Source organism: Streptomyces sp. NPDC006512, from assembly GCF_040611935.1.
GTDB lineage: Bacteria > Actinomycetota > Actinomycetes > Streptomycetales > Streptomycetaceae > Streptomyces.
In genome coordinates, this window is the sequence record NZ_JBEXPG010000050.1 from 1 (window position 1) to 57,671 (window position 57,671).

General features: G+C 72.2%; 45 protein-coding genes and 1 tRNA gene. 19 read left to right on the top strand and 27 right to left on the bottom strand.

The window, feature by feature from the left end; genetic code table 11:
- Window positions 1–403 precede the first annotated feature (403 nt).
- Complete coding sequence (locus ABZZ17_RS29005) at window positions 404–1,816, bottom strand: peptidoglycan recognition protein (protein WP_356880194.1); 1,413 nt, start codon at window positions 1,814–1,816, stop codon at window positions 404–406.
- A gap of 139 nt (window positions 1,817–1,955) precedes the next feature.
- Here ABZZ17_RS29005 and ABZZ17_RS29010 point away from each other — a divergent pair, with 139 nt between their 5' ends.
- From ABZZ17_RS29010 to ABZZ17_RS29025, 4 genes are all read left to right on the top strand, one after another.
- Entirely contained in the window at window positions 1,956–2,705 is a 750-nt protein-coding gene (locus ABZZ17_RS29010) for a TIGR03089 family protein (protein ID WP_356880196.1), read from the top strand.
- A gap of 273 nt (window positions 2,706–2,978) precedes the next feature.
- The gene (locus ABZZ17_RS29015; protein WP_356880198.1) at window positions 2,979–4,214 is read left to right on the top strand and encodes an LCP family protein; all 1,236 of its coding nucleotides are present in this window, start codon (window positions 2,979–2,981) and stop codon (window positions 4,212–4,214) included.
- Window positions 4,215–4,437: 223 nt separating this feature from the next.
- On the top strand, window positions 4,438–6,177 hold the full coding sequence (locus tag ABZZ17_RS29020; RefSeq protein WP_356880200.1) for an LCP family protein: 1,740 nt from the start codon (window positions 4,438–4,440) through the stop codon (window positions 6,175–6,177).
- Window positions 6,178–6,393: 216 nt separating this feature from the next.
- Window positions 6,394–8,124, top strand: a complete 1,731-nt coding sequence (locus ABZZ17_RS29025; protein WP_356880202.1) for an LCP family protein — start codon at window positions 6,394–6,396, stop codon at window positions 8,122–8,124.
- A 71-nt stretch (window positions 8,125–8,195) separates the two neighbouring features.
- Here ABZZ17_RS29025 and ABZZ17_RS29030 read toward each other — a convergent pair whose 3' ends face one another.
- Window positions 8,196–9,236 carry a glycosyltransferase family 2 protein gene (locus tag ABZZ17_RS29030; RefSeq protein ID WP_356880204.1) on the bottom strand — a complete coding sequence of 347 codons (1,041 nt, stop codon included), beginning with the start codon at window positions 9,234–9,236 and terminating at the stop codon, window positions 8,196–8,198.
- Window positions 9,237–9,395: 159 nt separating this feature from the next.
- Here ABZZ17_RS29030 and ABZZ17_RS29035 point away from each other — a divergent pair, with 159 nt between their 5' ends.
- Entirely contained in the window at window positions 9,396–10,889 is a 1,494-nt protein-coding gene (locus ABZZ17_RS29035) for an LCP family protein (protein WP_356880206.1), read from the top strand.
- A gap of 12 nt (window positions 10,890–10,901) precedes the next feature.
- On the opposite strand, the gene ABZZ17_RS29040 is transcribed toward ABZZ17_RS29035, so the two are convergent.
- Window positions 10,902–12,398: a glycosyltransferase family 39 protein gene (locus tag ABZZ17_RS29040; RefSeq protein WP_356880208.1), complete on the bottom strand. Its 1,497-nt coding sequence runs from the start codon at window positions 12,396–12,398 to the stop codon at window positions 10,902–10,904.
- 110 nt (window positions 12,399–12,508) lie between these two features.
- Complete coding sequence (locus ABZZ17_RS29045) at window positions 12,509–13,045, bottom strand: acyl-CoA thioesterase (RefSeq protein ID WP_356880210.1); 537 nt, start codon at window positions 13,043–13,045, stop codon at window positions 12,509–12,511.
- Between the two features lie 106 nt (window positions 13,046–13,151).
- On the opposite strand from ABZZ17_RS29045, the gene ABZZ17_RS29050 reads away from it, so the two are divergent.
- Together ABZZ17_RS29050 and ABZZ17_RS29055 are read left to right on the top strand one after the other, a co-directional pair.
- Entirely contained in the window at window positions 13,152–14,498 is a 1,347-nt protein-coding gene (locus ABZZ17_RS29050; protein WP_356880212.1) for an LCP family protein, read from the top strand.
- Between the two features lie 177 nt (window positions 14,499–14,675).
- Window positions 14,676–15,830: an acyltransferase gene (locus ABZZ17_RS29055; RefSeq protein WP_356880214.1), complete on the top strand. Its 1,155-nt coding sequence runs from the start codon at window positions 14,676–14,678 to the stop codon at window positions 15,828–15,830.
- 92 nt (window positions 15,831–15,922) lie between these two features.
- Here the strand turns inward: ABZZ17_RS29055 and ABZZ17_RS29060 are convergent, their stop codons facing one another.
- The 3 genes from ABZZ17_RS29060 to ABZZ17_RS29070 all read right to left on the bottom strand — a co-directional run bounded on the left by ABZZ17_RS29060 (window position 15,923) and on the right by ABZZ17_RS29070 (window position 19,102).
- Window positions 15,923–16,639 (bottom strand): polyprenol monophosphomannose synthase, encoded by a 717-nt coding sequence (locus ABZZ17_RS29060; RefSeq protein WP_266841684.1) that lies wholly within the window; start codon window positions 16,637–16,639, stop codon window positions 15,923–15,925.
- 113 nt (window positions 16,640–16,752) lie between these two features.
- The gene (locus tag ABZZ17_RS29065; protein ID WP_356880216.1) at window positions 16,753–17,835 is read right to left on the bottom strand and encodes an NDP-sugar synthase; all 1,083 of its coding nucleotides are present in this window, start codon (window positions 17,833–17,835) and stop codon (window positions 16,753–16,755) included.
- Window positions 17,836–17,944: 109 nt separating this feature from the next.
- Window positions 17,945–19,102: an acyl-CoA dehydrogenase family protein gene (locus ABZZ17_RS29070; RefSeq protein WP_356880218.1), complete on the bottom strand. Its 1,158-nt coding sequence runs from the start codon at window positions 19,100–19,102 to the stop codon at window positions 17,945–17,947.
- A 237-nt stretch (window positions 19,103–19,339) separates the two neighbouring features.
- On the opposite strand from ABZZ17_RS29070, the gene ABZZ17_RS29075 reads away from it, so the two are divergent.
- The gene (locus ABZZ17_RS29075) at window positions 19,340–20,683 is read left to right on the top strand and encodes a UDP-glucose/GDP-mannose dehydrogenase family protein (RefSeq protein ID WP_356880220.1); all 1,344 of its coding nucleotides are present in this window, start codon (window positions 19,340–19,342) and stop codon (window positions 20,681–20,683) included.
- 104 nt (window positions 20,684–20,787) lie between these two features.
- Window positions 20,788–22,074: a glycosyltransferase family 87 protein gene (locus ABZZ17_RS29080; RefSeq protein WP_356880222.1), complete on the top strand. Its 1,287-nt coding sequence runs from the start codon at window positions 20,788–20,790 to the stop codon at window positions 22,072–22,074.
- Here the strand turns inward: ABZZ17_RS29080 and ABZZ17_RS29085 are convergent.
- The 4 genes from ABZZ17_RS29085 to ABZZ17_RS29100 form a co-directional block, all read right to left on the bottom strand.
- The gene (locus tag ABZZ17_RS29085; protein ID WP_356880224.1) at window positions 22,071–23,126 is read right to left on the bottom strand and encodes a membrane dipeptidase; all 1,056 of its coding nucleotides are present in this window, start codon (window positions 23,124–23,126) and stop codon (window positions 22,071–22,073) included. The two genes, ABZZ17_RS29080 and ABZZ17_RS29085, sit on opposite strands and share 4 nt — an antisense overlap.
- Window positions 23,127–24,101: 975 nt before the next feature.
- Window positions 24,102–25,277, bottom strand: coding sequence for a dipeptidase (locus ABZZ17_RS29090; RefSeq protein WP_356880226.1), 1,176 nt, complete (start codon window positions 25,275–25,277; stop codon window positions 24,102–24,104).
- Window positions 25,274–25,813, bottom strand: a complete 540-nt coding sequence (gene purE, locus ABZZ17_RS29095; protein ID WP_356880228.1) for a 5-(carboxyamino)imidazole ribonucleotide mutase — start codon at window positions 25,811–25,813, stop codon at window positions 25,274–25,276. Before purE ends, ABZZ17_RS29090 begins: the two co-directional genes overlap by 4 nt.
- Window positions 25,810–26,928, bottom strand: a complete 1,119-nt coding sequence (locus ABZZ17_RS29100) for a 5-(carboxyamino)imidazole ribonucleotide synthase (RefSeq protein ID WP_356880287.1) — start codon at window positions 26,926–26,928, stop codon at window positions 25,810–25,812. The genes purE and ABZZ17_RS29100 overlap by 4 nt, the downstream gene beginning before the upstream one ends.
- Before the next feature lie 241 nt (window positions 26,929–27,169).
- On the opposite strand from ABZZ17_RS29100, the gene ABZZ17_RS29105 reads away from it, so the two are divergent.
- A complete protein-coding gene (locus ABZZ17_RS29105; RefSeq protein ID WP_356880230.1) occupies window positions 27,170–27,700 on the top strand; it encodes a GtrA family protein in 531 nt (176 codons plus the stop codon).
- A 22-nt stretch (window positions 27,701–27,722) separates the two neighbouring features.
- Here ABZZ17_RS29105 and ABZZ17_RS29110 read toward each other — a convergent pair whose 3' ends face one another.
- Together ABZZ17_RS29110 and ABZZ17_RS29115 are read right to left on the bottom strand one after the other, a co-directional pair.
- Entirely contained in the window at window positions 27,723–28,988 is a 1,266-nt protein-coding gene (locus ABZZ17_RS29110; RefSeq protein ID WP_356880232.1) for an ATP-binding protein, read from the bottom strand.
- Between the two features lie 221 nt (window positions 28,989–29,209).
- The gene (locus ABZZ17_RS29115) at window positions 29,210–29,887 is read right to left on the bottom strand and encodes a response regulator transcription factor (RefSeq protein ID WP_356880234.1); all 678 of its coding nucleotides are present in this window, start codon (window positions 29,885–29,887) and stop codon (window positions 29,210–29,212) included.
- Between the two features lie 471 nt (window positions 29,888–30,358).
- Between ABZZ17_RS29115 and ABZZ17_RS29120 the strand changes: the two genes are divergently transcribed.
- Window positions 30,359–31,876, top strand: a complete 1,518-nt coding sequence (locus ABZZ17_RS29120) for an oligopeptide:H+ symporter (protein WP_356880236.1) — start codon at window positions 30,359–30,361, stop codon at window positions 31,874–31,876.
- A 66-nt stretch (window positions 31,877–31,942) separates the two neighbouring features.
- On the opposite strand, the gene ABZZ17_RS29125 is transcribed toward ABZZ17_RS29120, so the two are convergent.
- The 8 genes from ABZZ17_RS29125 to hutU all read right to left on the bottom strand — a co-directional run bounded on the left by ABZZ17_RS29125 (window position 31,943) and on the right by hutU (window position 41,854).
- Entirely contained in the window at window positions 31,943–33,316 is a 1,374-nt protein-coding gene (locus tag ABZZ17_RS29125; protein WP_356880238.1) for a hypothetical protein, read from the bottom strand.
- On the bottom strand, window positions 33,313–34,428 hold the full coding sequence (locus ABZZ17_RS29130) for a hypothetical protein (RefSeq protein WP_356880240.1): 1,116 nt from the start codon (window positions 34,426–34,428) through the stop codon (window positions 33,313–33,315). Before ABZZ17_RS29130 ends, ABZZ17_RS29125 begins: the two co-directional genes overlap by 4 nt.
- On the bottom strand, window positions 34,425–35,405 hold the full coding sequence (locus tag ABZZ17_RS29135; RefSeq protein WP_356880241.1) for a hypothetical protein: 981 nt from the start codon (window positions 35,403–35,405) through the stop codon (window positions 34,425–34,427). Before ABZZ17_RS29135 ends, ABZZ17_RS29130 begins: the two co-directional genes overlap by 4 nt.
- Before the next feature lie 17 nt (window positions 35,406–35,422).
- The gene (locus ABZZ17_RS29140) at window positions 35,423–36,118 is read right to left on the bottom strand and encodes an LPXTG cell wall anchor domain-containing protein (protein WP_356880243.1); all 696 of its coding nucleotides are present in this window, start codon (window positions 36,116–36,118) and stop codon (window positions 35,423–35,425) included.
- A 180-nt stretch (window positions 36,119–36,298) separates the two neighbouring features.
- A complete protein-coding gene (gene hutI / locus ABZZ17_RS29145) occupies window positions 36,299–37,477 on the bottom strand; it encodes an imidazolonepropionase (RefSeq protein WP_356880245.1) in 1,179 nt (392 codons plus the stop codon).
- Between the two features lie 119 nt (window positions 37,478–37,596).
- Window positions 37,597–38,937, bottom strand: a complete 1,341-nt coding sequence (locus ABZZ17_RS29150; RefSeq protein WP_356880247.1) for a formimidoylglutamate deiminase — start codon at window positions 38,935–38,937, stop codon at window positions 37,597–37,599.
- On the bottom strand, window positions 38,934–40,124 hold the full coding sequence (locus ABZZ17_RS29155) for an allantoate amidohydrolase (RefSeq protein ID WP_356880289.1): 1,191 nt from the start codon (window positions 40,122–40,124) through the stop codon (window positions 38,934–38,936). Before ABZZ17_RS29155 ends, ABZZ17_RS29150 begins: the two co-directional genes overlap by 4 nt.
- A gap of 65 nt (window positions 40,125–40,189) precedes the next feature.
- Window positions 40,190–41,854, bottom strand: a complete 1,665-nt coding sequence (gene hutU / locus ABZZ17_RS29160; RefSeq protein ID WP_356880249.1) for a urocanate hydratase — start codon at window positions 41,852–41,854, stop codon at window positions 40,190–40,192.
- A 106-nt stretch (window positions 41,855–41,960) separates the two neighbouring features.
- On the opposite strand from hutU, the gene ABZZ17_RS29165 reads away from it, so the two are divergent.
- Entirely contained in the window at window positions 41,961–43,361 is a 1,401-nt protein-coding gene (locus tag ABZZ17_RS29165; protein ID WP_356880251.1) for a diaminopimelate decarboxylase, read from the top strand.
- Window positions 43,362–43,367: 6 nt separating this feature from the next.
- Here ABZZ17_RS29165 and ABZZ17_RS29170 read toward each other — a convergent pair whose 3' ends face one another.
- Entirely contained in the window at window positions 43,368–44,210 is an 843-nt protein-coding gene (locus ABZZ17_RS29170) for a MurR/RpiR family transcriptional regulator (RefSeq protein WP_356880253.1), read from the bottom strand.
- Window positions 44,211–44,368: 158 nt separating this feature from the next.
- On the opposite strand from ABZZ17_RS29170, the gene ABZZ17_RS29175 reads away from it, so the two are divergent.
- Entirely contained in the window at window positions 44,369–44,764 is a 396-nt protein-coding gene (locus ABZZ17_RS29175; protein WP_356880255.1) for a hypothetical protein, read from the top strand.
- Between the two features lie 401 nt (window positions 44,765–45,165).
- On the opposite strand, the gene ABZZ17_RS29180 is transcribed toward ABZZ17_RS29175, so the two are convergent.
- Window positions 45,166–46,548, bottom strand: a complete 1,383-nt coding sequence (locus ABZZ17_RS29180) for a cystathionine beta-synthase (protein ID WP_356880291.1) — start codon at window positions 46,546–46,548, stop codon at window positions 45,166–45,168.
- Window positions 46,549–46,682: 134 nt separating this feature from the next.
- Between ABZZ17_RS29180 and ABZZ17_RS29185 the strand changes: the two genes are divergently transcribed.
- The 3 genes from ABZZ17_RS29185 to ABZZ17_RS29195 all read left to right on the top strand — a co-directional run bounded on the left by ABZZ17_RS29185 (window position 46,683) and on the right by ABZZ17_RS29195 (window position 50,351).
- Entirely contained in the window at window positions 46,683–47,705 is a 1,023-nt protein-coding gene (locus tag ABZZ17_RS29185; RefSeq protein WP_356880257.1) for an SGNH/GDSL hydrolase family protein, read from the top strand.
- A 165-nt stretch (window positions 47,706–47,870) separates the two neighbouring features.
- A complete protein-coding gene (locus ABZZ17_RS29190; protein WP_356880259.1) occupies window positions 47,871–49,091 on the top strand; it encodes an acetyl-CoA C-acetyltransferase in 1,221 nt (406 codons plus the stop codon).
- Window positions 49,092–49,544: 453 nt separating this feature from the next.
- Window positions 49,545–50,351, top strand: coding sequence for a hypothetical protein (locus ABZZ17_RS29195; RefSeq protein WP_356880293.1), 807 nt, complete (start codon window positions 49,545–49,547; stop codon window positions 50,349–50,351).
- On the opposite strand, the gene ABZZ17_RS29200 is transcribed toward ABZZ17_RS29195, so the two are convergent.
- Complete coding sequence (locus ABZZ17_RS29200; RefSeq protein ID WP_356880261.1) at window positions 50,335–50,685, bottom strand: hypothetical protein; 351 nt, start codon at window positions 50,683–50,685, stop codon at window positions 50,335–50,337. The genes ABZZ17_RS29195 and ABZZ17_RS29200 overlap by 17 nt on opposite strands.
- A gap of 101 nt (window positions 50,686–50,786) precedes the next feature.
- Here ABZZ17_RS29200 and ABZZ17_RS29205 point away from each other — a divergent pair, with 101 nt between their 5' ends.
- Entirely contained in the window at window positions 50,787–51,017 is a 231-nt protein-coding gene (locus ABZZ17_RS29205) for a DUF4287 domain-containing protein (protein WP_356880263.1), read from the top strand.
- A gap of 148 nt (window positions 51,018–51,165) precedes the next feature.
- Here ABZZ17_RS29205 and ABZZ17_RS29210 read toward each other — a convergent pair whose 3' ends face one another.
- Entirely contained in the window at window positions 51,166–52,020 is an 855-nt protein-coding gene (locus tag ABZZ17_RS29210) for a Bax inhibitor-1/YccA family protein (RefSeq protein ID WP_356880265.1), read from the bottom strand.
- A 135-nt stretch (window positions 52,021–52,155) separates the two neighbouring features.
- Window positions 52,156–52,237: transfer RNA gene (locus ABZZ17_RS29215), tRNA-Leu, on the bottom strand.
- Between the two features lie 451 nt (window positions 52,238–52,688).
- Here ABZZ17_RS29215 and ABZZ17_RS29220 point away from each other — a divergent pair.
- Window positions 52,689–53,453 carry an ABC transporter ATP-binding protein gene (locus tag ABZZ17_RS29220; protein ID WP_356880295.1) on the top strand — a complete coding sequence of 255 codons (765 nt, stop codon included), beginning with the start codon at window positions 52,689–52,691 and terminating at the stop codon, window positions 53,451–53,453.
- A gap of 62 nt (window positions 53,454–53,515) precedes the next feature.
- Window positions 53,516–56,065, top strand: coding sequence for an FtsX-like permease family protein (locus tag ABZZ17_RS29225; protein WP_356880267.1), 2,550 nt, complete (start codon window positions 53,516–53,518; stop codon window positions 56,063–56,065).
- 84 nt (window positions 56,066–56,149) lie between these two features.
- Here the strand turns inward: ABZZ17_RS29225 and ABZZ17_RS29230 are convergent, their stop codons facing one another.
- Window positions 56,150–57,529 (bottom strand): cyclopropane-fatty-acyl-phospholipid synthase family protein, encoded by a 1,380-nt coding sequence (locus ABZZ17_RS29230; protein ID WP_356880269.1) that lies wholly within the window; start codon window positions 57,527–57,529, stop codon window positions 56,150–56,152.
- Between the last annotated feature and the right edge of the window lie 142 nt (window positions 57,530–57,671).

A 57,671-nucleotide genomic window follows, 5' to 3' on the forward strand; every position in this document is an offset into this window, starting at 1 on the left:
CCGATCTGGCTCCGCCCCAGACCCCGCGCCTCACACGCCGGCGAGGCTGGAGCGGCCGGGGGCGGGGACGGGGTGGGGGGTCGGCCGGGGCTCAAACGTGATTTGTTGGCGCCCTGCCCCGACCAGCAGACCAAGGTCGGAACAGGCGCCATAAATCATGCCCGCCCCGGACGACCCCCCACCCCGGCCCCGACCCCGGCCCACCCGCAGCCACCGCCACGGGAACGGCCCGGGCCGAGCCGGGGCTGCAGCCCCGCCCCACCCAACCGGGCCCGGGGCGGCAGCCCCATCGCACCCCGCCCGGCCAGGGCAAGGGCCCACGTACCCCGATCGGCCAGGGCCGGAGTCCCGTCAACCCCCGCCCGGCCAGGGCAGGGGTCCCGTCAACCCCCGGCCGGCCAGGTCAGGGGCGGCCCTGGAGGTGTGCCGACGTCGTGCGGGTCGGGGGGAGCTGGCCGTAGAGGAGGCGGCCGGGGCATTCCGTCGCGAAGCCGTCCCGGTGGCCCGAGATGACGTTGAGCTTCACGCTGCTGCCCTTCTTGTACAGGTTCCCGCCGCCCGACTTCAGGGTGGCCTTCGCCCGCGGGTCCACCCCGAACAGGCCGAGCTTCCACGCCGTGAGCTGCGCGACCGCGTTCACCGCCGGAGCCGGCGGGGCCGTCGTCGAGTAGGAGCCGATCACCGCGATGCCCATGCTGTCGGTGTTGAAGCCCATGGTGTGCGCCCCGAGGACGGCCTTGGCGACTCCGCCCGCCCGCCCCTCGTAGACGGTGCCGCACTTGTCGACGGCGAAGTTGTAGCCGATGTCGCGCCAGCCGCTGCTGATGACGTGGTAGCGGTACAGGCTGCGCAGCACCGCCGGGGCGTCCTTGCAGGCGTAGTTGTTGCCCGAGGCGCTGTGGTGGACGAAGGCGGCCTTGACGGTGTTCGTGTAGACGAACGCCTTCTCGCGCAGGCTCTCGTCGGCCCCCCAGCCCTTGCGGGTGACGATGCGCGGGCGCGGGCCGATGTACGGGGCGGCCTTCCCCGCGGCGCCCTGCCCGGCGAGGACCGCGTCGGCGGTGGAGTCGGCCTTGTCGAGGGCGACGATCTCGTGGGCTCCGAGCGGGGCCATCGGGAGGTTCGCGGAGGAGGCCTCCGTCATCTCCATGGTCATGCCGGGCAGGGCGCCCAGCTCGCCCTTGTCGTCCCCCGGAGGGACCCCGTCGGCGGTGCCGTTCTTGCCGTCGGTCCCCGCGGGCGGCTGGTCCGCTCCGGGATCGACGAGTTCGATGCGCATGCCGGACGGCAGCCGGGACGCGGCCCGGGTGCCGGTCTCGCCGGCCTCGGCCTGGACCCGGACCTCGACGGCGTCGGACGCGCCGACCCACAGGGGGGCGGTGCTGCCGCGGACGCGTCCGGTACCGCGTTCCGCCGCGTCGGGGTCGGCGGCGTGTTCGCTGTTGTGGGTCTCCACGTCCTGCCAGCCGGACCAGGTGGCCGTCTCCGTGGAGCGGGTGCGGACCTGGACCCGGCCGTGGAGCTGGGTACTCGCGTCGTCCCAGACGACGCCGACCAGCGAGAACGTCTTGACCTCGCGCGCGGCCAGGCCCCGTGCTTCGGGCAGGCCGGGCGAGGCGCTCATGCCGGGCACACCGGGGATCCGGCCGGCCGGGGCCCCCAGGGGGACGAGCGGCAGCGACTGGGTGGACCCGGCGGGGGTCTCGGGGGCGACCGTGCCGGACTGAGCGGCCAGGGCCGGAGTGGTGAGGGCGAGCGGCAGGACCAGTGCGGCAGCCGTCGCGACGCCGATCGAGGAAGCAAGGAATCCACGCATGGAAGCGATGCTGGGCACAGTCACCACGAAGCGCCATCGCAGAACTGACGATCCGTCCGATGCCCGGGGCGGCCGCCTCCCCTGGACGGCCGAGCCGTTGCCCTCCGTACGGGGGACGGGCCCGCGTACGCTGGGCCGGGTGAACGCAACCGACCGCACCCCTGCCGACCTGCTGCGATCCGCCCTGGCCGCGGATCCGGGCCGCCCGCTCGTCACCTTCTACGACGACGCCACGGGCGAGCGCGTGGAATTGTCCGTCGCCACCTTCGCCAATTGGGTGGCCAAGACCGCCAACCTGCTCCAGGGCGACCTGGCCGCCGAGCCGGGCGACCGGCTCGCGCTGCTGCTCCCGGCGCACTGGCAGAGCGCCGTGTGGCTGCTCGCCTGCGCCTCGGTCGGGGTGGTGGCCGAGGTGGGCGGGGATCCGGCCGGCGCGGACCTGGTGGTGAGCGGTCCGGACACCCTGGACGAGGCCCGCGCCTGCACGGGCGAGCGGGTCGCGCTCGCGCTGCGTCCGCTGGGCGGGCGGTTCCCGCAGCCGCCGGCCGGGTTCGCGGACTACGCGGTGGAGGTGCCGGGGCAGGGTGACCGGTTCGCGCCGTTCGCCCCCGTGGACGCGGACGGGCCGGGCCTCGTGGTCGGCGGCGAGGAGTTCACGTACGCGGAGGTCGTCGGCCGGGCCCGTGAGGACGCGGCCGGGCTGGGTCTCGGGGAGGGGTCCCGGGTGCTGTCGGGGCTCGGCTACGACACCTGGGAGGGGCTGTCCGCGGGGCTCTTCGGGGCGCTGGCCACCGGCGGCTCCGTGGTGCTCTGCCGGCACCTGGACGCGCTGTCCCAGGCGGGTCTGGCGCAGCGGGTGGAGAGCGAGCGGGTCACCCGCACCGTCTGACCGTCCGCGGGCCCCGCCACCCGGGGCCCGTCCCGCCGGCCACGTCGCCCCGGTCACGTCCCGCCGGGGCCGTCACCCAGGCCCGTCACCCGGGCCGCCCGGTCCGCCGCCGCCCCGGTCGCGTACGGGTGACTTCACACGATTTGTCACCCGTACGGCCCTTTACGGACCCCGCCCCCGGGCCGCTCCCGTCGCCCGGGGGCAGGATCGGCTCCAGGCCGTGCTCATCCGTACGGCTCGTCGTGCCACGGCGCCCGAGGGGACGGAACGCGAGTGACGGACAGCGCGGACATACCGGACGGCGCCGGGGCGCCCGGGGGCCGTCCCGGCCTGCCGGCCGACCGCAGGCGCCGGCTGCTGCGCTGGATCGGTCTCGGCCTGGCCCTGCTGGTGCTGACCGGGGCCGCGGTGGGCTGGTGGCTGTACGTGAAGCTCGACGGGAACATCACCTCGGACACCTCGGCCGCCGCCGAGCTGGAGCGCTACGAGCGGGAGCGGCCCTCCCACTTCGCGACCGGCGCGCAGAACGTCCTGCTGATCGGCTCGGACTCCCGCGCGGGCGAGCGGAACTCCGGCTACGGGCAGGACCGGGGCACCCAGCGCTCGGACACGACGATCCTGCTGCACCTGGCGGCGGGCCGGAAGAGCGCGACGGCGGTGTCGATACCGCGCGACCTGCTGACGGACATACCGAGCTGCCTGAAGCCGGACGGCACCCGCACCGGCGAGCGGTTCGCCCAGTTCAACTGGGCCTTCGAATGGGGCGGGACCGCCTGCACGATCCGTACGGTGGAGAAGCTCACCGGGATCCGGATCGATCACCACATGGTGGTGGACTTCGGCGGGTTCAAGAAGATGGTCGACGCCGTCGGCGGGGTGGAGGTGTGCCTCAAGGAGCCGGTGGACGACGCGGAGGCGCGGCTGCGGCTCGCGGCCGGACGCCATCTGCTCCGGGGCGAGCAGGCACTCGGCTTCGTGCGCGCCCGGCAGAGCCTGGGCAACGGCAGCGACACCCAACGGATGGAGCGCCAGCAGCAGTTCCTCGGTTCGCTCGTGAAGAAGGTGCAGAGCAACGGGGTCCTGCTGAACCCGGGCCGGCTCTACCCGCTGCTGGACGCGGCGACGTCCTCGGTGACCACGGACCCGGGGCTCGCCTCCTTGCGCGGTCTGTACGAACTCGTACGGGGCGTAAGGGACATACCGACCGAGCAGGTCAAGTTCCTGACCGTACCGCGCCGCCCGTACCCCTCGAATCCCAACCGGGACGAACTGGTCGAGCCGGACGCCTCCCGGCTGTTCGAGCAGTTGCGCATGGACCGGCCGCTGAAGGTCACCCCGCCCGAGCCCGGGTCGGACCGTGAAAGCACCGGGTTCCTACGGGAATCGGCGCAAGCGCGGGCGGAGGACGAAAGGACGCGCGACCCGGACGGCAAAACCGGAACCGGCGCCGCCCCCACACCCGTCCCCACGTTCACGGGAACGACGGCGGGTCCGGCCGATTGCCGGTAAAGCAATCCAAAAAGCCGGTGGCCAACCGAGCCGGTTGGGGGTTTTGGCCCGTTATAAGGGGAGTGGGTTTTGTCACCGGCATGGTTTGCAGCTGACCTGGCCGGATAAGGTGAGCGATCCGGTGCACCGGCCGGCCAAGAGGCCGTGCACCAGCAGCCGGATCGTTGACCGCGTGCCTGGGGGGAGGCGCGTCGCGAAGCACCGACGGAGGATTCGAGCAACCGTGGATGCGCAAAGCCGTGGGCGGGCGGACGAAATCGACCCCGCAGACCAGTGGGTCCTCAATCCCCGCACTGGCAACTACGAACTGCGACTGGGCCATTCCCCTGCGCAGCAGCCCACCGTCACGGCCCCCCGCAGATCCCGCAGAGGCACGGCCGCGCCGGCCGCACCGGGAACCGCCTCCCCCGCGGTCCCGAAGCCGCGCCGGGGCGAGGGCCCGCCCGGCGGACGGCGCGGAGGGCGTTCCCGCAAGGGCGGCGGCGCCTCGGAGCGGCGCCGCAAGCGCCTGGCGGTCACCGGCGGGACCCTGGCGTTCCTGCTGGTCGGCGGCTCGTTGGGCGCGTACCTGTACTACGAGCACCTGAACGGCAACCTGAACGTCATCGACACGGGGCGCAAGGCGGGCAGCTTCAAGAAGGACCAGCCGATCAACATCCTGGTCATCGGCACGGACAAGCGCAGCGGCAAGGGCAACGAGGGCTACGGGGACGCGGAGAGCGTCGGTCACGCCGACACCACGATCCTCTTCCACGTGTCGAAGGACCGCTCCAACGCCACCGCCCTGTCCATCCCGCGCGACCTGATCACCGACATCCCCGCCTGCCCGACGAAGACGAACGGCGCGGTGAAGGAGATCCCCGGCACCAAGGGCACCCGCTTCAACAACAGCCTGGGCCAGGAGGGGCGGGACCCGGGCTGTGTGATGCGTACGGTCGAGGAGCTCACGGGCGTCCCGGTCGACAACTTCATGATGGTCGACTTCAACGCGGTGAAGGCGCTGAGCACGGCGGTCGGCGGGGTGCCGGTGTGCGTGGAGAAGGACGTCAAGGACAAGGCCTCCAAGCTGGACCTGAAGGCGGGCGAGCACCGGCTGGCCGGCGAGGACGCGCTGGCCTTCGTACGGACCCGGCACGCGTTCGGTCTGGAGAGCGACCTCGACCGGATCAAGACCCAGCAGCAGTTCCTGGGTTCGATGATGCGCGAGATGAAGTCCAAGGAAACGCTGACCAGTCCGAAGAAGTTCTTCTCGCTCGCTGAGGCGGCCACCAAGTCGCTGACCGTGGACCAGGGCCTCGGATCCATCGGCAAGCTCACCGACCTGGCCGGTGAGTTGAAGGCCATAGACCTCAAGAACGTCACCTTCACGACGCTCCCGGTGCTCGACAACCCGAACGAACCCCCCAACCGGAAGGCGACCGTCGTCGTCAACCACGCCCAGGCGGATCCGCTGCTGGAGATGATCCGGGGGGACGTCTCGCTCACCGAGGTGGAGAAGCAGAAGGACGCCGCCAAGGCGGCGGCCGACACGGACGCGAAGAACAAGCAGGACGCGCTGCTCCAGGGCAACCGCGCACCGGCCGGTGACGTCCGGGTGGAGGTCTACAACGGCGGCGGCCCCTCCGGATCCGCCTCCACCACCCTGTCCTGGCTCCAGCAGAGCAAGGGCGTCTACCGGGCGAGCAACCACGGCAACGCCGCCGTGAAGCTCGGCAGCACCCAGCTGGAGTACGCCCCCAACCAGGCGGACCAGGCACGGGCGCTGGCGGACATGATGGGGCTGCCCGCCACCGCCCTGAAGGTCGGTACGGCGGACGCCGCCCCGAAGGCCCCGATGAAGCTGACGCTGGGCGCCGACTTCAAGGAGCCCGGGACCCCGCTGGGGGCGCCCGCGGCGGCTCCGCAGCAGGCTCCGGAAGGGCTCCAGCGCACCGAGGCGGACAAGGCGGTCTGCGCGCGGTGACCGGCCGACCGACCGGTCCGGGCTCCGCGCCGGGCCCGGGCGGCGCCGCGGTGCGCGCCGGGGTGCGGGCCGGGGTGCGGGCCGGGGTGCGGGCCGGGGTGCGGGCCCACGGACGGCGCTTAGAGGCGCCGTTCACAGAAAGACCGCCGAAACTGGCGGGCGGTAGCCGGTAGGACCGGCACCACACCGACCGTAGTGATCTTGAGGGGGGTACACGTGAGGCACAGCAGCATGCGGGGGGAGGGGGCGCCCGACCAGGATGCCGGCGGCATAGCCGGCGGTGCGGGGGCGGCCGGCACGGTGCCCCCGCAGAGGAAGGGTTCCACCGGCTCCGGGCCCGCGGGCGGCGGGCTCCCGGTCCGGCGGCGCAAGCGCCGGACCCTGTTCTGGGTGGCGTCCGTGACGGCGTTCCTGATCCTGGGGACCTCGGCGGCCGGGTACCTCTACTACCGGCACCTCGACGGCAACATCCGCAGCGGCCAGCGCCTGAGCGGCGACAGCAGCGTGGAGAAGTCCCGCGCCAACGCCAAGGGCCAGCGGCCGCTGAACATCCTGCTGCTGGGCTCGGACAGCCGGAACAAGCCGGAGAACCTGGAGCTCGGCGGCAGTCACGACAGCGTCGGAGCGCCTCCGCTCGCGGACGTGCAGATGCTGCTCCACGTGTCGGCCGACCGGGAGAACGCCTCCGTGGTGAGCATCCCGCGCGACACCCGGGTCGAGATACCCGAGTGCACGGACCCGAAGACCGGCGAGAAGTTCAAGAAGACCAACGCGATGATCAACGAGACCCTCGGGCGCGGGGGTCCCGGCTGCACCCTGGCCACCTGGGAGAAGCTGACCAACGTCTACATCGACCACTGGATGATGATCGACTTCAGTGGTGTGGTGCAGATGGCCGACGCGATAGGCGGGGTCCCGGTCTGCGTCAAGGACAACGTCTGGGACCGTCCCCTGCCCACCTCCCCCGGCGGCTCCGGCCTCAAGCTGCCCGCCGGCACCACCAAGGTCAAGGGCGAGCAGGCCCTCCAGTGGCTGCGCACCCGCCACGCCTTCAGCAGCGACCTGGGCCGGGCACAGGCCCAGCACATGTACATGAACTCGATGATGCGCGAGCTCAAGGGCCAGAACGCCTTCACCGACGTCGGCCGGATCACGGCCCTGGCCGAGGCGGGCACGAAGGCGCTGGAGGTCTCCGAGGAGATCGGCTCGGTCAAGAAGCTCTTCAACCTGGCCATGGAGCTCAAGCACGTCCCGACCAACCGCATCACGATGACGACGATGCCGACCTTCCCCGACCCGCGGGACGGGAACCGGCTCGTGGTGAACACGACGGACGCCGAGAAGATGTGGACGATGCTCCGCAAGGACGTCGCCTTCGACAAGAACGGCGCCCCGCAGGCGCCCGAGGCCTCCGCGAGCGCCGGCCCGCAGCCGTCGGCCGGTTCCCCGCAGCCCGCCGCGAGCGCACCCCAGCCCGCCGCGAGCTCCGCGCAGCCGTCCGCGCCCGGCCAGGAGTCCTCCAAGCCCCCGGTCACCGCCAACGACAAGATCGCCGTGCACGTGGTCAACGGCACCGCGGCCGGCCTGCCGCTGGCGCCGAAGCGGGCGAGCGCGATCGCCGAGGCCCTGGTCACGAAGGGGTTCACCGCGGCCCGGGCGGACAGCGCGCTCACCCCGGAGAAGACCACCGTCGTGCGCTACCCGACCGCGGACCTCGCCGACGAGGCGCAGAGCGTCGCGGCCGCGATGGGGATCCCGGCGAGCGCGGTGCAGCAGTCGGCGCAGGTCTCCCGGCTCACGCTGATCGTGGGCGCCGACTGGCGCGAGGGCGCCGTCTACCCGCAGCAGGCGCCGCCCGAGGCCGGTTCGGTACCGGACACGGCCGACGCCCTCAACGGCTCGGACAGCGGGGCCTGCATGGAGGTGTACAAGCCGTACCGCTGGTAGGTCCGGCGGTGCGCGACGCGAAGGGGTGACCCCGTCCCGCGAGGGACCGGGTCACCCCTTCCGCGTACCGCTCAGACCTCCGTGGAGTCCCGTCGCACCGACGGGCGGCGGCTGGCGATGACCTTGGCCGCGAGCGAGCGCGGGCTGGTCAGGAAGCCGAAGCCCCAGCACATGTGCATGGTGGCCAGCGCCACGGGGATCTGCGCCCGCGCCTTGAGCCCCAGTCCCTTGCCGGCGGGTACGGAACCGGCGGTGATCGCCGCGAGGTAGCCGGCCGGGACCGCGAACGCCCACGGGGTGAGCGTCGCGCCCGCCACCAGGCCGGCCGCGATCGCGCAGACGGCGGTCGGCGGGGCCAGGTAGCGCAGGTTGATCGAGCCGGCGTGGTAGCGGGCCACCACGTGCCGCCAGCGGCCGTAGTCCTTGTACTGCTTGGCCAGCGCCCGTACGGACGGGCGGGGGCGGTACTGGACCTTCAGCTCGGGCGAGAACCAGATGAGCCCGCCGGCCTCGCGGATGCGGAAGTTCAGCTCCCAGTCCTGGGCGCGGATGAACTCCTCGTTGTAGCCGCCCTGCTGTTCGAGGGCCTCGCGGCGGAAGACGCCGAGGTAGACGGTCTCGGCCGGGCCGGCCTGTCCGCCCGTGTGGAAGGCCGCGTTGCCGACGCCGATCTTCGAGGTCATCGCGGCGGCGACGGCTTCCTCCCAGGCGTTCTCGCCCTCGGCGTGCATGATGCCGCCGACGTTCTGCGCGCCGGTCTCCTCCAGGAGCCGGACGGCGGTGGCGATGTAGTTCGGGGAGAGCATGCCGTGGCCGTCGACGCGGACGACGATCGGGTGGCGCGAGGCCTTGATCGCGGCGTTCAGGGCGGCGGGCGTGCGGCCGGTCGGGTTCGGCACGGTGTGCACGCGTGCTCGTTCGTTCGAGGCGTTCTCGCGTACGAGCTCGGCGGCGATCTCGTCGGTGCGGTCCGTGGACGGCCCGAGCGCGATCACCACCTCCAGCTCGCCTGCGTACTCCTGTCCGAGGATGTGGCGGACGGAGTCACGCAGATGGCGCTCCTCGTTGAGCACCGGCATGATCACCGAGACTGCGGGCTGCTGCGCGGGCATGTGGTCCTTCAAGGTCGGGTATCGGTGTCACGTTACCGCGTACGGGGGAAACGGGTGCGCGCCGGACGAGCGGTACGGACAGAGGCTGATCGTATGGGCCTACTGTTCTGACGAATCCGGAGAATCAGCCGACCGTTGCCCTGCTGTCCCCCCGCGGAGGTGTCCCTCGTGCCCCAGCCGCACCGTCCCACCCGACCCGCCAGGCCGCCCCAGCCGCAGCGTGCGCGGCGGGGCGGTCCCCAGGCCCGGCGCCGGGGCGACAAGCCGCGGTGGGGGGTACGGATCGCGGCCGGACTGTCGGTGCTGGTGCTCGGGTCCGGGGCCGTCGGGCACGCCGTGATGACCGGTCTGGACACCGGGATCCAGCGGGTGGACCCCTTCAAGGACATGAAGAACCGCCCCCAGGCCGGGCACGGACTGAACTTCCTGCTCGTCGGCACCGACGGCCGGGACCGGGTCACCCCGGAGGAGAAGCGCGAGTACCGGCTCGGCGGCGCGCCCTGCCGCTGCACCGACACGATCATGCTGGTGCACCTGTCCGCCGACAAGGAGCGGGCCAGCGTCATCAGCCTGCCGCGGGACAGCTACGCCGAGGTCCCCGCCCACCACGACCTGGTGACCGGCAAACCGCACAAGGCCCACCCGGTGAAGCTGAACGCCGCCTACGCCGAGGGCGGGCCGAACCTGACCGTGCGCACCGTCGAGAACATGACCCGCGTGAAGATCGACCACTACCTGGAGGTCGACTTCACCAGCTTCATGAAGACCGTCGACGCCATGGGCGGCGTCGAGATCTGCACCGCCAAGACGATGCGCGACCCCTACACCGGCCTCGACCTGCTGCCCGGCACGCACCGGCTGACCGGCGGGCAGGCCCTGCAGTACGTGCGTTCCCGCCACGTCGACGGGGCCTCCGACCTCGGCCGGATGCAGCGCCAGCAGCGGTTCGTCGCCGCGCTGATCAAACAGGCCACCGGGGGCGGGGTGCTGCTGAACCCGGTGAAGTTCAAGGAGGTCAGCTCCACGCTGCTCGGCTCGGTCCGGGCCGACAAGGACTTCGGCTCGGAGCAGATGCTCGCCCTGGGGCAGGCCATGCGGGACTTCACCCCCTCCTCGTCCGAGTTCGCCTCGGTGCCGGTGGGGAACCCCTCGTACCCGGTCAAGGGCATCGGGTCGACGGTGAAGTGGGACGAGGCGAAGGCCGCGAAGCTCTTCGACTCGCTGCGCCGGGACCGGCCGCTGGCCCCCGCCCGCACCGGGGGTACCGGCCGGCCGGCCGCGGTGCCGGTCGACGTGCCGCCGGGCCAGATCAAGGTCCAGGTGGAGAACGGGACGCGGATCGACGGGCTCGGCGGCCGGGTGGACTCGGCCCTGCGCGCCACCGGCTTCGACACCACCCGGGCCCCGGGCAACGGCGCCAGCCGGGACGTCCGGCGCACGGTGATCGCGTACGACCCGCGGTGGGACCGCTCGGCGCGCACGGTGGCGACGGCGCTGCCCGGCAGCGAGCTGCGCGCGGTGCCGCGCCAGGGCCGCACGGTGCTGGTGATCGCCGGAGCGGACTACAAGAAGGTCGTGCGGGTGCGGGCGGAGGATCCGTACCAGGGCGCGTTCGGCGTGGTCACCGGCGACCAGGTGGTGTGCGGGAAGTAGCGGGGACGCCGGCTACTTCCTGCGTTCCAGGAGGGAGACGTGCAGGCCGCGGACGTTCGTGGTCTTCGCCACGTCGTAGTGCGCCTTCAGCGCCCGGACCTGCGCGGCGGGCAGCCGGTTGTACGGGTCGTCCACGCCGGTGTCGCGGGTGACGACCCAGATCCTGCGGGTGTCCCCCAGGCACTTCTCGGGCGCGGCGCACTCGACGGGGAACAGGTCGTCGCCCGCCACCGCCGAACGCTGGGTGAACACGTCGCGGAGCCGGACGCGGTCGGGGAGGTAGTAGCCGATCTGGAAGTCGAGCATGTACACGCGCTCGTCGGGACCGCGCAGCGGGACGATGCCGTCGCCGGGCCGGTAGCCGTCGGCGATGACCCGTGCCGCGGCCCGGCCGTCGGAGCCCTCCTTGGCCCGCTCGGTACGGAGCTGGCGCTGGTCGGGGAGCCCGAGGAGGATCAGCGCGGCCAGCCCGGCGGCCCCGGCGGCGCGCGGCCGCAGGGCGGCCAGCCCGGCGGCGGCCAGCACCGCCCAGGCGGGCAGGGTGAAGAGCAGGTAGCGGTCGATGAAGTACGAGGTGCTGCCCTGGGAGACCACGTACGCGGCCGCGATCGGCGCCGCCCCCAGCAGCAGCAGTTCCACGGCGGGCCGCCGGCCCCGGCTCCAGGCGAGGGGCAGCAGGGCGACGGCGGCGATGCCGAGGGCGACGAGCGGGGAGGCGAAGAGGTTGTCCCAGAGCCCGGCGACGTCCCGCAGCCGCGGGGTCTTGATCCAGCTGATCTGCCGGCCGACCTGCCGCTGTCCCAGCAGTACGAGCGGGACCACCGGCAGCAGTCCGGCGGCCGTCGCGACGGCGAAGGAGAGCACGGTCCGCCCGCGCCGGTCCCGCCACCAGCGCAGGGCCACGATCAGCGCGTGCGGCAGCAGCACCAGCAGGGCCACCATGTGCAGCAGCCCCGACAGCGCGACCAGGACGGCGTACGGGGCCCAGCGCCGGAGGGACGGCCGCTCCAGGGCCCGCAGCAGCAGCCAGGTCGCGGCGGTCACGGCGAGCACGGCGAAGGCGTACGAGCGGGCCTCGGTGCCGTACCGGGTGACGGCCGGGACCAGGGCGAACAGCAGCCCGGCGAAGACGGCCGCGCGGCGGTCGAAGAGCCGGCGGGCGATCAGCACCACGAACGCGGCGACCCCGGCCATCGCCAGCGCCGACGGCAGCCGCAGCATCGCGGCGGAGTCCCCGAAGACGGAGATCCAGCCGTGCAGCAGCAGGTAGTAGAGGCCGGAGACGGCGTCCACGTTGCCCAGCATCCCCACCAGCTCGCCCGTACCGCGGGAGGCGGCGTTCCAGCTGGCGAGCTCGTCGCGCCACAGCTGCGGGGTGCCGATGCGGAAGGAGGCGACCGCGAGGGTCAGCAGCGCCGCCCACAGCCAGTCGGGGCACACCGTCCGGCGCTCTCGGCCGGGCGCGGCGGCGGGAGCCTGGGCCAGGGGCGGCTGGGTGGCAGTCGGCATCGGGACACTCCGCGGCAGAGCCGGTCGAGGGGGCGGGCCGTCGCCCCGCTCGGAGCCTGACGTCGGCGGACCAGTCTACGGGGGGCCCGTAGGACGGGTGTGTGAGCGGGTCAGTCGTCGAGGCCCTCGGCGGCGCGGCGCTCGCGCAGCTCGGTGATCGCGCGGCGCCGGGCGAGCCGGTGGGTGCGGCGGATCTGCGCCTCCTGGTTGCGGCGCTCGTCCTGCTCGGTCTCCGGGATGACGGGCGGGACCTGGCGCGGCTTGCCGTCGGAGTCCACGGCCGTGAAGACGAGGTAGGCGCTGCCGACCTGGGTGGCGGGGGTGGATTCGTTCCACCGCTCGGCCAGGACCCGTACGCCGATCTCCATCGAGGAGCGGCCGGTCCAGTTGCACTGTGCCCGGACGTGGACCAGGTCGCCGACCCGGACCGGGGCGAGGAAGGCCATCTCGTCCATGGAGGCGGTGACGGCCGGGCCCCCGGAGTGCCGTCCGGCCACGGCGCCGGCCGCGTCGTCCACCAGCTTCATGATCACACCGCCGTGCACGGTGCCGAGGAGGTTCGTGTCACTCGCGGTCATGATGTGGCTGAGGGTGGTGCGGGAGGCCGAGACGGGCTTGCCCTGCGGTTCGGCCGGTATGTCTGTCATGCAGACACCTTAAGTCGGTACCGGAAGCATCAGGTGTGCAACAGCACCGGTACGAACCCCCCACCGGGGTGTCGTGCGACACGCCGGGGCAGGCATTCTTGTCCGCATGAGTGACTGGGACGGGTGGAGCGGCGAGCGCGACGAACGCGGCCGCCGCGATGACGGGTACGGACGCGGCAGCGGGCAGGCGCAGCCGGAAGGCGCGCAGCGGATGCGCCACGTCCAGCGGCAGCCGCAGCCGCCGCAGCGCCCGGCCCGGCCGCCGGTCCCGCCGCAGTCGCCCCCGGCGGGCGCGCCCGCGTACGGGGTGCCGCCGCAGCAGACGCGGGGCCCGGGCGGTCCCGGCGGCTACGACAGCGGCTACAACACCGGCCAGGTCTACGGCTCCCCGTCGGGTCCCGGTGGCCCGGGGCGGCCGGGGCAGCGGCCGCCGGGCGGTCCGGACGGCGGCGGGCCCGTTCCCGTACGGGTGGTCGTCGACTGGCGCAAGCGCATCAAGGTCGGCTCGATCGTCCTGGTCTCCGCGCTGCTGGTGACCTCGGTCGCCACCTACTTCTGGGCCGACTCGAAGGTGCGCCGCGAGGTCGACCTCGCCAAGGTCGTCGAGCGTCCCAAGGAGGGCGACTGCACGACGTACCTGATCGTCGGCTCCGACAGCCGCGAGGGGATGTCCGCCGAGGAGAAGCAGAAGCTCCACACCGGCTCCGCCGAGGGCAAGCGGACCGACTCGATGATGATCCTGGCGAAGTGCTCCAGCGGGAACACGATGATCTCCCTGCCGCGCGACTCGGACGTGGAGATCCCGTCCTTCGTCGGCTCGCAGTCCGGGAAGAAGTTCCCCGCCCAGGGCCGCCGGGTCAAGCTCAACGCGGCGTACGCGGAGGACGGCCCGGAGCTGCTGGTGCGCACCGTGGAGTTCAACACGGGCCTGCGCATCGACCACTACGCCGAGATCGGTTTCGCCGGCTTCGCGAACATCGTGGACGCGCTGGGCGGCGTCGAACTGAACATCGAGCAGGCCTTCAAGGACGAGAAGTCGGGCGCCGACTTCAAGGCGGGTACGCAGACCCTCAACGGCGAGCAGTCGCTGGCCTACGTGCGCACCCGGTACGCCTTCGCCGAGTCGGACCTCCAGCGGACGAAGAACCAGCAGAAGTTCCTGGCGGCCCTCGCGAGCCAGGCGGCGACGCCGGGCACGATCGTCAACCCCTTCACGCTGTACCCGGTGATGGGCGCCGGCCTCGACACCCTGATCGTGGACAAGGACATGTCGCTCTACGACATGGGGCAGATGTTCTTCGCGATGAAGGGCATCACCGGAGGTGACGGCGTGTCGATGAACATGCCGATCTCCGGTCAGCGCGGCGGCAACCTCGTCTGGGACAAGGCGAAGGTCCAGCAGCTGGTCAAGGAGATCCAGAAGGACGAAAAGGTCACCGTCCGGGGCCAGTGACCGGGACGGGGCATGACGTGATCTCGACCGGGCACTGTGGACAGTCCGAGGGTTTTCTCGTAAGACTGAGGCGGCCCAACGCCGGGGGGGGGATCGCCCGGATCCGTGCCGTGAGCCGTTCCGGGCCGCGGCCGTCTATTGGTTCGGGCACGCGTCCGTCCTGCCCGTGGAGCGTTCATGTCCCTGTATCCGTCCCCGCATGTCCTCGGTGACCGGCGGGAGGACGGCGACCCACCCCGCAAACTGCCCACCCTGCCCGCGCAGTCCCTCCCAGGTCCCGCACCCGCGGCCCGGCCGCGGCTGCGCGTCCTGGACGGGCTGCGGATCGTCGCGGCCGTGGTGGTGCTGCTGCACCACTACACCCGCGAGGCGGTGTGGGGGCGCGACGCCTTCGGATGGCTGACGATGGCCGGCCGTTACGGCTGGATCGGCGTCGAGCTGTTCTTCATGATCAGTGGCTTCGTCATCTGCATGTCGGCCTGGGGGCGCCCCCTCGGCAGCTACCTGCGCAGCCGGGTGATCCGGCTGGGGCCCGGGTACTGGTTCTGCGTGCTCGTCACGATGGGCGTGCTGCTGGCCGTGGGCAAGCCCTTCGGCGGCGCCGGGCCCGGGCTGAGCCAGATCCTGACGAACCTGACGATGTTCCAGTTCCCGCTGCACAGCCAGCCGCTGGACATGTCGTACTGGACGCTGTGGTCCGAGCTCCGCTTCTACCTGATCTTCGCGGTGGTCGCCTGGACCGGCCTGACCTACCGCAAGGTCCTCAACTTCTGCTGGATCTGGACCGTCGCCTCGCTGCTGGCGCCGGGATCCGGGCTGCCGCTGCTGGACGTCCTGGCGAACCCGGTCTACTCCCCGCTGTTCATCTCCGGCATCTGCTTCTACCTGATCCGCCGCGAGGGGGCGCGCGCCGGGGAGCCGTGGGTGCTGCTCGGCCTCTCCTGGCTGCTGATGCAGCGCTGGCTGAACGACATCGTCGGGTGGAACACGGTGAAGGGCGACCGGCTGTCCTGGGAGATGTGCCTGCTCCTGGTGACCCTGTGCTACGTGGTCATGGGCGCCGTGGCCCTGGGCGGGCTGGACCGGATCAACTGGCGCTGGCTGTCGGTCGCCGGAGCCATGTCCTACCCGCTGTACCTGCTGCACCAGCAGATCGGCATCACCCTGCTGCAGAAGTGGAACCGCGACGTCGAGCCGTGGACGCTGCTGGGCGCGGCGACGGCCGTGATGCTGCTGGCCTCCTGGCTGATCCACCGGTTCGTGGAACGGCCGCTGGCGGGCCGTCTGAAGCGTTTCCTGGAGCGCCGGCCGGGGACCCGCACGACGGCGTAGGTCCGCGCACGGGACATGACGGACGAAAAGGGGCACCCCCGAGGGGGTGCCCCTTTCGTCGTGCGGGCCGTCGTACGGGCCCGCCGTGCGCGTTACTTGCCGGCGCGGGCGCGGAGCTTCCACGGCATGGCGATGGACTCCAGCTGAACCGCGAGGTTCATCTTGGACTCGCCGACGGTGCGGTCCTCGAAGTGGATCGGCACCTCCATGACCTGGAAGCCGCGGCGCAGCGCCTTGAACTTCATCTCGACCTGGAAGCTGTAGCCCGCGCTGCCGATCGACGCCAGGTCGATCGCCTTGAGCGCGTCCGCGCTCCACAGGTTGAAGCCGCCGGTGATGTCGCGGACGCGGGTGCCGAGGATGGTGCTCGCGTACGCGTTGGCCCAGCGGGAGAGCAGCTTGCGGTGCGCGCCCCAGGCGTCGGACAGGGTGCCGCCCGGGACGTAGCGGGAGCCGACGACGAGACCGGCGCCGGTGGAGCGGGCGACGCCCAGCATCTCGGCGATCTTGCCGGCCGGGTGGGAGCCGTCCGCGTCCATCTGGAGGACGTACTCGGCACCGTCCTCGACGGCCTTGGCCATGCCGGCGGCGTAGGCGCGGCCGAGGCCGTCCTTCGCGGTGCGGTGCAGGACCGACATGCGCGGCTTGCCGTCCTCGGTGAGGAAGCCCTCCGCGAGTTCGTCGGCGATCTTGCCGGTGCCGTCGGGCGACGAGTCGTCGACGACCAGCAGGCGCAGGCCCGGCTGGTCGAGTCCCATGAGCAGCTCGACCATGCCCGGCAGGTTGCCTGCCTCGTTGTACGTGGGCATGACCACGGTGAGCGGGGTGTGTGCCCAGGTGTCCGGGAGCTTCGTGGTTGCGACGTCGGTCGCGCGGGGAGTCTGCTGCTCGCCTATCACAGGTTGTGCCTCACTGAAGTTGGTCACCGGTCAGAGGAGAAGCGGACGGCGGCGGCGGGCAGTTCAGCCTCGCACCACACCCGCACCCCTGCGCGAAGTTCGTTGTCGGCCCCTACTACGGCACCGTCACCGATGACCGCGCCGTTCACCACCGTGCGCGAACCCACCGAAGCTCCGGCGCCGATGAGACTGGCGTTCACCACCGTGTCCGGGCCGAGGGTCGCACCGTCCAGCACGATCGAGCCCTGGACGACCGCGCCCGATTCGATCCGGGCGCCGGCACCCACCACCGTACCGCCCGACAGCTTGGCTCCGTCGGCCACATGGGCACCGGGGAGCACGAGCGCCTCACCGCGCGGGCCGGGGACGGCCGGAGAGGCCACGATGCCGCGGACGAGGTCGGCGGAGGCCTGGACGAAGGACTCGGGCTTGCCGAGGTCCAGCCAGTACGTGTCCTCGGTCACGCCGTGCAGCTTGGCACCGGAGGCGAGCAGACCCGGGAAGGTCTCGCGCTCGACGGATACCGATCGGCCGGCCGGAATGGAGTCGATCACGCTGCGGCGGAACACGTAGCAGCCGGCGTTGATCTGATCGGTGATGATTTCCTCGGGGGTCTGCGGCTTCTCGGTGAAGGCCAGCACCCGCCCCTCGGAGTCGGTGGGGACCAGGCCGAACGCGCGCGGGTCGTCGACCCGCACGAGGTGCAGGGAGACATCGGCGTCGGCCGCCTGGTGGGAGTCGACCAGGCCCGCGATGTCGAGGCCCGTCAGGATGTCGCCGTTGAAGACGAGTACGGGGGAATCCGGGCCACCGGTCAGGCGCTGGGCGGCGTTGCGGATGGCACCGCCGGTGCCAAGGGGCTCGTCCTCGACGACGTATTCGAGGGTGATGCCGAAGTCGGAACCGTCGCCGAAGTAGGGCTCGAAGACCTCGGCGAGGTAGCAGGTGGCCATCACGATGTGTGTGACACCGGCGGCGGCGGCCCTGGCTATCTGGTGGGCGAGGAAGGGGACACCCGCTGCCGGAACCATCGGCTTGGGAGTGTTCACCGTCACGGGGCGCAGTCGCGTCCCCTGCCCGCCAACCAGCAGGATCGCTTCCGTCATTGTTTTCTCCCCAACCGGTTCGGGCGTACGAAGGTTCAAATTTAGCCCATCCGGGGACATGCGAAGGCCGGAGGCGGCTGCGCCGGGGCCGCCTCCGGCCACGTTCTTGTTACGGAAGGTTGCGCGCCATGACGATGCGCTGGACCTGGTTCGTGCCCTCGTAGATCTGCGTGATCTTGGCGTCGCGCATCATGCGCTCCACCGGGTAGTCGCGCGTGTAGCCGTAACCGCCGAGCAGCTGGACGGCGTCGGTGGTGACCTCCATGGCCACGTCGGACGCGAAGCACTTGGCCGCCGCACCGAAGAAGGTGAGGTCAGCGTCGACGCGTTCGGACTTGGCGGCCGCCGCGTAGGTCAGCTGACGGGCCGCCTCGATCTTCATCGCCATGTCCGCGAGCATGAACTGCACGCCCTGGAAGTCACCGATGGGCTTGCCGAACTGCTTGCGCTCCTGGACGTACCCCTTGGCGTAGTCCAGGGCGCCCTGGGCGATGCCGAGAGCCTGTGCCGCAATCGTGATGCGGGTGTGATCAAGGGTCTTCATCGCGGTGGCGAATCCGGTGCCCTCGGCGCCGATCATGCGGTCGGCGGGGATCCGGACGTTGTCGAGGTAGACCTCGCGCGTCGGGGAGCCCTTGATGCCGAGCTTCTTCTCCGGCGCTCCGAAGGAGACGCCCTCGTCGCCCTTCTCCACGACGAAGGCGCTGATGCCCTTGGAGCGCTTCTCCGGGTCGGTGACGGCCATGACCGTGTAGTAATCGGAGACGCCCGCGTTGGTGATCCAGCGCTTGACGCCGTTGAGCACCCAGAAGTCCCCGTCGCGCACGGCGCGGGTCTTCATGCCGGCGGCGTCGGAGCCCGCGTCGGGCTCGGAGAGCGCGTACGAGAACATCGCGTCGCCCTTGGCCAGCGGGCCGAGGTACTTGGCCTTGAGCTCCTCGGAACCCGAGAGGATCACGGGGAGGGAGCCGAGCTTGTTCACCGCCGGGATGAGGGAGGAGGACGCGCAGACGCGGGCCACCTCCTCGATCACGATCACGGTGGCGAGGGCGTCGGCCCCGGCGCCGCCGTAGGTCTCCGGCACGTGGACGGCGTGCAGGTCGCTGGCGACCAGGGCGTCGAGGGCCTCCTGCGGGAAGCGGGACTCCTCGTCGACCGCGGCGGCGAACGGAAGGATCTTCGCCTCGGCGAGCGAGCGGACGGACTCGCGGAGCATGTCGTGCTCCTCGGCCGGGCGGTACAGGTCGAAGTCGGCAGAACCCGCCAAGATCTCTCACTCCCCAAGGTGACGCGGCCGCGTGACGCCGATGCGTGGTGCAGGAGCGTGCTGCGGACCGCGTGATGCGTGATGCTAACTACCGTTAAGTAACCCAAATCTTAGTGTCCGGCGTCCCGGCAGCGATATGTACGGCGCACGTGAGCTGCGTGACAGCGGGGAGCGTCCCCCGCCGGGGGCGCGACTATGCTCGGTGGCCGCAAACGGCCCCGCACCTCTGGAGCACTCATGGCCCCCCTCAAGATCACTGTGATCGGCACCGGCTACCTCGGCGCGACGCACGCCGCGGCGATGGCCGAGCTCGGCTTCGAGGTGCTGGGGCTGGACGTGGTCCCCGAGAAGATCGAGATGCTCGCGGCCGGCCGGGTCCCCATGTACGAACCGGGACTGGAAGAGCTCCTCGCCGCGCACGTCGCCGGACTGCCCGGCTCCAGCGGGCGCCTGCGCTTCACCACTTCCTGGGAGGAAGTGGGCGAATTCGGCGACGTCCACTTCGTCTGCGTGAACACCCCGCAGAAGCACGGCGAGTACGCCTGCGACATGTCGTACGTCGATTCCGCGATGGAGTCCCTGGCCCCGCACCTGACCCGGCCCGTCCTCGTCGTCGGCAAGTCCACGGTCCCCGTCGGCTCCGCCGCACGCCTCGCCGCGAAGCTGGAGTCCCTGGCCCCGGCGGGCGACGGGGTCGAACTGGCGTGGAACCCGGAGTTCCTGCGCGAGGGCTACGCCGTCCAGGACACCCTGCACCCCGACCGGATCGTCATCGGCGTCCAGGGCGAGCGCGCCGAGAAGCTGCTGCGCGAGGTCTACGAGACCCCCATGTCCGAGGGCACCCCGCTGGTGGTCACCGACTTCCCCACCTCCGAACTCGTCAAGACGGCCGCGAACTCCTTCCTCGCCACGAAGATCTCCTTCATCAACGCCATGGCCGAGGTCTGCGAGGCCGCGGGCGGCGACGTGGCCAAGCTCGCCGAGGCCATCGGCCACGACGAACGCATCGGCGCGAAGTACCTGCGCGCCGGCATCGGTTTCGGCGGCGGCTGCCTGCCCAAGGACATCCGCGCCTTCATGGCCCGCGCCGGCGAACTCGGCGCCGACCAGGCCCTGACCTTCCTGCGCGAGGTCGACTCCATCAACATGCGCCGCCGCGGCCACATGGTCGAGCTGGCCCGCGAGGCGGTCGGCGGCTCATTCCTCGGCAAGCGCGTCGCCGTCCTCGGCGCCACCTTCAAGCCCGACTCCGACGACGTCCGCGACTCCCCCGCCCTCAACGTCGCCGGCCAGATCCACCTCCAGGGCGGCCAGGTCACCGTCTACGACCCCAAGGGCATGGACAACGCCCGCCGCGTCTTCCCCACCCTCGGCTACGCCGGCTCCGCGCTGGAGGCCGCCCGCGGCGCCGAGGTCGTCCTGCACCTCACCGAGTGGCGCGAGTTCCGCGACCTCGACCCCGCCGCGCTCGGCGAGGTCGTCACCGACCGCCTCGTCCTCGACGGCCGGAACGCCCTCGACCCCGTCCTGTGGCGCGCGGCCGGCTGGACGTACCGGGCCATGGGACGGCCGCACGCGTAAGGGACTTGCGGGCGCCGGAGGCTGACCAGGGCGTATACCGATACCCAGTTTTGATGGGCCTCAGTCAAAGATGTGGAATAAATGACTGGGTAGACTTCGGGCCGATGACCACGACCAGCAGCCCTCCGACCAACCCCACCGCATCTGCGACGGCGGCGCCCGCCACGCGTGACCGGCGGGGATCCTTCGAAGCAGCCATGCGAGGACGCGGCGCCCTTCTGGGCATCGCGGGCTTCTGGCTGGCCTCCCGCGCCGCGATGCTCTGGATGCTCGTCAACGACTTCTTCAGCTCGAACGTCGTCCGAGTAGAGGTCACGGCGACCTACCACAACTGGTACAACGTCCTCGTCACGTGGACGCTGCCGCAGAACGACATCATGTGGCAGTACCCGCCGGCAGCCGCGGCGATCTTCCTCTCGCCCGACCTGCTGCCCTTCCTCAGCTACTTCCAGGCCTTCGTCGCCCTGACCGTGCTGTGCGACGCCGTCATCCTCGTCGGCCTCATGCGGGCCGCCCGGCGCAACGACGGCAGCATGGCCGGCGCCGCGCTGTGGCTGGTCACCCTGCCCATGATGATGGCCACCCCGTTCGCCCGCTACGACGTCCAGGTCACCCTGCTCGCCGTCGCCTCGCTGCTCTGCCTGCGCTACCGCCCGCGCCTCGGCGGCGTCATCGCCGGCATCGGCGCCATGGTCAAGGTCTGGCCCCTGCTGGCCCTGCTCGGCACCCCGCGCGGCAAGTCCACGCGCGAGGCCCTCATCGCGGCCGCCCTGTCCTGCGTCGCACTGCTCGCCGTCTTCGCGGCGCTGTTCCGCGACACCCTCGGCTTCCTGGGCAACCAGGGCGACCGCGGCATCCAGGTCGAGTCCCTCGGCGGCTCCGCGCTGATGGCCGCCCGGCTCGTCGACCTGTGGCCCGGCAAGATCAACTTCCAGTACGGGGCCTTCGAGTACGTCGGCCCCTACGTGTCGAGCATCGCCCGGGCCTCCCTCGGCCTGACCGTGATCGGCTTCCTGCTGCTCCTGCTGTGGCGCGTCAAGGCCAACCGCTGGTCGAACGCGACCCCGTTCGACGCCGCGCTCTGCGCCATCATGGTGTTCACCGTCACCAGCCGCGTCATCAGCCCGCAGTACATGATCTGGCTGCTCGGCCTCGCGGCCGTCTGCCTGACCTCGCGTCACACCACCCAGCGCCCCATCGCCTGGCTGCTGGTGGTCGCCAACGCGCTCACCACGCTGATCTTCCCGGTCTGGTACGGCTCGGACATCCTGGAGAACACCACGCTCGGCACCATCCTGCTGTGCGCGCGCAACGGCATCCTGCTGTACGCCACGGTGTGGTCCGGCCTGCGCCTGTGGAAGGCGACCGTCCTGCCCAAGTCCGCCCTCTAGACGGTCCTACGGTGCTGTGCGGCGCGGGCCGTGAACTCCACGCCGCGCAGCACCCTCTGGGCGTTGCCCCAGGTCAGCAGGGCCAGATCGGTCTCCGACCAGCCCCGCTCCAGTAGTTCCGCGATCAGCCTCGGGTAGCCCGAGGGATCCGTCAGACCGGCCGGCCGGGGATGACCCCGGTCCGAGCCGAAGGCCGCGCCGAGACCGACGCCCTCCGGGCCCGCCAGCGCGCGTACGTGTTCCACGTGGTCCGCGACCGCGTGCAGGGAGTCCCCCGTGCGCGCCGCGTCGAAGGTGACCATCGCCAGCCCGTTCGCCGCCCGCAGCGCGAGCAGCACCTCGTCCGTGACGTTCCCCGGATGCGGGTTGAGGGCGGCCGCGCCCGTGTTCGAGACCACCACCGGGGCCTTGGAGGCCGCCGCGAGCCGGCAGGCCGCCGGCGGCGGGCAGCCCGTCAGATCCAGCAGCATCGCCAGCCGGTTGGTCTCGCGGACCACCTCGTGGCCGAAGGCCGTCAGCTCCTCCTCCGCCCAGGGGGCGCCCGCGGGCGCGACGATCCGCACGCCCAGGGCGTGGAAGGCGCGCAGCGCGCCGAGCGAACCGGTCAGCGTGCGGCCGGGCACGGGGCCCAGGAACGAGGCGATGCGGCCGCGGTTGCGGGCATCGGCCATGTCATCGGCGGTGAGGGCGAGGCACAGGCTGTCGGGGTAGCGGCGCATCAGGGCCAGCGCGACGTCGATCTGTTCGAGGGTGTCGGACACCACCTGGTCCGGGTCCGACGCCTCGTGCGGGGTCAGCAGCGACCAGAACTGCGCGCCGACGCCGCCGGCTCGCAGGCGCGGGATGTCGGTGTCGACGCCCGTGTCCGGGGTGTCGATGTCGTGGTACGGGCTCTGGCGCAGGGTCCAGACGAGCGTGTTGCACCCGTCCGCGACGGGATGCACGGCGAGCAGCGTGGCTGCCCGGTCCAGGGCGCCGGCCACCATCGTGGGGGCGGGTACGTCCTGGGCACCGATGCCCACGGTGTGGGGTTCATCCTGCAGGTCGGCCATGGCTTTGGCTCCGGTCTCGGCGGCAGCAGGGAGGGCTGGAGCCACCGTGACACGTGGGGCGCGGGGGCCGCCCGGCGGGTGTGGCGTTCGGGTGCCCCGCCGAACCTCCCGACCCGGCCCCAGGTCACCCCCTCGCCCCGGCCGGCCGTTGCCCTGCGCTCGCCTCCGCCGCCCGGGGGTGTGCCGCTGCGCGGGGCCGTCCCCGACCCACCCTTCCACCGTTCCCGCCTCAAACGCCGGCGCGGCTCAACCCAACCCCCGCGGGCTCCGCCCCCGAACCCCCACGCCTCAAACGCCGGCGAGGCTGAACCGCCGAAAACCGCCCCGAGCCGGGAGCCACCCGGCGGAGCCGAGAGCCGCCCCGGGCCGGACATGCCCGGCGGAGCCGGAACCCCTGGGGCTCCGCCCCAGACCCCGCGCCTCAAACGCCGGCGAGGCTGGATGTGGCCCAGCCAGGCTGGAGCAGTACCGCGAGGCTGTGGATATGGCCCGGCCAGGGTGGAGCAGCGCCGCAAGTCCCCGGTAAGCCAACCAGGCCTGGGCGGCGCGGATGAGGTAGGACCGGAACCGTCCCCGGCCGGAAGTGAGGACTGAGGTAGGCCCGGAAGGCCGAACGGGCCCGGAACCGACCCCCGCCGAGAGCGAAGACTGAGGTAGGCCCGGGAGACCGAACGGGCCCGGAACCGACCCCCGCCGGGGGCGGGGGACTGAGGTAGGCCGGGGAGGCCGACGGGCCCGGAACCGTCCCGGGCCGGGGGCGGGGACGGGGTGGGGGGTCGGCCGGGGCTAAAACGTGATTTGTTGGCGCCCTGTCCCGCCCGGCAAAAGGGACCCGGAACAGGCGCCATAAATCATGCCCGCCCCGGACGACCCCCCACCCCGGCCCCGACCCCGGCCCCACCCGCAGCCACCACCCGGGGCGGCAGCTCCACCGCACCCCGCCCGGCCAGGGCAAGGGCAAGGGCAAGGCGCAGGTCAGAGGTGGGCGTTCGACGGCGGGGTCGTCGCGAGGGAGGTCGCGACGGATTCCGCGTCGCGGAGGGCGCGGACCGCGTTGGACCAGGTGAGCTTCGCCAGGTCCGGCTCCGACCAGCCGCGGGACAGGAGTTCCGCGATCAGGTTCGGGTAGCCCGCGACGTCGTCCAGGCCGGACGGCGTGAACGCCGTGCCGTCGTAGTCGCCGCCGATGCCGATGTGGTCGACTCCGGCCACCTCGCGCATGTGGTCCAGGTGGTCGGCGACCGTCGCCGCCGTCGCGACGGGACGCGGCCGCTCTTCCTCGAAGGCCCGGTGCAGGGCCATCGCCGCCGGCGTGGTGTCGAGGTGGTGGAAGCCGTGCGCGCGCAGGTTCTCGTCGGCGGCCAGCGTCCAGTCGACCGCCGCCTGGAGGACGAACTTCGGCACGAACGTGGCCATGGCGACCCCGCCGTTGGCCGGCAGCAGTTCCAGTACGTCGTCCGGAATGTTGCGCGGGTGGTCGCACACCGCCCGCGCCGAGGAGTGCGAGAAGATCACCGGCGCGGCCGACACCGCGAGCGCGTCCCGCATCGTCGTCGCGGCGACGTGCGAGAGGTCCACGAGCATGCCGACGCGGTTCATCTCCCGCACGACCTCGCGGCCGAAGTCGCTCAGACCGCCGTGCCTCGGCTCGTCGGTCGCCGAGTCCGCCCAGTCGATGGTGTCGTTGTGCGTGAGCGTCATGTACCGCACGCCGAGCCGGTGCAGGGCCCGCAGCGTGGCGAGGGAGTTGTTGATGGAGTGGCCGCCCTCGGCCCCCATCAGCGAGGCGATCCGGCCCTCGGCGCGGGCCGCCTCCATGTCGTCCGCCGTCAGCGCCCGCACCAGGTCCGCGGGATAACGGTCGATCAGCTGGGCGACCGCGTCCATCTGCTCCAGCGTCGCGCTGACCGCCTCGTCACCGGCGTAGTCGGAGCGGACGTAGACGGACCAGAACTGCGCGCCGACCCCGCCGGCCCGCAGCCGGGGGATGTCGGTGTGCAGGTGGGCGCTCTGGTCGCCGGCGATGTCCCGCCGGCCGAGGTCGTAGCGGACCTGCTCGCGCAGCGCCCACGGCAGGTCGTTGTGCCCGTCGACGACCGGGTGCGCGGCGAGGAGCTCCCGGGCCCGCCCGAGCAGGTCCGCGGCGCTCACTTGCCGAATCCGAAGGAGTCCGCGCCCGCGACCTTCGTGCGCAGCCGCTTGCCCTTCTCGGTGGCCTGGTCGTTCAGCTCCTGCTGGAAGTCCCGCATCCGGGCCAGCAGGTCCGGGTCGTGGGCCGCGAGCATGCGTACGGCCAGCAGCCCCGCGTTGCGCGCCCCGGCGACCGAGACGGTGGCGACGGGGACCCCGGCCGGCATCTGGACGATCGACAGCAGGGAGTCCATGCCGTCGAGGTACTTCAGCGGCACCGGTACGCCGATGACGGGCAGCGGGGTGACCGACGCCAGCATGCCGGGCAGGTGGGCGGCTCCGCCCGCGCCCGCGATGATCGCCTTCAGGCCGCGGTCGGCGGCCCGCTCGCCGTACGCGACCATCTCGCGCGGCATCCGGTGGGCGGAGACGACGTCGACCTCGTAGGGGATCTCGAACTCGTCCAGCGCCTTGGCGGCGGCCTCCATGACCGGCCAGTCGGAGTCCGAACCCATGACGATGCCGACGACGGGACCTGCGGAAGGGGCGGTACTCATTCGGTGATCGTTCCTCTGAGGTAGCCGGCTGCGTGACGTGCGCGCTCCAGCACATCGTCCAGGTCGTCGCCGTATGTGTTGACGTGGCCGACCTTGCGGCCGTGCTTCACGTCCTTGCCGTACATGTGGATCTTCAGCTGGGGGTCGTGCGCCATGCAGTGCAGGTACGCCGCGTACATGTCGGGGTAGTCCCCGCCCAGCACGTTGGCCATGACCGTCCAGCGGGCCCGCGGGCGCGGGTCGCCCAGAGGGAGGTCCAGGACGGCCCGGACGTGGTTGGCGAACTGGGAGGTGACCGCGCCGTCCTGGGTCCAGTGCCCGCTGTTGTGCGGGCGCATGGCCAGTTCGTTGACGAGGATGCGGCCGTCGGTGGTCTCGAACAGCTCCACGGCCAGGTGGCCGGTCACGTCGAGCTCCTTGGCGATGCGCAGGGCCAGGGCCTGGGCCTCGCCCGCCAGCTCCTCGGAGAGGTTCGGGGCGGGCGCGATGACCGTGTCGCACACGCCGTCCACCTGGATGGACTCCACGACGGGATAGGCCACGGCCTGGCCGTGCGGGGAGCGGACGATGTTCGCCGCGAGCTCGCGGACGTACTCGACCTTCTCCTCCGCGAGGACGGGGACACCCGCCTTGAAGGGGGCGTCGGCGTCCTCGGGGGTGCGGACGAACCACACCCCCTTGCCGTCGTACCCGCCGCGCACCGTCTTGAGGATGACGGGGAAGCCGCCGACCTCTTCCGCGAAGGCGCCCACGTCCGCCGGATCGCGCACGATCCGGTGGCGGGGGCTGGGCGCACCGATCTCGTCGAGCTTGGCGCGCATCACCCCCTTGTCCTGGGCGTGCACCAACGCGCCGGGCCCCGGCCGGACGGGGATGCCGTCCGACTCCAGGGCCCGGAGGTGTTCGGTGGGTACGTGCTCGTGATCGAAGGTGATCACGTCGCAGCCGCGCGCGAAGGCGCGCAGTGTCTCCAGATCGCGATAGTCGCCGATGACGACGTCGCTCACGACCTGGGCCGCCGAGTCCTGTGGGGTGTCACTGAGGATCTTGAATTTGATGCCGAGGGGGATACCCGCCTCGTGGGTCATGCGGGCGAGCTGTCCGCCGCCGACCATGCCGACTACCGGGAACGTCACCACTCCAGGGTATCCGCCGGTATTGCGCCATCGGGACCCGCATGGGCACGGCCCCGGCGCGTACCCGCCGGTTCCTCCCGGAGGGCCCGTGTGCCGTGCGTCGCAAGGGGCGCCAAGGCACGTACGGACCCCGGGGGCGACACTTACCATGAACGGGTTGACGAAATCGAGTGACGCCTCAACGCGGGGCGACGACGACGGACAGGGACTGAACCATCACATGAGCACGCCGAAAGCAGCACCGCTGTCCGAGCGCTTCCGCGGCCTCGCGCGGGAGGTCGTCAAGTTCGGGGCAGTGGGCGGACTGGGCGTCCTGGTCAACTTCGGTGTGTTCAACCTGCTCCGGAGCACGACCGACCTCCAGACCGTGCGCGCGAACGTCATAGCCATCGTGGTGGCCATCATCACCAACTACGTCGGCTTCCGGTACTTCACCTACCGCGACCGCGACCTCGGCAGCCGCCGTCGCGAGATGTTCCTCTTCGTACTGTTCAGCGCCATCGGCATGGTCATCGAGAGCGGTGTGCTCTACGCGGCGACGTACGGCCTCGGCTGGGACAGCTCGCTCCAGAACAACGTGATCAAGTTCGTCGGCATGGCCGTGGCGACCGTCTTCCGCTTCTGGTCCTACCGGACCTGGGTCTTCAAGGCCCTGCCCACGCCCGCCGCGCCCTCGCTGATCGTCGAGCAGCGTGACGGCCACGACGCTCCCGTGGCCCCGCTCACCCCCGAGCCCGCCGCCACCAACTAGCGCCACCGACGTATACGTCCCCTCACCGCACCGTCTGCGCCGGCTCCGTCCGTTCCTGCGCGGTCCGGCTGAGGAACAGGGCGAACACCGGCGGCTGGGTCTGGAGCAGTTCCAGCCGGCCGCCGTCGGCTTCGGCGAGGTCCCTGGCGACCGCCAGGCCGATGCCCGTGGAGTTGCGGCCGCTGATGGCCCGCTCGAAGATCCGGTTGCCGAGGTCCGGCGGGACGCCGGGGCCCTCGTCGGTGACCTCCAGTACGGCCTGGTTGCCCGTGACCCGGGTGCGCAGCGCGACCGTCCCGCCCCCGTGCATGAGCGCGTTCTCCACGAGGGTCGCCAGGACCTGTGAGACCGCCCCGGGCGTGCCGACGGCCCGCATGCCCGTCTTCCCGGAGCGCACGATGGCCCGTCCGGCGCTGCGGTAGGCCGGCCGCCACTCCTCCACCTGCTGTTTGACGACCTCGTCGAGGTCGAAGGGGACCGCCGAGCCGGTCCGCGGGTCGCGCGAGTTCGTGAGCAGCCGCTGGACGACGTCCGTGAGCCGCTCCACCTGGGTGAGGGCGATGGTCGCCTCTTCCCGTACCGTCTCCAGGTCGTCGGTGACGGTGATCTCCTCCAGCCGCATCGACAGCGCCGTCAGCGGGGTGCGCAGCTGGTGGGAGGCGTCGGCGGCGAGGCGCCGCTCGGCGGTGAGCATCCGGCCGATCCGCTCGGCGCTGGCGTCGAGCACGTCCGCGACCCGGTCCAGCTCGGGGACCCCGTACCGCTTGTGCCGGGGCCGCGGGTCGCCCGATCCCAGCCGTTCGGCCGTCTCGGCGAGGTCGGTGAGCGGGGAGGCGAGCCGGTTGGCCTGGCGCACTGCGAGGAGGACGGCCGCCACGACGGCCAGCAGCGCCACGGCGCCGACCACCGCGAGGGTGCGGCCGACCTCCCTGGTGACGGTGGAGCGGGTCTCCTCGACGAGTACGGTCTCGCCCTGCTCGCCGCGGGCGGTGCCCCGGATGACGCTGCCGTCGATGCGGTGGCCGACCTCGACGACGGGCTGTCCGGGGACGGTGATGCGGGCGTACGTGCCGAGGTCCAGCTGTTCGGCGAGGTCGGCGGCGTCGACGGGCTTGTGCTCCAGGGCGTCCGCCTCGACGATGCCGAGCAGCCGCAGGGCCTCGGACCCGATGCGGTCCTGGGCGCTGCTGGTGATGGTCCGGGTCTCCACGATGACCAGGGAGACCCCGAACACGGCGATCACGACGAGCACCACGGCGAGCGTGGAGTTGATCAGGCGACGGCGCATGGCTTAGAGGATGCCCTAGGGCCTGTCGTCAAACTCCCGTCGTCGCCCGGAGGGCGGCCCTGCGGCGTCTGGTGCGTGCTCTCGGTGCGCCGGGCGGAAGCCCGCGTACTGGACGTACTTGGCTTTCGCCCGGTGCGGCGAGAGCGCGTGCCAGGCGTCGCAGGGCAGACGGGAGTTTGACGACAGGCCCTAGAAGCCCCGGTCGCCCTGGCGGGGGCGGTTCAGCTCTTCTCGAAGCGGAAGCCGACGCCGCGGACGGTGGCGATGTAGCGGGGGTTGGCCGCGTCGTCGCCGAGCTTCTTGCGGAGCCAGGAGATGTGCATGTCGAGGGTCTTGGTGGAGGACCACCAGGTGGTGTCCCAGACCTCGCGCATCAACTGGTCGCGGGTGACGACCCGGCCCGCGTCGCGGACGAGGACGCGCAGGAGGTCGAACTCCTTGGCGGTGAGCTGGAGCTCCTCCTCCCCCATCCAGGCGCGGTGCGACTCGACGTCGATGCGCACGCCGTGGGTGGCGGGGGCCTGGGCGGTCTCGGCGGCGCCGCGCCGCAGGAGGGCCCGGACGCGGGCGAGGAGCTCGGCGAGCCGGAAGGGCTTGGTCACGTAGTCGTCGGCGCCGGCGTCGAGGCCGACGACCGTGTCGACCTCGTCGGCGCGGGCGGTCAGGACGAGGATGGGGAAGCCGTGGCCTTCGGCGCGCAGCCGCCGGGCGACCTCCAGGCCGTCCATGCCGGGCAGGCCGAGGTCGAGGACGACGAGGTCGACGCCGCCCTGCAGCCCGGCGTCCAGGGCGGTGGGGCCGTCTTCCCGGACCTCGACCTCGTACCCCTCCCGGCGCAGGGCGCGGGCCAGGGGTTCCGAGATGGATGCGTCGTCCTCGGCGAGCAGTACACGCGTCATGTGGGTGATGGTAGTCCGCGGCGGCTCAAAGGAGAGGCCCTCCCACAGGACCCTCTCTATCTGGGCTTATGCACGAGGCGGCGCCTTCGAATATGGTCGATCGGTTCCCTGGATGCCTGTGATCCATCTCTCAAGTCCTTCCATATGCCGCAGTGTCGTGTCGTATGGTGGCGAGACGCCTGATGCACTACCCAGGGGATCTTTGTGCCGAAAAGCGAGCCAAAGACCTCAAATTCTGCTCTGGTCGGTTTACCCGGCCCAGATGACAGTGAATGACCTGTGGGCCGGGCCCTGCGCGCGAAGATGCGTGCCGGGCGTGGATCCCGGTCACGGCTGACCCTTCGACTCCGGCATCCCGGGGGACGAGACCCCAGGGCGTGGGGTGGGCCATCCGTTGCCGGTGCCGGCCACCCCCCACCGGGCGCTGTTCAGCTCACGAAGCCGAGCGTCCCGAGCAAGCAAGGATCGACCATGGCTTCCAGCCTGACGAAGGGCTCGGCGGACCCGTCCACCGAGAAGACCTTCTTCGGCCACCCCCGTGGCCTGGCCACTCTGTTCATGACCGAGATGTGGGAGCGGTTCTCCTACTACGGCATGCGCGCCCTTCTGGTCTACTACCTGGTCTCGGGCGGCGCCGACGCCGCCACGGGCAGCCAGGGCGGCGGCCTGGCGATGACGGCGGCCACGACGACGGCCATCTACTCCGTGTACGTGTCGATGGTCTACCTGATGGCCATGCCGGGCGGATGGTTCGGAGACCGCGTCTGGGGTGCCCGCAAGACGGTCGCCATCGCCGGTTTCGTGATCATGGGTGGTCACCTCTCGCTCGCCCTTCCGGGGCAGGCGATGTTCTTCGTCGGTCTGATCCTCGTCGCGACCGGTTCCGGTCTGCTGAAGGCCAACATCTCCACGATGGTCGGCCACCTGTACGACGGTCCCGAGGACCCGCGCCGTGACGGTGGCTTCACCCTCTTCTACATCGGCATCAACCTCGGCGCCTTCATCGCCCCGTTCGTCGTCGGAACGGTCGGCAAGGAGTACAACTGGCACCTGGGCTTCGCCCTCGCCGCCGCCGGCATGGGCCTGGGCCTGGCGCAGTTCCTGCTCGGCACCAAGCACCTGAGCCCGAAGAGCAGCCAGGTCCCGAACCCGCTGTCCGCGGAGGAGCGCAAGGCCGTCCTCACGAAGGTCGTCCTCGCCGTCGTGGGCATCGCCGTCTTCTACGGCGCCGTGGTCGCCCTGGGCCTCTACACGCTGAACTGGGCGCTGGTCCCGCTGACGCTGGCCGGTCTGATCATCCCGGTCGCCGTCCTGACGCGCATCAAGCGCGACAAGGACCTGTCGGGTCCCGAGCAGTCGAAGATGACCGCGTACATCTGGTTCTTCATCGCCGCCGCCGTCTTCTGGATGATCTACGACCAGGGTGGCTCCACGCTGTCCCTGTTCGCCGACTCCAAGACCGCCGACACCGTCTTCGGCCTCGGCTTCTCGGCCACCTGGTACCAGTCGCTGAACCCGCTGTTCGTGATGGCCCTCGCGCCGGTCTTCGCCTGGCTGTGGCTGTGGCTGGCCCGCAAGAACCAGGAGCCGAACACCATCGTGAAGTTCGCGATGGGTCTGGTCCTGGTCGGCGCCTCGTTCTTCGTCTTCATCGTCCCGATGAACATGGCGGGCGACGGCACCATGGTCTCCCCGATGTGGCTCGTCTCGATCTACATGATCCAGACCATCGGTGAGCTGTGCCTCTCCCCGGTCGGCCTCTCGGTCACCACGAAGATGGCCCCGCAGAAGTACGCCTCCCAGATGATGGGCGTCTGGTTCCTCGCCGTCACCGCCGGTGACTGCACGACCAGCCTCCTGTCGCTGGGCGGCGTGGACCTGAACGGCCTGTGGGTGATCGCCTTCGAGGCGCTGGCCGCGGTCCTCGCGGGCTTCGCGGTCTACTCGTACCGCAAGAAGGTCCAGTCCCTGATGGGCAGCGTGCACTGACGCACCCCGTACGACAGGACGGCCCGGCACACCCTCTGGTGTGCCGGGCCGTTCTGCGTCGCGGGGTTACCTCGTGCCGCGCAGGCGGCGCCACGGGGTGAAGGTGAAGACCGCGCCGCCGAGCAGGATCACGGTGCCGGCGACCAGGGCGAGGGCCTTGATGCCGCCCTCGTCCTCGGCGCCGGTCTCGGCGAGGCCGCCCGAGGCGGCGGAGCCGCCGCCGGTCCCGGCGGTGGTGGAGCCGGAGCCGCCCGGCTGGGCGGCCGTGTCGAGCTCCAGCGAGACGCCGCTGCTGGCCGCCTTGCAGGGCACGTTGATCGGGGTGGAACCCGGGGCCATCGTGACGTCGATGGTCAGCTGGTCGGGGCTCAGCGTCACCTTGCCGGTCTTGCCGGGCTTGTAGGTGCCGGTCATGTCGCTGAGGCTGACCGGGGCCTTGTCCGGGATCGGCTCGGCATTGGCCGGGCCGGAGACCTTGACGGTGCCGGAGTCGGCGCCGCCGAGCTTGACGTTCATCGAGGGCTTGAGCGCCCCGGCCGGCAGTGCCATGGGGGCGGCCATGGCTCCCTTCGCGGTCTTGACCGTGAGCTCGTAGTCGCCGCCGTTCTTCTTGGCGTTGATCGTCACCGGGGTCTTGATACCGCCCGGGACGACCGGCCCGCAGTCGAAGGCGACCTCGACGGCCTTGCCCGGGAAGTCGGTCTGGCCGCCACCGCCACCGGTCGTGGAGCCGGTAGTGGAGCCGGTCGTGGCCCCGCCGGTGGTGGCCCCGCCGGTGGTCGCGCCGCCCGTGGTCGCGCCGCCCGTCGTGGCCCCGCCGGTGGTCGAACCCGTCGTCGCGCCGCCGGTCGTCGCACCGCCCGTCGTCGCACCGCCGGTCGTCGCGCCGCCGGTGGAGCCTTCGGAGACGTCGATGGTGGCCCCGCCCGTGACCGTGCCCACCGGGGCGCACTTGGTGACGAAGGTGCCGAAGGGGAAGGAGACGGCGACCTCGTACCGGCCGGGCGTCAGCGTGACCTTGCCCGCCTTGGTCAGCTTCAGCTTGCCCTTCATGGTCGACATGACCATGGGGGCCTTCTTCGGGATCTCCGGGTTCTTCTTCTCCCCGACGACCTTCAGCTCGCCTCCCGCGCCGCCCACCGTGAACCAGCCGGTGGGCACCACGGAGTCCTTCGGGATCACCATGAGGTCGGTGTTGTTGGAGGCCGGTTTGACGGTCTCCCACGACACGTCGACCTCGTCGCCGACCTTGGCCGTGGCCGGGGCCGTGATCTTGGCGGTGGTCTCGCCCTCCACCGGGTCGCCGCCGCCCGCGGGCGGTACGCACTTGACCTTGTAGGTGGCATCGGCGGCCTGGGCGGGGGAAGCCGCCATGGCGATGCCCGCGCCGCCGAGCAGCAGCGCGACCAGGGCCGCGCTCGCCCTCCGTTGGGTGTTCACGAATGTCCCTTCGTCGTCGGACTCTTCTCAGACGGTGCGGACGTCTGTGGTGGCTCCGCCGGCGCGTCCCGCGCCGGCTCCGTTTCCTCGGGGGTGAACCACGGCAGGACCGCCGTGGGGGTCTGGGGGGCGGCCGGCGCGGGGTCCCGCAGGGCGGGGATCCCCGGCAGCCGGGCGGTCACCGCGGTGGCCGCGTCCAGGGCCTTCGCGCCCCGGTGGCGGCCGCCGCCGGGCGCCGTGGCGCGGGGGCGGACGCGGTCGACGACGGCCATGCCGGCCCGGAACAGCGCGGTCGGGATCACCACCAGCAGCAGGCCCCAGAACAGCAGCACCCCGTACGGGCGGTCCACGCCCCACGGCTGGGCGGCCACGACCGTGTCCCCGTACTTGAGGGAGACGGTGTAGTCGCCGTGGGCTCCGGCGGGCAGCGTCACGTCCAGGGCGACCTCGGCCTTGCCGCCCGGCGCGATGGTGCCCTTCCAGCGGGCTTCCTCCCAGGTCGGGGCGAACACCCCGTGGGCGGTGCCGAGCTGGAAGACGGGGTCCTCGACCGGGGCCGAGCCCAGGTTCCCGACGGTGACGGTGAACCGCCGGGCGGGCGGGGCGCCGAACCAGGTCAGCACCCCGTCGTCGCCCTGGAGCCGGACCCCGGTGAGCATCGCGAGCCGGGCCGTCCCGGACTCGGCGGGCAGCTCCGCCACGGGATGGCCGGTGATCTTCACGGGGAGGGCGACGGTGGACTGGTCCCCGTTGACGGAGGCCACGTTCACCACGCAGGGGCAGGGTTTGGGCGGTGCCACGAGCGGGAGCCGGGCGGTGAAGCGCCCGTCGTCGGCGACCGCGACGGCGGTCCCGTCGGCGTTGGCGCAGCTGTTGGTGCCGCCGATCATGTTCTGGCCGCAGACCAGCAGCATGACCATGGTCTTCGGCCGCCAGCCGGTACCGGTGACGGTGATCTCGGTGCCCTCGGCCGCCTCCTGGAGGGAGAGCGCCGCCGCGGCCCGGCCCTCGTCGGCGGCGGCGGGTGCCGCGGGAGGGAGCAGCGCGAGGGCGAGCGCGGCCAGGCCCGCCGCGAGGAGGGAGAGGGCCTTCGCGCCCGCCGTGCGGCTCACCTGGATGCTCCCGTCAGCTCGTGGTGCGGTTCCCGGACCGGCGCTGCGGCGGGTGCCGGGGGCGGCCGTCCGCCCGGGGTGCGCCGGTTGCGTACGAGGAGCAGCGCGGCCGTCGCGGTCCCGCCGAGCAGGAGCAGACCGGCGCCGGTGAGGGCGGCGACGCCCCAGGGCACGAACCACGCGGAGGCGGAGGCGGTGGCCGGGGCGGCGCCGGGCGCGGTGACGGTGACGGTGAGGGCGACCCGGTCGAAGACGGGTGCGCCGGGCCAGGGTTCGGCCAGTTCGACCCGCTGGCCCGGCAGCAGTTCCACCGGCAGGGCGCGCGCGGTGCGTCCGGGGACCTCGCCGAAGCGGCCGTCGGCGCGGATCGCGAGCTCGGGGGCGAGGGCGACGTTGCCCCGGTTGACGAGGGTGTACGCGACGACGGCGGCCGCGCCCTCGCCGCGTACGGCGACGTCCTCGACGGTCAGCGCGGCGAGCGTCGGGCCGCTGACCCGCAGGTGGACCCGTACGCCCGCCTCCCGGCCGTCCTCGGTGGCGACGACGGCGGCCGGGTGGTCGCCGGGGGACGAGGCGGGCGGCACGGTGACGGTGAAGGGGACCACCGCGCGGGTGCGGGGCGGGATCCGCACGGTGGCGGTGCCGCCGAAGCTGATCCACGCGCCGGCGCCGGAGGACTCCCGGGCGGGCCGCACGGCGAAGGCGCCGTCCGCCGTGTTGTAGGCGTCGGCCCCGCGCAGGGTGACGGTGCGCTCCCGGTCGGAGGTGTTCTCCAGCGCGAGGCGGTCCTCCAGTACGGCGCCGGGGGTGCCCGCGAGGTAGAAGTACGGGCGGGCGGCGCCGGGCCGGCCTGAGGCGGGTCCGGCGGTCCAGCCGGGCTCGTCGGCGGCCGCGGCCGGGAGCCCGCCGGCGCCGTACAGGAGGGCGGCGGCGAGGAGGGCGGCGCCGAGCCGCTTGGGGACGGGGAGCACGGGCATGGCCGGGGCTGCTCCGTTCAGGACCGGGTCCGCTGCGCCCGTTGGCCGCGCCGGGTCAGCCAGAGCACGCCGGCGGCGCCGGAGAGCAGGACGGTGGCACCGAGGGTGCCGAGGGCCAGGGCGGAGTCGGCGGGGCCGGTCTGCGGGAGGGTGTCCCCGGTGGTGCCCCCGCCGCCGGGCCGGGGGGCCGGTTCCCCGCCGCCGGGGGCCGTGACCTCCAGTTCCAGGGAGGGCTTGGGGCTGTTGCCGGGGGTGCAGGTGGTGGTGGTCCCCATGGCCTTGATGGTGAGGACGCCGGCGGTGAAGGTGACCTTGCCGCTCTTCTTCGGGGTGTAGGTCCCCGAGAGGTCGGTGATCTTGATGGGGGTGTTGGCGGGCACGGCCTCGGGGTTGGGCGCTCCGGAGACCGGGATCGAGGCCTTCTCGGCGCCGTCGGCGAGGATGACGGCGCTGGGGCTCATCGCGCCCTTGCCGAGTTCGATGGGGCTGGAGGAGACGCCCTTCTGGAAGGACATCGTCAGCTTGTAGCCGTCGCCCTCCTTGACGGCCTTGATGTCGATGGGCGAGACCGCCGATTTGTCCCCGATCGGGGTCTGGCAGTCGTACTGCACGTCGACGACGTCGGCGTGGGCCGCGGGGGCGGCGAGCAGGACCGCCGAGGCGGCCGCCGCGGAGGCCAGCGCGAGCGCGGTGGAGCGTTTCCGGTCGGACACCTTCGTCTTCCCCTCGGGCCACAAGTTACTGACGACACATCAGATTGGTGGCTCAAGGTACGCCCGGGGCCTTACGGAGGGAAGACAAAGGACGGTCCGGATCGGCAGCCTTTCGGCCGTACTGTTTTCGGCCGGTTCGGGCCGGTTGTGCGGTGCTCCGGGCGGCCGCGCGGGCCGCGGTCAGGCCGCGCGGACCCCGCGCTGCCACACGGCGGAGACGAGCGGGACGCCCGGCCGGTAGGCGAGGTGGACGTGGCTGGGGGCGTCGAGGAGGGCCAGGTCGGCGCGGGCGCCGGGGGTGAGCGTCCCGAGGTCGCCGCGGCGCAGGGCGCGGGCCCCTCCGGCGGTGGCCGACCACAGGGCCTCGTCGGGGGTCATGCCCATGTCCCGGACGGCGAGGGCGATGCAGAACGGCATGGAACTGGTGTAGGAGGAGCCGGGGTTGCAGTCCGTGGACAGGGCGACGGTGGCGCCCGCGTCGAGGAGCCGCCGGGCGTCGGGCCACTGCGCGCGGGTGGAGAACTCGGCGCCGGGCAGCAGGGTGGCCACGGTCGTGGCGGCCGCCTGGGCGAGGGCGTCGACGTCCGCGTCGGTGAGGTGGGTGCAGTGGTCGGCGGAGGCCGCTTCGAGCTCCACGGCGAGCTGTACGCCGGGGCCGTGGGAGAGCTGGTTGGCGTGGATGCGCGGGATGAGTCCGGCGGCGGCGCCCGCGGTGAGGATGGCGCGGGCCTGGTCCCCGTCGAAGGCCCCCTTCTCGCAGAAGACGTCGACCCAGCGGGCGTACGGTGCGCAGGCGGCCAGCATCTCGCCGGTGACGAGGTCGACGTAGGCGGCCGGGTCGGCGGCGTAGTCCGGGGAGACGATGTGCGCGCCGAGGTAGGTGACCTCCTCGGTGTGCGCGGCGGCGATGCGCAGGGCGCGGGCCTCGTCGGCGACGGTGAGGCCGTAGCCGGACTTGGTCTCGAAGGTGGTGGTGCCCTGCCGGCGGGCCTCGTGGAGGTGGCGCAGCAGGTTGGCTTCGAGTTCGGCGTCGGTGGCGGCGCGGGTGGCGGCGACCGTGGTGCGGATGCCGCCGGCGGAGTAGGAGCGGCCGGACATGCGGGCGTTGAACTCGGCGGTGCGGTCGCCGGCGAAGACGAGGTGCGAGTGGGAGTCGACGAAGCCGGGGATGACGGCGCGGCCCTGCGCGTCGAAGGCCCCGTCCGCGGCCGGGGCCCCGGCGGCCGGGCCGACCCAGGCGACGCTCTCGCCGTCGATGACGACCGCCGCGTCCCGGATCAGGCCGAGGGGGCTCCCGTCGCCGAGGGCGGGGTCGTTGGTGACGAGACTGCCGATGTTGGTGATGCAGGTGGTGGTCATGGGGGTTCCTCTCAGAGGGTTCGTTCCCCCGGCCCGCCCTGCCGCCGTTTCCTGGGGCTCCGCCCCGGACCCGGGCGGGGCCCGGGTCCGGACTGGGGTGGGGGAAGGGGCCGCCGCGGTCAGGCGCGCAGGGCCGCGATGGACTCGGACAGGGCGGACGCGACGTCCCCGACCAGGGTGTGGTGGCCGTCGCGGACGATGTGGCGGCCGCCGACCACCGTGTGGCGCACGTCCGACGCGGTGGCGGCGAACACGGCCGTCTCGGCGCCGAGCCGGGGCAGCGCGCCCGACGTGCGGACGGAGTCCAGGGCGATCGTGGTGAAGTCCGCGAGCGCACCCGCCTCCAGGCGGCCGGCGCCCGGGAGCCCGAGGGCGGCGTGGCCGCCCTCGGTGGCGGCCGTGAGCAGGGCGTTCGCCGTCCAGTGGCCCCGGGTGCGGCTGCGCAGGCGCTCGTTGAGCTCCATCGCGCGGGCCTCCTCCAGCAGGTCGATCACCGCGTGGCTGTCGCTGCCGAGGGACAGCGGGCTGCCCGCGTGCTGGAGGAGGGTGGCCGGGCCGATGCCGTCCGCGAGGTCGCGTTCGGTGGTGGGGCACATGCAGGTGCCGGTGGTGGTGCCGCCGAGCAGGGCGATGTCGGTGTCGGTGAGGTGCGTGTTGTGGACGCCGGTGGTGCGCGGGCCCAGCACGCCGTGGTCGGCGAGGAGCTGGGTCGGGGTGCGTCCGTGGGCGGCCAGGCAGGCCTCGTTCTCGGCGGTCTGCTCCGAGAGGTGGACGTGCAGCGGTGCCTGTCGTTCCTCGGCCCAGCGGGCGACGGTGGCCAGCTGGTCGGCGGGGACGGCGCGCACCGAGTGGATCGCGGCGCCGATCAGCGCGTGGTCGCGGCCCTTGAGGGCGCCGGCCCGCTCCGCCCAGGCGTCGGCGGTGCCGTCGGAGAAGCGCAGCTGGTGCGGGTTCGGGGCCTCGCCGAAGCCGGCCGACAGGTAGGCCGTGTCGAGGAGGGTGATCCGGATCCCGGCGTCGGCGGCCGCCTCGACGAGGGCTTCGCCCATGGCGTTGGGGTCGGCGTAGGGGGTGCCGCCGGGGGCGTGGTGGACGTAGTGGAACTCGCCGACGTTGGTGATGCCGGCCAGGGCCATCTCGGCGTACACGGCGCGCGCGAGCGCGTGGTAGGTGTCCGGGGTGAGGTTCTGGGCGACCTTGTACATGACGTCGCGCCAGGTCCAGAAGGTGCCGGAGCCGACCTGGACGGTGGAGCGCAGGGCCCGGTGGAAGGCGTGGGAGTGCGCGTTGGCCAGGCCCGGGAGGGTCAGCCCGCGCAGCACCTCGGCGCCCGGCGGCGGGGTGTCCGTGCCGGTGCGCAGGGCGGCGATCCGGCCGTCCCGCGCCTCCAGGGCGACGCCCGGCTCGACGTGGGTGCCGAGCCAGGCGTGTTCCAGCCAGTACGTCTTGTGCGCAGTCACCTGCACGCGAGTCCTTCCAGTACGTCGGCGAGGGCGAGGACTCCGGCCACGCAGTCGTCCTCGGCGGCGAACTCCTTCGGGGAGTGGGAGACGCCGGTGGGGTTCCGCACGAACAGCATCGCGGTCGGGACGGCGGCGGAGAGGATTCCGGCGTCGTGTCCCGCGCCGGTGCCCAGGACGGGGACGGATCCGCCGAGGATGCGGTTCATCTCGTCGCGCAGGGCGTGTTCGAACTCGACGACCGGGGTGAAGGACTCCTGGACCACGCGCAGGTCGATGCCGTCCTGGTCGGCGCGTTCGCGGGCGGCCTTCTCGATGCCGGTGACGACCGTGTCGAGGGTGCTCTGGTCGGCGGCCCGGGAGTCGAGCCAGCCGCGCACCAGGGACGGGATGGCGTTGACCCCGTTGGGCTCGACCGCGATCTTCCCGAAGGTGGCGACGGCCCCGGCGAGGGCGGCTTCCTGGCGGGCGGCCAGTACGGTCGCCGCGTACGTGAGCATCGGGTCGCGGCGGTCGACCAGGCGGGTGGTGCCCGCGTGGTTGGCCTCGCCGTGGAAGTCGAAGCGCCAGCGGCCGTGGGGCCAGATCGCGGAGGCGATGCCGACGCGGTCGCCGGACAGGTCGAGGGCGCGGCCCTGTTCGACGTGCAGTTCGACGAAGGCGCCGATCCGGGCGAGGCGTTCGGGGTCGGCGCCGATCGTCTCCGGGTCGTACCCGGCCTGCTCCATGGCCTCGGGCAGGCTGATGCCGTCCGCGTCGCGGAGCTCGTACGCCTTCTCCCTGGTCAGCTGTCCGGCGGCGAGCCGGGAGCCGACGCAGGCGAGGCCGAAGCGGGCGCCTTCCTCGTCGCCGAAGTTGGTGATGGCCAGCGGCCGGGTGAAGCGGACGCCGCGGGACCGGAGTTCGTCGAGGGCCGCGAAGGAGGAGACCACGCCGAGCGGGCCGTCGAAGGCCCCGCCGTCGGGGACGGAGTCCAGGTGGGAGCCGGTGACGACGGCGTCGCCCGCGAGGGGGTCGCCGAGCCAGGCCCACTGGTTGCCGTTGCGGTCGGTCTCGTACGTCAGACCGCGCGCCTGGGCCTGTTCCTGGAACCAGGTGCGGCAGTCGGCGTCGGCGCCGGTCCAGGCGTACCGGCGGTAGCCGCCGGAGTCGGCGTGGCGGCCGATGGGGGCGAGGTCGGCCCACATGGTGTGGAAACCGGCCCCCCCGGCCCCCGGGGTCTCGCCCCGGGGGCCGGGGAAGGAACCGTGGCTCACGCGGAGTCACCCTCCCGCATCGGGACGCGGACGCCGCGCTCGTCGGACACCGTCTCGGCGATGTCGTAGCCGGCGTCGACGTGGCGGATGACGCCCATTCCGGGGTCGTTGGTGAGGACGCGGCGGATCTTCTCGCCGGCGAGCGGGGTGCCGTCGGCGACGGTGACCTGGCCGGCGTGGATGGAGCGGCCCATGCCGACGCCGCCGCCGTGGTGGATGGACACCCAGGAGGCGCCGGAGGCGACGTTGACCATGGCGTTGAGCAGCGGCCAGTCGGCGATGGCGTCGGAGCCGTCGAGCATGGCCTCGGTCTCCCGGTAGGGGGAGGCCACCGAGCCGCAGTCGAGGTGGTCGCGGCCGATGGCCAGGGGCGCGGCGAGGGTGCCGTCGGCGACCATCTCGTTGAAGCGCTCGCCCGCCTTGTCGCGCTCGCCGTAGCCGAGCCAGCAGATGCGCGCGGGCAGGCCCTGGAAGTGGACCCGCTCGCCCGCCATCTTGATCCAGCGGTGCAGGGACTCGTTCTCCGGGAACAGCTCCAGCATCGCCTTGTCGGTCTTGTGGATGTCCGAGGCCTCGCCGGACAGGGCCGCCCAGCGGAAGGGGCCCTTGCCCTCGCAGAACAGGGGGCGGATGTAGGCGGGGACGAAGCCGGGGAAGGCGAAGGCGCGGTCGTAGCCGGCCAGCTGGGCCTCGCCGCGGATGGAGTTGCCGTAGTCGAAGACCTCGGCGCCGGCGTCCATGAAGCCGACCATGGCCTCGACGTGCCGGGCCATGGACTCGCGGGCCCGGGTGGTGAAGCCCGCCGGGTCCTTGGCCGCGAGGTCGGCCATGTCGTCGAAGGCGACGCCGACGGGGAGGTAGGCGAGCGGGTCGTGGGCGCTCGTCTGGTCGGTGACGATGTCGACGGGCGCGCCCTCGGCGAGCATCTGCGGGAGCAGCTCGGCGGCGTTGCCGAGGAGGCCGATGGACAGCGGCTTGCGGGCGTCGCGGGCCTCGACGGCCAGCTGGAGGGCGTGGCGGAGGTCGTCCGCCTTCACGTCGAGGTAGCGGTGCTCGATGCGGCGCTCGATCGCGCGCGGGTCGACGTCGATGCAGATGGCGACGCCGTCGTTCATCGTCACGGCCAGCGGCTGGGCGCCGCCCATGCCGCCGAGGCCGGCGGTGAGGGTGATGGTGCCCGCGAGGGTGCCGCCGAACTTCTTCGCGGCGACGGCCGCGAAGGTCTCGTAGGTGCCCTGGAGGATGCCCTGGGTGCCGATGTAGATCCACGAACCGGCCGTCATCTGCCCGTACATGGTCAGGCCGAGGTGCTCCAGGCGGCGGAACTCCTCCCAGTTGGCCCAGTCGCCGACCAGGTTGGAGTTCGCGAGCAGGACGCGCGGCGCCCACTCGTGGGTCTGCATCACGCCGACCGGGCGGCCGGACTGGACGAGCATCGTCTCGTCCTGCTTGAGGGTCCGCAGCGTGCGCACCATCGCGTCGTACGAGCGCCAGTCGCGCGCGGCCTTGCCGGTGCCGCCGTAGACGACCAGCTTGTCGGGGTGCTCGGCGACCTCGGGGTCGAGGTTGTTCTGCAGCATCCGCAGGGCGGCCTCCTGCTGCCATCCCAGGGTGCTGAGCTCGGTGCCTCGCGCTGCCCGTACGGGGCGGGGTCCTGACATGGCGGGTGCCTCCTGACGGTGTTGGTCAATCCATTCACATCCTCGCCGCATGAATAGATCCAGTCAACAGCTGCGGGCGGTCCCGCCGGATGATGGGATGGCGGGCATGGCTCCCGAGACGCACACGGCGACCCCTTCCGCAGACGAGCCCGACGAGCCCCAGGAGCCCCAGGAGCCCTTCAGGGCCCACGAGGCCTCCGCGCTGCGCGACCGGGCCGTACGGGCCGCGGTCGGCGCGGGACTGCTGGACCGCGAGCCGCTGGTGTGCCTGCTGGACGTGGCCGGCATCCGGGCCTCCGCCGCCGCCCTGACCGGCGCGTTCGCGGCCGCCGTGGCGCCCGGTACGCCCGTCCTGCACGCCTTCGCGGTGAAGGCCGCCCCCCTGGTCCCGGTACTGCGGCTGCTGCGCGACGCCGGGATCGGCTGCGAGGTGGCCAGCCCCGGCGAGCTGGCGCTGGCCCGCGCGGCCGGGGTCCGGCCCGCGGACACCGTCCTGGACTCCCCCGCCAAGACGGAGGCCGAACTGCGCGAGGCGCTGGCCCTGGGCATCGCCGTCAACGCCGACAACCGGCAGGAACTGGAGCGCCTGGACGCGCTGGCGGCCACGGCCGGTGCCCTTCCCCCGGTCGGACTGCGGATCAACCCGCAGACGGGCGCGGGAGCCATCGACGCCCTGTCGACGGCCACCGCCACCTCCAAGTTCGGCTTCCCGCTGCGCGATCCGGGAGCCCGGGCCTGGCTGGTGCGGGCCTGCGCGGACCGGCCCTGGGTGACCCGGCTGCACACCCACTCCGGGTCGCAGGGCCTGCCGCTGCCGCTGATCGCGCGCGGGGTGCGGGAGGTGCACGCGCTGGCCGAGGAGGTCAACGCGGCGGTGGGGCGGCGGCAGATCGACACCCTCGACATCGGCGGCGGCCTGCCGGTGAACTTCGCCTCCGACGAGCACGCCCCGACGTACGCCGCGTACGTGGCGGCCCTGCGGGAGGCCGTCCCGGCGCTGTTCGACGGCTCGTACGGGCTGGTCACGGAGTTCGGGCGGTCACTGCTGGCCAAGCACGGCCTGGTGCTGGCCCGGGTCGAGTACACGAAGACGAGCGGCGGCCGCCCGATCGCCGTCACGCACGCGGGCGTCCAGCTGGCCACCCGCACGGTGTACGCCCCGGCGTCCTGGCCGCTGCGGATCCTGCCGTACGACGCGAAGGGCGCCCCGAAGTCCGGCCCGCCGCTCGCCCAGGACATCGCGGGCCCGGCCTGCTTCGCGGGGGACGTCCTGGCCACGGCCCGGGAGCTGCCGGAACTGGCCCCGGGCGACCTGATCGGCGTCCCGGACACGGGCGCGTACTTCTTCACCGCGCACTACGGCTACAACAGCCTGCCGCGCCCGGCCGTCCACGGCTTCGCGTCCGGCCCCGACGGCGGGATCCGCTTCTCGGTGGCCCGGCCGGCGCAGTCCCTGGCGGAGATCACCGCGGAGGCGGGCGCCGGCCACCGGGACGCGCTCCTGTAGCGGCCGTCACTCCACGAAGAGGCCGCGGGCCGCGGCCCGGGTGTCGAAGGCCTCCAGTCGGGCCTGCGCGTCGGGCAGGGCGTCGGCCATGGCCTCCAGCAGCACCCGGCCGAGGAGCATCGGCGCGCAGGCGGTGTCGAAGGCCAGTCCGGTGCCGACGGGCGCGGGGATCAGCAGGTCCGAGTGCCGGGCGACGGGCGCGAAGGCCGAGTCGGCGACGGTGACGACGGTCAGACCGGCGGCCCGCGCGTGGTCCAGGGCCTCGACCACCTCGCGGGGGTGGCGGGGCAGCGCGAAGCACAGCAGAGCCGAGGCGCCGGCCGTGGCGGCCGCGTCGATGCGGTCGGCGAGCATGGAGCCGCCCTCGTCGAGGAGCCGTACGTCGGGGTGCACCTTGGCGGCGAAGTACGCGAAGCCGCGGGCCTGCGAGGACGCCGCCCGCAGCCCGAGCACCGGCAGCGGCGCGGACGCGGCGAGCAGCCGGCCGGCCTCCTCGACGGGCGCGGGGTCGGCGAGCATCGCGGCGAGCCGCCGCAGGTTCTCGATCTCGCCCTGGACGGCCTGCTGGTACTCGTTGTACGAGTCCTCCCGCGGGGCGGGTTCCTGCCCGGCGGGGGCGACCTCGCGCAGGTGGCGGCGCAGGGCCGGGTAGCCGTCGAAGCCGAGGGCCACCGCGAACCGGGTCACGGACGGCTGGCTCACTCCGGCCAGTTCGGCGAGTTCCACGCTGGACAGGAACGGCACCTCCGCCGCCCCGCGCACCATGCAGTGGGCGATCCGCCGTTGGGTCGGCGTCAGCCGGTGCCCCTCGAACAGCTTCTGCAGCCGTGCGGCCGGGCTGTCGCTCATCGCCGTCCCCTCCGTCCCGTCCCCGGTGAGATATTCAGTCACGGTGCACTCTGCATGTGGTTATGCAGCTCGGCAAGCCGCGCCCGCGATCCGGACCCGGAGCGGATACGGGGGATAGCCCCAGTGCCCGGCGCCGCGGCGGTTCCTACGGTGGGGGAATGACAGAGCACTCCCCCCAGGCCGAAGAGCTGAAGAAGGAACTCGGCGCCGCCCTCGATGCCCGGCGGGAGCTCGGGCCGGAGTACGAGGCGGCGCTCGTGGAGTCGTTCGTGGAGAAGGTCGACACGCAGGTCCGGCGCCGGCTCGCGGAGGAACGCCTGCTCGCGGCCCGCGGCGGCGTCCCCGATCCGGCGGCCACGGCCGTCGGGAACTTCGGGGAACGCTTCGGCTTCGCGGTCATCACCCTCGTCCTCGCGATCCCCCTGTCGGCGATCGCCGCGACGCAGGCCCACCTGAGCGGCCTCCTCGTCGCCTGGGCGGGCATCCTGGGCGTGAACTTCGTCCACGCGTCGAAACGCCCCCTGGGGCGCCGCGAGAAGAGCCCCCTGGACTGACTCCGACCGGTCGGCCGCGAGCGCCCGGAGGCGGCGGGACCCGGAAAAGGATATGGCGGGGACCGCCGCACCCCCGGTTGCCCGGGGGGCGGGACGACGGCGGTCCCCGCGAGGGACACGGGCCGGGTCAGGGCCGGCCGCGTCCTTGGCGTCCGCGTGGTCCGGGAGCCGCTCCGGAGGCGCGCAGACGCCGTTCGTGACGCCGGCGGGAGATTCGTCCGGTTTCCCGGTCCTTCCTGCCGACGACACCCACTGTGCCGAACGCGTGTTAAGCGGGTGCTGCCGTGACGTGTCGGGCCCGTACCGTTTGCGCGACCTGCCGGAAACCGGCCGGAAACGGGCCGGCCCGGCGGGCGGGGGCACGTGGCCCCGGTCCGCCGGGCCGGCCGGTCGCCGTGGGGCTACTTGGAGCCCTTGGCGAGGAACGCGAGGAGGTCCTGGCGGCTGACGACGCCGGTGGGCTTGCCCTCGACGAGCACGATCGCCGCGTCGGCCTCGCCGAGCACCGCCATCAGCTCGGAGACGGGTTCGCCGGAGCCGACCTGCGGCAGCGGGGAGCTCATGTGCTTCTCCAGCGGGTCGCCGAGGGAGGCCCGCTGGGCGAAGAGCGCCGCGAGGAGCTCCTTCTCGACGACGGAGCCGATGACCTCGGCGGCCATGACGTCGGGGTGGCCGGCGCCGGGCTTGACGATCGGCATCTGGGAGACGCCGTACTCGCGCAGCACCTCGATGGCCTGCCCGACGGTCTCCTCCGGGTGCATGTGGACGAGGGAGGGGATGCCGCCCTCCTTGTCGTTGAGCACGTCGCCGATGCGCGCGGCCGGGCCCGCCTCCTCCAGGAAGCCGTGCCCCGCCATCCACTCGTCGCTGAAGATCTTGCTGAGGTAGCCGCGGCCGCTGTCGGGCAGCAGGACGACGACGACGTCGTCCGGGCCCAGGCCCTCGGCGGCGCGCAGCGCGGCGACGACGGCCATGCCGCAGGAACCGCCGACGAGGAGACCCTCCTCCTTGGCGAGGCGGCGGGTCATCTGGAAGGAGTCCTTGTCGGACACCGCGATGATCTCGTCGGTCACGTTCGGGTCGTAGGCGGTGGGCCAGAAGTCCTCGCCGACGCCCTCGACGAGGTACGGGCGGCCGGACCCGCCGGAGTAGACCGAGCCCTCGGGGTCGGCGCCGATGACCTTGACCTTCCCGCCGCTGACCTCCTTGAGGTAGTTGCCGGTGCCGGAAATCGTGCCGCCGGTGCCGACGCCCGCGACGAAGTGGGTGATCTTCCCGTCCGTCTGGTCCCACAGCTCGGGGCCGGTGGTCTCGTAGTGCGAACGGGGGTTGTTCGGGTTGCTGTACTGGTCGGGCTTCCAGGCGCCGGGCTCGCGCGCGAGGCGGTCCGAGACGTTGTAGTACGAGTCCGGGTGCTCGGGGTCGACGGCGGTCGGGCAGACCACGACCTCGGCGCCGTACGCGCGCATCACGTTGATCTTGTCCGCGGACACCTTGTCAGGGCAGACGAAGATGCACTTGTAGCCCTTCTGCTGGGCCACGATGGCGAGTCCTACGCCGGTGTTCCCGCTGGTCGGCTCCACGATGGTGCCGCCGGGCTTGAGGGCACCGCTCTGCTCGGCGGCCTCGATCATCCGGACGGCGATCCGGTCCTTCACGGATCCACCGGGGTTGAAGTACTCGACCTTCGCAAGGACGGTGGCCTGCAGGCCTTCGGTCACACGGTTGAGCTTCACCAGCGGGGTGTTGCCGACGAGGCTGATCATCGAGTCGTGGAATTGCACCATGTTCTCCAAGGAGGGGACTCCACGGGTTCTCCGGGAGGTCCGGCCAGAGTATGCGGAAAGGGATTGGCCGACCTGCACTACGGGGCAGGTAGGTCATCGGGACCAGACAGCAGAGCGAGGTGGCTTGAAGGGTGTCCAGGGCGAGGACGGCCCGCCGGATCGCGGCGGGCGCGGCGTACGGCGGGGGCGGGCTGGGGCTCGTCGGGGTCGCCGCGGTGGGTCTGGTGCTGGCGGAGGTCCAGTTCGCGAAGCGGACCGTGGGTACGGGTCTGCCGGATCCGCCGCGGGCGGACGGCCTGTACGGGAGCGAGTTCGGCGGGCCCGAGCTGAGCCCCGGGCCGCTGCGGATGGGCATGCTGGGCGACTCCACGGCGGCCGGCCTGGGGGTGCGGCGGGCCCGCCAGACTCCGGGGGCGCTGCTGGCGTCGGGGCTGGCCGCGGTGGCGGAGCGGCCGGTGGAGCTGCGGAACGTGGCGCTGTCCGGGGCGATGTCGGACGACCTGGACCGGCAGGTGGGACTGCTGCTGGACGGGGACGCGCCGCCGCCGGACGTGTGCGTGATCATGATCGGGGCGAACGACGTGACGCGGCGGATGCCGCCGACGCAGTCGGTGCGGCTGCTGACGGCGGCGGTGCGCAGGCTGCGGCTGGCGGGCTCCGAGGTCGTCGTGGGGACCTGCCCGGACCTGGGCACGATCGAGCCGGTCTACCAGCCGCTGCGCTGGATGGCCCGGCGGGTGTCGCGGCAGCTGGCGGCGGCGCAGACGATCGGGGTGCTGGCCCTGGGGGCCCGCACGATCTCGATGGGCGACCTGCTGGGGCCGGAGTTCGCGGCGAACCCGCGGGAGATGTTCGGGCCCGACTCCTACCACCCGTCGGCGGAGGGGTACGCGACCGCCGCGATGGCCATACTGCCGACACTGTGCGCGGCGCTGGGCCTGTGGCCGGAGTCCGACCGGCTGGACGTGTCGCGGGACGAGGACATGCTGCCGGTCGCGAAGGCGGCGTCCGCGGCGGCGGGCGAGGCCGGTACGGAGGTCACGCCGGCCCGCGGTCCGTGGGCGCTGCTCAAGCACCGGCGCAGACGCCGGGTCGCGGGCGAGGAGCTCCCGCCGGCCGCGTCCCCGCCGGCCCCGGTCTCGGAAACGGCCTGACCCCGCGGAGGGGGTGCGGGAGGGCGCCGGGGCGTCCCGGGGGCGGTGTCCTCGGCTCCGGGACCTGCGGAGCGACCCGCATCACATGCCGTGGCCCGTGACCTCGACCGTACGGGGCGGTAACTTCGCATGCGGTCCCGCAACGACGCACCCCTTGGAGTCCCGATGCCCGAAGCCGTCATCGTTTCCACCGCCCGCTCTCCCATCGGGCGCGCCGGCAAGGGGTCGCTCAAGGACGTCCGCCCGGACGACCTGACCGCGCAGATCATCCAGGCCGCGCTCGCCAAGGTGCCCGGGCTGGACCCGCGCGAGATCGACGACCTGATGCTGGGCTGCGGCCTCCCGGGCGGCGAGCAGGGCCACAACCTGGGCCGCATCGTGGCCGTGCAGATGGGCATGGACCACCTGCCGGGCCTCACCGTCACCCGCTACTGTTCCTCGTCCCTCCAGACCTCCCGGATGGCCCTGCACGCCATCAAGGCGGGCGAGGGCGACGTCTTCATCTCCGCGGGCGTCGAGACCGTCTCCCGGTTCGTGAACGGCTCCTCGGACGGCATGCCGGGCACCCACAACCCGTTCTTCGCCGACGCGGAGGCCCGTACGGCCGAGGTCGCGCAGAGCACGGGCGCCTCCTGGCACGACCCGCGCGAGGACGGCCTGGTGCCGGACGCGTACATCTCGATGGGCCAGACCGCCGAGAACCTGGCCCGCCTGAAGGGCGTGACCCGCCAGGACATGGACGAGTTCGGCGTCCGCTCCCAGAACCTGGCCGAGGAAGCCATCAAGAACGGCTTCTGGGCCCGCGAGATCACCCCGGTCACCACCCCGGACGGCACGGTCGTCTCCGCGGACGACGGCCCGCGCGCCGGCGTCACGCTGGAGGGCGTTCAGGGCTTGAAGCCGGTCTTCCGTCCGGACGGGCTGATCACGGCCGCCAACTGCTGCCCGCTGAACGACGGCGCCGCCGCGCTCGTCATCATGAGCGACACGAAGGCACGGGACCTGGGCCTGACCCCGCTCGCGCGGATCGTCTCCACGGGCGTCACCGGCCTCTCCCCCGAGATCATGGGCCTGGGCCCGGTCGAGGCGTCCAAGCAGGCCCTGAAGCGGGCCGGCCTGACCGTCGGCGACATCGACCTGTTCGAGATCAACGAGGCCTTCGCCGCCCAGGTCATCCCGTCCTACCGGGACCTGGAGATCCCGCTGGACAAGCTGAACGTCAACGGCGGGGCCATCGCCGTCGGTCACCCGTTCGGGATGACCGGTGCGCGCATCACCGGAACCCTGATCAACAGCCTCCAGTTCCACGACAAGCAGTTCGGCCTGGAGACGATGTGCGTGGGCGGCGGCCAGGGCATGGCCATGGTCATCGAGCGCCTGAGCTGAGCCGTAGCGGAGGGTAGGGGCCGCCCCGAGGCACGAGGGACGGCACCTGCCCGCAGCGGTGGCGAAGCCAGGCGCGACCACAAGATCGGAGCGCCTCAGCTGAGCCGTAGCGGAGGGTGATGGTTTGGTTGCGCCCGACCTGGGCGTGACCCCCTCCCACCAGCGATCAAGCCGGAACCCCTGACGCCGCAAGGGATCCTCTAGATCGATGCGCTGTACTGACATGAAATCTAACCCCGTCGCGGCCGAGCTGTGACCGAATCTCCCCCAGGATGTGACCTTTGTCCTGGGGGATCGGCATTTGCCCAGGTCAGACGCCATCCCCCTGGCGGCCCAAGGACGAAAGACCTGTCCAATTCATGACGTAATGCACTGCACGCCATTCCCAGCAGAGGACAAGCTGATGTAGGAAGTCGGGGGATCGAATCAATCAGGAGTTAGTCAGTGAGCGCCATGTCTCTTGCCCTGCTGCTGACCACGGCCGCTGCCACGGCCGTGGGCGCTGCTGCGCTGCACGCCGTACACGGACTGCGCAAGCAGGTCACCGCCCTGCGCGGTGAGCTGGCGATGCCGGCCGTCCGTGCGCGCGCCGCGGCCGTCCCGCACGCCCGCCACGCCGTGGAGTCCCCCGCCGCGGAGATACGAGCCGCCGTCGCCGAAGCCCTCGCCGAGGAGCGGGAGCGGGAGCTGGCCGAGGCGCGGGCCTTCTGGGCCGCGCAGGAGGCCCGTGACGCCGCCGACGCCCCCTCGCTGCTGGGCGGGCTGCCCGGGCTCGGCGAGGACAGCCCGGTCTTCCTGCCCCGGCAGGCGGACCTGGTGGGGCTGGAGCCGGTGCTCGGCGACGACCTCGCCGACGAGTACCCGGAGGATTCGGCCGAACTGGCCGCCGCCCGCCGGCGCCACCCCTCGCACCCCGACTTCGTGCCGGTCCAGTCGCACCACGGCGCCGACCACGAGCGCACGGTGAACCGGCTGGAGGAGCTCGCGGAGGCCCGTACGGCCCTCGCGGACGTCCGCCCCGGCCCGCTGGGCACGCTGGACGTGTACGTCTTCACGGACGGCACGACGCTGTGCATGACCCCGGGGCACCGGGAGACGGCGGAGCGCCTCTCCGAGGCCCTGCGGGCGGGCACCGCGCCGGTCCTGCTGGGCGGCTCGGGCATCTCCGGCGCCTACGCGCTGACCTTCTCCTGCGGGGACGCCGAGGACCCGGACAGCAACGTCTACATCCTCGCGGACCGCGTCATCGCATCGCTCTGACTTCCGCCCGCTCCACCAGCGCCACGGCCTCGTCCAGCAGCACGGACGGGGCCGTTCCCGTGTCCGGGCCCGCCGCGCGGGCGCGCAGCGCCTCGGCGAGGTCCAGGCCCGTCACCGACAGCTGGTCCCCCACGACGAAGATCCCCGCGTCCGGCACCACGCGCTCCGGAGCCGCCCCTGCGGGCTCCTCCAGCCGCTGTGCCCGTACGGCGAGCTCCCGGGCCAGGGCCAGCCCCTCGGCCGCCGCGCCGCGCTGGAGGCGGCTCTGCGGGGCGGCCCGCAGGCGGTCGGCGAATCGTTCCACGGCTGCGGTCAGGGGTGAGGTATCGAGCACCCGGCCGACCTTACGCGCCGCTCCGGCGCCATTGCCAACAGGCGAACTCTCCGGCACGGTGACGTGAAGAGAACAGCACGGCGATACCTCCGGAGGCGCCCATGTCCGTAGAGTTCTCCGAACAGACCCACCGCAACATGATCGACAGAATTCCCCAGACCACCGGTCGTGAGCTGTCCGACTGGCTCCGCGCCGTCGACGAGGGTCCGTCCCTCCTCCGGTTCGAGGAGAAGGTCAGCTGGCTGCTCGGCGCGCACGACCTGTCACACGGCCAGGCCAAGGCGATCATCCACGAGTACGACCTGCGCAGAGCCGCCCGCCGGTTCGGCTGAGCCCTCACCCCCGGCCCCGACTCCCTGTCCGTTCTGACGCTGTCCGTTCTGACGCTGTCCGTTCCGGAACGCGGGAAGGCCCCGCGAGCAGTGTGCTCGCGGGGCCTTCCCCGTGCTGTGGTGCCGTGGGTGCCGTGAGGCGGTCCGGCTAGTCGTCGCCCGAGAGGATCTGGAAGATGCGGAGCATCTCGATGTAGATCCACACCAGGGTCGTGGTGAGGCCGAAGGCGGCCAGCCAGGCCTCGTCGCGCGGGGCGCCGTAGGCCACGCCGTCCTCGACCTGCTTGAAGTCGAGGGCGAGGAAGCAGGCGCCGAGGATGATGCCGACGACGCCGAACAGGATGCCCAGGGGGCCGCTGCGGAAGCCGAGGCCGTCGCCGCCCGCGAAGAGCGAGACCAGCAGGTTGGCCAGCATCAGCAGCATGAAGCCGACGGCCGCGGCCATCACGAAGCCGGTGAAGCGGCGGGTGACGCGGATCCAGCGCATCTTGTAGGCGAAGAGGACGCCCGCGAAGACGCACATCGTGCCCATGACGGCCTGGATGACCACACCGGCACCGAAGTACGTGCTGGTGGCCGAGCTGATCACACCGAGGAAGACGCCCTCGAAGGCCGCGTAGGCGAGGATGACCGCCGGCGAGGCCTTGCGCTTGAAGGACTGGATCATCGCGAAGACGAACGCGACGAGCATCGCGCCGATGCCGATGGCGTACGACGCGTTGATGTTCTCCGGGTCGACCGGAAGGAAGATCCAGGCGAGCGTCGCCGTGACGATCAGGGTGCCGAGCGTCATGGCCGTACGGCTCACGACGTCGTCCATGGTCATGGCGTTGCTGTTGACCGGCGCCGCCGGCATCCCCGTGGTGGGGTCGGTGGCGTACGGATTCGTCGCGTACGGGTTGGTCGCGGTCCCGGCCTGCGCGTGCTGCGCCTCGAAGCCCGCGTAGCCGCCGTTGTCGCGGCTGAACCCCCGTCGCGAGAAGACCGGGTTACTGCTCCTCATCTCACTCCTCCATGGCCACCGTGCGCAGCCTTGCGTCAAGAGTAATGCGCTCGCAAAGAAAGCACCCTACTGCTGGAGGAGGATCTTAGGAGAAGGCGCGGTGGGGCGCAGAGGATAAACGGAACGCCTGCTGAGTGCCCGGAGCCGGACTTGAACCGGCACGGCCCGAGGGCCAGCGAGGTTTAAGCTCGCCGTGTCTGCATTCCACCATCCGGGCAAGGCGCCGCGGGCCCCCGTGGAAAAGCCTTGAACGCTGACGCGAGCCTATCCGTAACACCCTCCGCCCCAGACGGCCGTCTATCCGATGTTGTCTGATTTTATTGGCGATTGAGTGGGCGTCAGGGCCGATAAGTCACGGTGGGCACCGCTCCTGGGGACACCGGTCGCAGGACCGGGATTGACGTAATTTCGCCGCCGCCCCGCCGCCGCCCCGCCACCCCCTCCGCCACCCCGGGCCACCCCGGCCGCCACCCCGGTCCGCGCGGCGGCGGCCGGGGCCGCCCGGGGCCGGTGTCATACCAAAGGAGGAGGCGGGCGGACGCCCGGTCAGACTCCAGTGGGCCTGCGAACGGGCACCGCGGCTGATCCGGAACCCGTAGGGGCGCCGTGAGGATGGGAAGCGTCCCGCAGTTCGCAGTCCGCCCGACAGGAGTCCCCCCTTGACCGCCATGAACTACGCCCCGCACACCATCCAGGCCGTGGCCGCCCGCGCCACGCAGCTGTCCAAGGTGTACGGCCAGGGCGAGACCCAGGTGGTCGCGCTGGACAACGTCTCCGTCGACTTCGCCCAGGGCCAGTTCACCGCGATCATGGGCCCCTCCGGCTCGGGCAAGTCCACCCTGATGCACTGCGTCGCCGGGCTGGACACCTTCTCCTCCGGCTCGGTCCGCATCGGCGAGACCGAGCTCGGCACCCTCAAGGACAAGCAGCTGACCCAGCTGCGCCGGGACAAGATCGGCTTCATCTTCCAGGCCTTCAACCTGCTGCCGACCCTGACGGCCCTGGAGAACATCACGCTGCCCATGGACATCGCGGGCCGCAAGCCCGACCAGCAGTGGCTGGACACCGTGATCGCGATGGTCGGCCTCTCCGAGCGGCTCTCCCACCGCCCGACCCAGCTCTCCGGCGGCCAGCAGCAGCGCGTGGCCGTGGCCCGCGCCCTGGCCTCCCGCCCCGAGATCATCTTCGGTGACGAGCCGACCGGAAACCTCGACTCGCGCTCCGGCGCCGAGGTCCTCGGCTTCCTGCGCAACTCGGTGCGCGAGCTCGGCCAGACCGTCGTCATGGTCACCCACGACCCGGTCGCCGCCTCCTACGCCGACCGCGTCATCTTCCTCGCCGACGGCCGGATCGTCGACGAGATGGCGCAGCCCACCGCCGACGGCGTGCTCGACCGGATGAAGGCCTTCGACGCCAAGGGCCGCACCAGCTGACCGGGGACTCCCCGAGCCACGAAGCCCTCCTCCAGACTTCCAGCCCCAGGACTGAGATCCCCATGTTCCGTACCGCCCTGCGCAACGTCCTCGCGCACAAGGCCAGGCTGCTGATGACGGTCCTCGCCGTCACCCTCGGCGTCGCCTTCGTCTCCGGCACCCTCGTCTTCACCGACACCCTCAGCAAGTCCCTGTCCGGCCAGTCGGCCAAGAGCTACGACGGCGTCGCCGTCTCCGTCACCTCGTACGGCCAGGGCCGCAACGAGGAGGGCCAGAAGGAGGGCGACCCCGGCATCAGCCGGCAGACCCTCGACAAGGTCAGGGGAGTCAAGGGCGTCGACGCCGTCTCCGGCCGCGTGTCCGGCTTCGCCGGCGTCGGCGACGAGGACGGCAAGCTGATCGGTTCGGGCTGGGCCAACAAGGGCTCCAACTTCGCCCCCGCCAAGGACGGCAAGGACCCCCGCTACGACTTCACCGCCGGCGCCGCACCGGCCAAGGACGACCAGATCGCCCTCGACAAGGAGACCGCCGCCAAGGGCAAGTACAAGGTCGGCGACAAGGTCCGCGTCGCCACCAACGGCCCGGTCCGCGAGTTCGTCCTCACCGGCGTCTTCACCACCGAGGACGGCTCCGTCAACGCCGGCGGCAGCCTGGTGCTCTTCGACACCGAGGTCGCCCAGCGGCTGTACCTCCAGCCCGGCTTCTACGACGAGCTGTCGATCAGCGCCCAGGCCGGCACCTCCGCCGACCAGCTCCTCGCCGACGTCAAGCCCCTCCTCGGCGCCAAGAACGTCACCGCCCAGACCGGCGCCGCCCTCGCCGCCGAGCAGGCCGAGAACATCAAGAAGCAGATGAGCGGCATGAGCACCATGCTGCTCGCCTTCGCCGGCATCTCCCTCTTCGTCGGCGTCTTCCTGATCTACAACACCTTCACCATGCTGGTCACCCAGCGGACCAAGGAACTGGCCCTGCTGCGCGCCGTCGGCGCCAACCGCGGCCAGGTCATGCGCTCGGTGCTCGCCGAGGCCCTGGTCGTCGGCGCCCTCTCGGCCGCCATCGGCCTGGTCAGCGGCATCGGCCTGGCGACCGGCATGCGGTCCCTGATGGACTCGTTCGGCGCCAAGATCCCCGGCGGCGACCTCGTGATCGCCCCGGGCACCATCGTCGCGGCCCTGGTCATCGGCGTCCTCGTCACCACCCTCGCCGCCCTGCTGCCCGCCTGGCGCACCGGCCGCATCGCCCCGGTCGCCGCCATGGGCAGCGCCCACCTGCCGGCCAGCGCCAAGTCGCTGGTCCTGCGCAACGTGCTCGGCTGCGTCATCAGCGCCGTCGGCATCGGCGTGGTCTTCCTCGGCGTGTCCATGGGCAGCGACGGCCGCATGGTCATCGGCGGCGGAGCGTTCTTCATGCTCCTCGGCATGATCGTGCTGCTGCCCCTGCTCTCCAAGCCGGTCATCGCGGCCGTCCGCCCGGCGCTGCAGAAGGTCTTCGGCGTCCCCGGCAAGCTGGCCGCGCAGAACGCCGTGCGCAACCCGCGCCGCACCGCCGTCACCGCCGCCTCGCTCGCCATCGGCCTGACCCTCGTCACCACCATGTCGGTGCTCGGCATCACCATGGGCAAGGCCGTGGACCGGATGAGCACGGACAAGCTCAAGGCGGACTACAAGGTCACCATGTCCGGCGGCATCGGCAGCCTGGACAAGACCGTCGCCGAGACCCTGGCCAAGGCCCCCGGCGTCACGGCCGTCTCCCCGCAGGCGGAGGGCTACTTCAAGGTCGGCGAGAGCTTCCGGTCGGCCTCCGGCGTCAACCCGGCCACCATCGGCCGGCTGCTGAACATCAAGGTCCTCAGCGGTTCGCTGGACAGCCTGGCCCGGGGCGAGGTCGCGGTCGCCGAGAGCACCGCGAAGAACCAGAAGCTGACCGCCGGCTCCACGTTCGACGTCAAGTTCGACGACGGCCAGAAGGGCGCCCTGAAGGTCGGCGCGGTCTACGAGGACCTCGAAGGCCTGCTCTCCCCGTACGTCCTCGACAACAAGATCCTGGCCCAGCACAACGAGGACCAGTACATCCGCGAGGTGTACGTCAGCACCGCCGGCGGGGAGTCCAAGGCGAACCAGCAGGCCGTCGTCGACGCCCTCGGCAAGAACCCGGCGATGACGGTCGCCACCCAGCAGGACATGCGCAACGAGATGGGCGGCATCGTCAACACGGCGCTGAACATCATGTACGGCCTGCTCGGCATGGCGCTGATCATCTCGGTGCTCGGCGTGGTCAACACCCTGGCGATGTCCGTCTTCGAGCGGACCCAGGAGATCGGGATGCTGCGGGCGATCGGCCTCGACCGGAGCCGGGTCAAGAACATGATCCGCCTGGAGGCCGTGGTGATCTCCCTCTTCGGCGCGGTCCTCGGCGTGGCCATCGGCGTCTTCCTCGCCTGGGCCGTCGGCACCACGCTCACGAAGGCGGTCCCGAACTACGAACTGGTCCTCCCCTACGACCGGATCGGCATCTTCCTCCTGCTGGCCGCGGTGGTCGGCGTCCTGGCCGCCATGTGGCCGGCCCGCAGCGCCGCCCGGCTGAACATGCTGACCGCGATCAAGACCGAGTAGCCCGCCGGACGGCGGCAGGGACACGGAAGGGCCCCGGGGCGTTCGCCCCGGGGCCCTTCCCGTCGTCCGCCGCCCGCGGCGGGGCTACGCCCCCCAGGTACGGGTGCGCAGCGGCAGTTCCGAGGCGCCGCCCGGGTGCGGCCGGACCGCGAGGACCTGGTTCACGCCGAGGCGGGCGTGCTCGAAGCCGAGCGCGGAGGCCGCCATGTACAGCAGCCAGACGCGGGCCCGGCCGGGCGAGGTCAGCCGTACGGCCTCGCCCCAGTGCTCCTCCAGCCGGGCCACCCAGGCCCGCAGGGTGAGCGCGTAGTGCTCGCGCAGCGATTCCACGTCGCGGACCTCGAACCCGGCCCGCTCCAGCTCGCCGACGGTGGTGCCCAGCGGGGAGAGCTCCCCGTCGGGGAAGACGTAGGCGTCTATGAACTCGTCGATCCGGTACGCCTCTTCGTCGGGCTCCGGGGGCCGGGCGATCTGGTGGTTCAGGAGCCGGCCGCCGGGGGCCAGCAGGGCGTGCAGGGTGCGGGCGTATTCGCGGTAGCGGTCGGCGCCGACGTGCTCGGCCATGCCGATCGAGGAGATCGCCCCGTACGGGCCGTCCTTGACGTCCCGGTAGTCCTGGACCCGGATCTCGACCCGGTCGGTCAGGCCCTCCTCCGCGACGCGCTTGCGGGCGTACGCGGCCTGCTCCGTGGAGAGGGTGATGCCGGTGACCCGGACGCCGTACTCGCGGGCCGCGTGCAGGGCCATGGAGCCCCATCCGCAGCCCACGTCGAGGAGCCGGGTGCCGGGGGTGAGGCCGAGCTTGCGGCAGACGAGGTCGAGCTTGGCGCGCTGGGCGTCCTCCAGGGTGCCGCCCGGGGTCCAGTAGGCGCACGAATAGACCATCGAGGGCCCGAGGACGTGCTCGTAGAACTCGTTGCCGACGTCGTAGTGGTGGCTGATGGCCTGCCGGTCGCGGCCCTTGGTGTGGGCCTGTCCGCCGCCGCGCACGGCCTCCTCGGCGGGCGGCGCGGGCGCGGGCCACGGGCGGGCCATGGTCACGAGTTCCCGTACGGCGGCCCGTGCGGCCGGGTCGCGGAGTAACGCGGCCGTGTCGACGGCGCCGGAGGCCCGCGCGGGCAGGAACGGGCGCAGGGCGGCGAGCTTGGCGAGCCCCGTGGGCGGTGTCGGGGCGGGCGGGGCGGCCGGGGCGGGCTCCCGCTCCCAGAGCAGGCCCCCCACCCGGTCGAGCAGTTCGAAGAGGTCGCCCTCGACGGTCAGGTCACCGGCGACCCAGGCGCGGGCCAGGCCCAGTTCGCCCGGCTTCCACAGCATGCGGCGCAGGGCGCGCCGGTGCGCCAGGACCAGGGTGGGGCCGGTGGCGGGGCCGGCTTCGCTTCCGTCCCAGGCCCGTATGCGGACGGGCAGGGGGGCGCCCAGCAAGGTTTCGGCAAGAGCGGCCAGCCGCGGCGCGGCGTCGGTCATCGTAGGCACCTCCAGAAGTTCCGACCGAACGGCCTACCCACTTCGGCGGCGCGTCAATCAGGGGAGGTACCGGCGGGTACGCCGAAGGGGCCGCCCGCACCACGGATGGCGGGCGGCCCCTTCGGGGACGTACGGGTCGTGC

Bases quoted from the DNA above. Each gene is read 5' to 3' on its own strand.
- ABZZ17_RS29050 (WP_356880212.1), top strand. From the start codon at position 13,152: ATGAGTGACTGGGACGGGTGGAGCGGCGAGCGCGACGAACGCGGCCGC.
- ABZZ17_RS29210 (WP_356880265.1), bottom strand. From the start codon at position 52,020: ATGAGGAGCAGTAACCCGGTCTTCTCGCGACGGGGGTTCAGCCGCGAC.
- ABZZ17_RS29065 (WP_356880216.1), bottom strand. From the start codon at position 17,835: ATGACGGAAGCGATCCTGCTGGTTGGCGGGCAGGGGACGCGACTGCGC.
- ABZZ17_RS29135 (WP_356880241.1), bottom strand. From the start codon at position 35,405: ATGCCCGTGCTCCCCGTCCCCAAGCGGCTCGGCGCCGCCCTCCTCGCC.
- ABZZ17_RS29055 (WP_356880214.1), top strand. From the start codon at position 14,676: ATGTCCCTGTATCCGTCCCCGCATGTCCTCGGTGACCGGCGGGAGGAC.
- ABZZ17_RS29220 (WP_356880295.1), top strand. From the start codon at position 52,689: ATGAACTACGCCCCGCACACCATCCAGGCCGTGGCCGCCCGCGCCACG.
- ABZZ17_RS29155 (WP_356880289.1), bottom strand. From the start codon at position 40,124: ATGTGGGCCGACCTCGCCCCCATCGGCCGCCACGCCGACTCCGGCGGC.
- ABZZ17_RS29205 (WP_356880263.1), top strand. From the start codon at position 50,787: ATGTCCGTAGAGTTCTCCGAACAGACCCACCGCAACATGATCGACAGA.
- ABZZ17_RS29115 (WP_356880234.1), bottom strand. From the start codon at position 29,887: ATGACGCGTGTACTGCTCGCCGAGGACGACGCATCCATCTCGGAACCC.
- ABZZ17_RS29040 (WP_356880208.1), bottom strand. From the start codon at position 12,398: ATGCCGACTGCCACCCAGCCGCCCCTGGCCCAGGCTCCCGCCGCCGCG.
- purE (WP_356880228.1), bottom strand. From the start codon at position 25,813: ATGAGTACCGCCCCTTCCGCAGGTCCCGTCGTCGGCATCGTCATGGGT.
- ABZZ17_RS29190 (WP_356880259.1), top strand. From the start codon at position 47,871: ATGCCCGAAGCCGTCATCGTTTCCACCGCCCGCTCTCCCATCGGGCGC.
- ABZZ17_RS29120 (WP_356880236.1), top strand. From the start codon at position 30,359: ATGGCTTCCAGCCTGACGAAGGGCTCGGCGGACCCGTCCACCGAGAAG.
- ABZZ17_RS29100 (WP_356880287.1), bottom strand. From the start codon at position 26,928: ATGGTCGGCGGCGGACAGCTCGCCCGCATGACCCACGAGGCGGGTATC.
- ABZZ17_RS29085 (WP_356880224.1), bottom strand. From the start codon at position 23,126: ATGGCCGACCTGCAGGATGAACCCCACACCGTGGGCATCGGTGCCCAG.
- hutI (WP_356880245.1), bottom strand. From the start codon at position 37,477: ATGACCACCACCTGCATCACCAACATCGGCAGTCTCGTCACCAACGAC.
- ABZZ17_RS29075 (WP_356880220.1), top strand. From the start codon at position 19,340: ATGGCCCCCCTCAAGATCACTGTGATCGGCACCGGCTACCTCGGCGCG.
- ABZZ17_RS29175 (WP_356880255.1), top strand. From the start codon at position 44,369: ATGACAGAGCACTCCCCCCAGGCCGAAGAGCTGAAGAAGGAACTCGGC.
- hutU (WP_356880249.1), bottom strand. From the start codon at position 41,854: ATGTCAGGACCCCGCCCCGTACGGGCAGCGCGAGGCACCGAGCTCAGC.
- ABZZ17_RS29105 (WP_356880230.1), top strand. From the start codon at position 27,170: ATGAGCACGCCGAAAGCAGCACCGCTGTCCGAGCGCTTCCGCGGCCTC.
- ABZZ17_RS29045 (WP_356880210.1), bottom strand. From the start codon at position 13,045: ATGACAGACATACCGGCCGAACCGCAGGGCAAGCCCGTCTCGGCCTCC.
- ABZZ17_RS29110 (WP_356880232.1), bottom strand. From the start codon at position 28,988: ATGCGCCGTCGCCTGATCAACTCCACGCTCGCCGTGGTGCTCGTCGTG.
- ABZZ17_RS29080 (WP_356880222.1), top strand. From the start codon at position 20,788: ATGACCACGACCAGCAGCCCTCCGACCAACCCCACCGCATCTGCGACG.
- ABZZ17_RS29230 (WP_356880269.1), bottom strand. From the start codon at position 57,529: ATGACCGACGCCGCGCCGCGGCTGGCCGCTCTTGCCGAAACCTTGCTG.
- ABZZ17_RS29030 (WP_356880204.1), bottom strand. From the start codon at position 9,236: ATGCCCGCGCAGCAGCCCGCAGTCTCGGTGATCATGCCGGTGCTCAAC.
- ABZZ17_RS29170 (WP_356880253.1), bottom strand. From the start codon at position 44,210: ATGAGCGACAGCCCGGCCGCACGGCTGCAGAAGCTGTTCGAGGGGCAC.
- ABZZ17_RS29005 (WP_356880194.1), bottom strand. From the start codon at position 1,816: ATGCGTGGATTCCTTGCTTCCTCGATCGGCGTCGCGACGGCTGCCGCA.
- ABZZ17_RS29195 (WP_356880293.1), top strand. From the start codon at position 49,545: ATGTCTCTTGCCCTGCTGCTGACCACGGCCGCTGCCACGGCCGTGGGC.
- ABZZ17_RS29225 (WP_356880267.1), top strand. From the start codon at position 53,516: ATGTTCCGTACCGCCCTGCGCAACGTCCTCGCGCACAAGGCCAGGCTG.
- ABZZ17_RS29060 (WP_266841684.1), bottom strand. From the start codon at position 16,639: ATGCCCACGTACAACGAGGCAGGCAACCTGCCGGGCATGGTCGAGCTG.
- ABZZ17_RS29165 (WP_356880251.1), top strand. From the start codon at position 41,961: ATGGCTCCCGAGACGCACACGGCGACCCCTTCCGCAGACGAGCCCGAC.